Consider the following 57,671-nt stretch of genomic DNA (forward strand, 5'->3'; position numbering starts at 1 on the left):
GATCCACGACTAAGGGTCGCGGACCATAACAACCCCGATCCAGCCCCGCAATCCCGGGCCCAGATCAAGAACCCATCCACACCTTCTTGCCTATAAGCCGCTGCGTCAGTCGGCTGCGGCGACGCGCGGGATCTCGAGCCACAGGTCCACCCTGTCGCCCTCGTCCTCGTCGTCCTGCGCGTGGTTGCCGAGTGCGCTCGCGTGGCCCTCGTCGGGCGAGCTCAGTCCGACGACCGTCACCGCGGTGTCCGAACCCTCCGGTACGGTGCGTGCGATGAGTCGGCCCGTATCCGTGTCGCGGATGGCTGCGGCCAGGCGGTTGTGCACCCGCTCGAGTTCGTCATCCGGCAGGTCGTCGATACCGCCCTCGTCGAGCAGCATGACGACCGTGCCCTTGCGTCTGGCGATCATGATCTGTTCGCGCACGCGGTCATTGAGCAGCTTGCGGCCGCGAATCTCGTCCCGGATAGCACCCTCGAGATAGATGCACTCCCTGCGCTGGCCCTCGGTGAGCTCTCCCCCGCTCGCCACGATCTGTCGGAGCATCGGCAGGGCCATCCTGCTCGTCTGGCCGAGCCTGAACTGGCGCTCCGAGACGTGCGCCTCCTGCGCTGCCCTCCACTCGACCGCCTCACGCTCGGCGAGCGCGTACTGGCGAGCGTCGCGTCCCGCCTTGGCAAGCGAACGCGACAGCACGTGCGAAATGGCCACCCACACGACGCTCCCGATGATGCCCAGCCCCGCGAGAGCACCGAAGCCCGCCCAGGCCACGGTCTGCACGCTGAGTGCGGCAACACCCAGCCAGGCGAAGACGTGCCGACGCCTGGTCGAGGTGATGACCATGAGGGTGCCGATCGCGGCGACGTACCACGCCGCGTAGTTGAGCCGGGTCGGGTCGGGCAGCTGGCTCGAGACCACGAGCGGCACGGACACCGCGACCGCGAGATTGAACGACGCGAGCCAGCTGGGCATCCGCTGCCGCTTAGACGGCCACAGGCTCAGCGTCGTGGCGACGGCGTAGAGCACCATCGCCGCGACATACGGCACGGGGTTCCTCGGAACGCCGATCGACACCGTGGCGAGCACGAGGTGGTACGCGGAGAACACCGCCGCGAGGCCGACGATGAGGTAGCGCGGTATCGAGATGATCACGGCTGCACCTCCTCGGTTCCGACTGCGGTATCCCGCGCAGGGGTGGTGCTGACGGGGTCCGGCCAGTGGATGCTGATCACGGTGCCGCGCCCCTCCGCAGAGTCGATGTCGACGACACCGCCGGCGTTCGCGACGCGCTCGAGGATGGAGACTCTGAGCCCCAGCCGTTCCGTCGGCACGGTCGCGGTATCGAATCCCGCGCCGGTGTCGCCGATATCCACCTGGATGCCACCGTGCGGCTTTCCTCTGATGCTGAGCCAGCGCGAGACCTTAGGCCCATCGCCTGCGTGCTGCAGGCTGTTCACCATCGCCTGCACGGAGGCGGAATAGAGCGCCTCTGCGACGTGCACGGGGATGGTCCCGCTGCCGATCTCGTTCGTGCGAAGCTCGAACGGGGCGGACAGCGTTGCCGTCGCGCCCATGATCCTGTGGGCGAGCTGGCTGTTTGAGACTGTTGCGTCGTCATCCGGGCTGGCCGCCGCGGCAGCCTTCAGGTGTCCCATGGCGTTTCGCGCCATTGTCGTGGCCAGTTCCTTGGCCTCCGGGGTATCGGCAGACGCCGCGGAGAGCAGCGTGGTGAGCACGCTGTCATGCACGATCGAGTCGACCTGCACGCGCTCCACCTCGGTCGCGTGCTGGCGCACCGCGTGGGCGTACCGGTCGAGCGCTGTCGCCTGGGCGGCATCCACGGATGCGGCGGCCTGGCGAAGCAGGGTGAGAATGATCAGGATGGCGCCGCCGAGAATGATCGCGTAGATCGTGTCGAGTGCCGCGGGCCCCCAGCCTCGCGCCCCGACGCCCTCCGTGGTCCTCGTCAGCCCGTAGGCGACCGGCGCCGCGATGAGATACACGGTCGCAGGCAACGGCTTGAACGACAGCGCGGCCGCACCGGTTGCGACGGTACACAGGTACCACAGCCATGGGCGATCGGCGGAGGTGACCATGTCGGGAGAGACCGTGAGCGGCCAGGTGGCCATCGCCACAAGCCAGGACAAGCTGATGAATGCCCCGGCCAGGCGCACGAAGCGCTTCGTGAACGCGGCGACGAGCATGAGAAGGATGCTGCCGTAGATCGCCACGGTGATGACGAGGCCCCAGCCGGGCCGTTCGCCCGCGTACTGGTCGAGGGTGATCGGAAATGTCTGCGCCCCGAACACGAGGCTGAAGATCGCGACGGATCTGGCGGCGACGGTCTCGATCTGCCGCCGACTGATCGGGCTGCGAGGCTGCTTCGTCGCAGACGCGACGATCGCCGGGCCCCTAGCGGGCATCTCCACCGTCCGGATCGAGACCCGGAAGAATTCCGTCCTCCACCGCGCGACGCAGCAGGTCGACCTTGGTCGGTGCGGGGCGCCCCACCTCGACATACTTCACCCGGATGCGATCCAGGTACTCGCGCGCCGTCGAGTACCCGATGCCGAGCTGCTCTGCCGCGAGTTTGAGTGGAAGGCCGGAGGCATAGAGGTGCAGGATCTCTCGCTCGCGCCGCCCCAGCTGCGCCTTGGAGAAGTCGCGGTCGGCATCGATCGCCGTGGCCCACTCGAGGTTGTTCAGCACGTCACCCCTGGCGACGGTCGCAACGGCCGCCATCACGGTCTTCGTCGCGGACGCCTTGGGGATGACCCCCGCTGCCCCCGCGGCGAGCGCCTCGCGCACGGAGGCCACACGATCGGCGATGCTGTGGATGAGCACGGCAGAGCCAGCCGCCTGCACGCGCTTGACGTTCTCCGTGACGGTGGAGCCGTCGCCGAGGGAGAGGTCGAGAACGACCACATCACACTCCCGGCCCGCAAGTCCCTCGATGAGTTCGGTGACGGATGCCGCGGCGAGTACGAAGTTGAATCCCGCCTCGACACAGGCGGCCTTCAATCCCAGTCGAACGGACTCATGGTCATCGACAACCGCCACGCGCACGGCGGCCGCAGCGGCGACCCCATCTCCTGAAGCGTTGCTCTCGACCATGGACGTTCCTGTCTCCCCCTGTACGCGCGGCTGGTGGCCACGGCACCCATCGTATCGGCGGTGACGCCCGTAGCCGATATGGTCTTGAGATGAATTCCCGATTCGTCGTGGCCATCGGTGCCGTTGCAGGGTTACTCATGCTCCTCAGCGGATGCGCCTCCAACCCCACCTCCGGCCAGGAACAGACCACATGCTGGTGACCACGAACCGGTAGCTGGACGGCACTAACGGCGCAGCGTCGCCACGGCCTCGACGTGGTGCGTGTTCGGGAACAGGTCGAAGGCCCGCAGTCTCACGAGCTCGTAGCCGCGCGCCGCGAACAGCGCGACATCCCGGGCGAGCGCGATCGGATCGCACGCCACGTACACGAGCTGCGCCGGGGCGAGCTCGACGAGCTCGTCGACGACCGCCTTGCCCGCGCCGGAGCGCGGTGGATCGAGCACGACGGTCGCCTGCCGAAGTCGAGCTCGCTCGGCCGCGCCCGCGGATGACCGCAGCTGCGTGAGGAAGCGATCGACGCGCGCCGTCACAGACACGGCCCCCACCCACTCGACGAGGTTCTCCGCGGCGTGATCGGTCGCCCGAGAGTCGCTTTCGACCGTCGTGACCTTGAGCGTGCTCCCAAAACGGTCACCGAGCGCCGCCGCGAGCAGGCCGACGCCGCCGTACAGGTCGAGGTTTGCGGCGCGCGGGTCGACGAGCGACTCGTCCACGGCCTCCTGCACGGCCCTGGTGAGCGTCTCGGCCGCCGAGCGGTGCACCTGCCAGAAGCCGCGGACATCCAGCTGGAACTCGCGATCGCCCACCCGCTCCATGATCGTCTGGGGCTTCGGCGGCTTCGGCCTCCTGGCCTTTCCGCCCGTCTTCGCCGCGGGCCTCACACCCGCCTCCGTCAGCACCCAGGGGTTTCCGGCCGACGGGGCGACCAGGTCGACGATGCTCTCGCCGGGAAAGCTCTCCGCCAGCGGTGCGATGGCCGAGACCTCCGGTGTCGCGAGCGGCAGGTCCTGCACCGGGATGACGCGGTGCGACCGCGCGGAATACGGGCCGATCGTTCCGTCGTCTGCCACGTGCAGGCGAACCCGGGTGCGCCATCCGGTGCCGTCCTCTGCGCCGGGAATCGCCTCGACCGCGACCCCTGTCTCGATCCCGGCCATCCGCTGTAACGCCTCGCAGAGCACCTGCCGTTTGAGCTCGCGCTGGTGAGCTGGCGCTATGTGCCCGAACTCTGCGCCGCCCGCGCGATCCTCCGGAGCGCGGTCCACGGATGCCGCGGCCCAGATATGAGGCCGGCGGAACTCAGACGCGCGCAGCACAGACACCGTGTCGGCGCGCCAGAACGACGGCTTGGAGTCGTCGCTGATCCGCGCGAGCACCGTCTCGCCGGGGATCGCGTCGCTCACGAAGACCACCCGGCCGTCGTAGCGCGCTACCGAGATGCCACCGTGGGCTACCTTGGTAACCTCCAGCTCGACCTCTCTGCCATGATTTTCACCCATCCCCCAAGACTCCCACAGGAGCAGACTCGGAACAGGAGCGACGGTGCGACTGTATCTCGCCTCCACATCACCCGCCCGGCTCGCGACACTGCGCGCGGCAGGCATCGAACCGACCGTGATTCCCTCAGAGGTCGACGAGGATGCCGCAGTCGCGGCCGCCGGGCCGCTGACGGTCGCCGAGACCGTGCAGCTTCTCGCCCGTCTCAAGTCCGAGGCTGTTGCGGGCAGCCGGCGGGGCGCGCAGCCGCTCGACGGCTTCGTTCTCGGCGCGGATTCCATGTTCGAACTCGACGACGTCGCCTATGGCAAACCACACACGCCGGAGGTGGCGCGGGAGCGCTGGCTGCTGCAGCGTGGACACACCGGCCTGCTGCACAGCGGTCACTGGCTCATCGACTATCGTGGCGGCGTTCTCGGCGGGGCCGCTGGCGCGGTATCGACCACGGCGGTCACCTTCGCGGGCAATATCTCCGATGCGGAGATCGACGCCTACGTCGCCACAGGCGAGCCGCTCACGGTGGCCGGTGCCTTTACCATCGACAGTCTCGGCGCCCCATTCATCTCCTCGATCGACGGTGACGCGCACGCCGTGGTCGGGCTGTCTCTCGCGGTGCTGCGGCAGCTGCTGGTCGGCTTCGACGTGAGCTGGCCGACCCTGTGGAATCGCGAGCGCTTGTAGAGGCTGTCAGAGACGCATCCATCTTTTTTGGAGGTCTATGCCAAAGAACGCGGCCGTCGGGCCAATAAGCTAAAGAACTATGCCCCGCATCACGAAGGTCCTTGTAGCCAACCGCGGCGAAATCGCCGTACGCGTCATCCGGGCGGCGAAGGACAGCGGGCTGGCCTCGGTCGCGATCTACGCGGACCAGGACCGGGATGCCCGACACGTCAAGCTCGCCGATGAGGCCTACGCGCTCGAGGGAACCACGAGCGCTGAGACCTATCTCGTGATCGACAAGATCCTCTCGATCGCGAAGCGCTCCGGCGCAGACGCGATCCACCCGGGCTACGGCTTTCTCGCCGAGAACGCGGAGTTCGCCCGCGCTGTGATCGATGCCGGCATCATCTGGATCGGCCCGTCGCCCGAGGCGATCGAGCAGCTCGGTGACAAGGTGTCCGCACGCCACATCGCCGAGAAGGTCGGGGCCCCGCTGGCGCCGGGGACGCTGAATCCGGTGGAGGGGGCATCCGAGGTTCTCGACTTCGTCGATGTCTACGGTCTCCCGGTCGCGATCAAGGCTGCGTTCGGCGGCGGCGGACGCGGACTCAAGGTCGCGAGGACCCGCGAGGAGATCCCCGAACTGTTCGACTCGGCGACGCGCGAGGCGATCGCTGCGTTCGGCCGAGGAGAGTGCTTCGTCGAGAAATACCTCGACAAGCCACGCCACGTCGAGACGCAGTGCCTCGCGGATGCCCACGGCAACGTCGTCGTGATCTCCACCCGCGACTGCTCGTTGCAGCGTCGCCACCAGAAACTTGTCGAGGAGGCGCCGGCGCCATTCCTCACGGAGGAGCAGACCGAGGCGCTCTACACCTCGTCGAAGGCGATCCTGCGCGAGGTCGGCTACGTCGGCGCGGGCACCTGCGAGTTCCTCGTCGCGAGCGATGGCACCGTCTCGTTCCTCGAGGTGAACACGCGACTGCAGGTGGAACATCCGGTGTCCGAAGAGGTCACCGGCATCGACCTCGTGCGCGAGCAGTTCCGCATCGCCGAGGGCGGGGTGCTCGACTACGGCGACCCCGTTCCGACCGGACACTCCTTCGAGTTCCGCATCAACGGCGAGGACCCCGGGCGGGGCTTCCTCCCCTCTCCCGGCCCCGTGCACGTGCTGCGCATGCCGGGCGGACCCGGCGTGCGCGTCGACAGCGGCGTGACCACGGGAGACGTCATCAGCGGTGCCTTCGACTCGCTTCTCGCCAAGCTCGTCGTCACGGGCTCATCGCGCGAGGACGCGCTCGAGCGCGCGCGTCGTGCCCTCGACGAGTTCGAGGTCGCCGGGCTCCCCACCGTGCTCCCCTTCCACCGCAAGATCGTGCGCGACCCGGCATTCACGAGCTCACCGTTCAGCACCTACACGAGGTGGATCGAGACGGAATTCGTCAACGACATCGAGCCGTGGAGCGGATCGCTCGAGGCGCAGGCTCCCGCTGCGGCTCGTCACAGCGTCGTCGTCGAGGTCGGAGGCAAGCGTATCGAGGTCTCGCTGCCCGCACGGCTCTCGGCCGGCGGAGGCGCGACTGCCACGGTCGCACCGCCGAAGCGCCGCGAGGGCGGCAGCGCGGCAAGCGCGGCAACGGGCGACTCCGTGAAGGCCCCCATGCAGGCGACCGTCGTGAAGCTTGCGGTCGCCGAGGGTGACACAGTGGTGAAGGGTGACCTGGTCCTGGTGCTCGAGGCCATGAAGATGGAACAGCCGATCACGGCACACAAGGACGGCACGATCGCGAACGTGAATGCTGCGGTCGGGGCGACCGTGTCATCCGGTCACCTTCTGCTCAATATCGTCTAGCCGGGCCGCACGCCCTGCCTCTCGACGATGCGCAAATGTGTCATCGATGCAGCTGCTATAGCGACCGCATCGATAACGACATCCAGCACCGTCCGGCGACAGGTGGTCACCTCACGCCCGCGATGGCAAGGTGTGCCGCCAATCTACGGGGAGAAACCGCCACTGCCCACGGCCACCTGCTCACGCCGTGACCCGCAGCTCGGAGATCATCCTCACGAAGCTTCTCGTCATAGACCGCCTGCTCAGGAGTCCTCCCACGAAGGAACTCCGGTAGCCGGTATTTATCGTGACCGTCAAACTCTCCGATCACGTTGAATGTGGGCCACCAGAAGTCGACGAAGTACTGTCTGCCGCTCGCTCCGCGCAGTGGAGCCTGTAGCAACGGCATCGTTATTCCGGCCCGCAACATGCTGACGCGACTGAGAGACTCGCCCGGGCGATCGGCTGTCCCATCCGCGAACTCGATGATCTCGCGAATTTTCGCCGTGCCCTGACGAATGGGAACACCAGCTAACTCGCCGTAGAGGTCCGCCCTGTCGAGCGATGTGCCGGGTATACCACCGATGGGATGTGCGCTCCGATGCAAAGCGGCATCCGCGAACACCACCGCCTGGCCGAAGGAAGCCGCCCTGGCCAGATCTACCACCGTTCTTCCGAGCGAGGTCACAGTCAGCCCATCGATGCTCGTGAGGTCGTCAGGAACGCCCACCGTGTGGCGGAAGACCACACCGCTGGATCTCCCGCCATCGGCCGTAGGCACGGTGACGTGCACACGCCGTTGCCACGCTCCCACCATCGGCAGGCGCCAGAGAGCTGCGGCCGAATAGTGCGAGAACACCGGTTTGCCCGGGAGGAGTTCCGCCGCGGCCAGGACGATCGTGCGATACTGCTCGTCTCCGCCCATCGCCGCCCACGCCTCAGCCGCCATATAGGCACCACGCAACACGGCAACGAACTCGCCCCTTCGAACGCTCGCGAAGAACGCGGCACGAGCCCCGGGTGTGCTGAACTCGCGAGTGAGGACGAAGCGATCCTGCCATTCCCGCGTTACCTGTGTCGACATCCGCCCAGCTTGCGACTGGGGAGCACTCCAGGACGCGCTACTCCATCATTTGTGGAGAAGTTCCACCTGTGGAGGAGGTGTTGTCCCTCGTGGTGCCGAGAAGGATGCTGCAACTTGTCATCGATGCGGCCGTTATAACACGCGCATCGTTGACACAGTGGCGCATCGTCACCCGGCGCCAGCGGCGGTGGCTAGTGCACTATGTGCAGGGCGCGGGCGGCGTCCGTGATGCTGTCTGACAGCGACGGGTAGACCGTGAATGCGCGAGCCACCTGGTCGACCGTGAGGCGGTGCTCCACCGCGATCGCGATCGGCAGGATGAGCTCGGATGCCCGGGGCGCCACGATCACGCCGCCGATGACGGTGCCGGAGCCGGTGCGGGCGAACAGCTTCACGAAGCCGTCCTTGATGCCCATCATCTTCGCGCGCGGATTGGATGCCAGCGGCAGCTTGTAGATCTCGCCCTGGGCGATGCCGTCTTCGATCTGCTTCTGCGACCAGCCGACCGTGGCGATTTCGGGCTGGGTGAAGATGTTCGAGGTGACGTTGCGCAGCTCCGTGGGATTGACCGCATCCCCCATCGCGTGGAACACGGCCGTGCGTCCCTGCATCGACGCGACGGATGCCAGCGGCAGGAAGTCGGAGCAGTCGCCCGCCGCGTAGATCATCGGCATCGAGGTGCGCGCCACCCGGTTCACCCGGATGTGCCCTGATTCCGTCAGCTGCACGCCTGCCTCTTCGAGACCGATCCCCGCCGTGTTGGGAATCGAACCGACGGCCATGAGGCAGTGGCTACCCTCGACCGTGCGTCCGTCGGAGAGGGTGGCGACCACGCCGTCGTCTGTGCGCGTCACGGACTCGGCCCGCGACTTGGAGAGCACGGTCATGCCGTTGCGACGGAACACGTCCTCGATCACGCGTGCGGCATCCGCGTCTTCACCGGGCAGAACCTGGTCGCGGCTCGAGATGAGCGTGACCTTTGCGCCGAGCGCCGTGTACGCCGAGGCGAACTCGGCACCGGTGACACCGGATCCCACGACGATGAGGTGCTCGGGAATCGTCTCGAGCGCGTAGAGCTGGGTCCAGGTGAGGATGCGTTCGCCGTCTGGCTTGGCCGAGCTCAGGATGCGCGGGCTCGCTCCGACCGAGATAACGATGGTGTCGGCGTCGATCTCGTCGAAATCCGTCGCGCTCTTGCCCGTGCCCGTCGACACGATGACCCTCGTCGGACCGTCGAGCCTGCCCGTACCCTGCACGACCTTCACGCCCGACTTGATGAGCTGCGACTTCATGTCTTCTGACTGCTGGCGCGCGAGTCTGAGCAGTCGCTGGTTGACCGCGGCGAGGTTGACCGTGACCTCCGGCCGCACCGGCCTGCCGTTGTCTCCTCGAGTGAAGAACTGCACTCCGAGGTCGGTGGCCTCACCGATCGCGTTGGCCGCCTCCGCGGTCGCGATGAGCGTCTTCGACGGCACGACATCCGTGAGCACGGCCGAACCGCCCACACCGACGCGCTCGACGAGCGTCACCTCCGCCCCGAGTTGGGCACCCGCGAGCGCCGCCTCGTAACCCCCTGGGCCGCCGCCGAGAACGGTGATGCGCTGTTTTCGCTCGAACTCATAAGCCATGCGTATATTCTCGCAGCCCGCGGCCGCATCCACCGACCCGCGCCGCCCGTGCGTCCACTCCCCGCGGCCGCGGACCGACAACGCAGGAGATCTGCACGGTCGGCGCGTTTTCACACCAGAAGGGCGCGACTGCGCAAGAATCTCCTGCGTTTTCGGAAGCGCGAGGGGGACGGGTTGTCGACGAATAGAGTGGTCTGATGTCCACGATTAACACTGCATCGCCGCAGCCGAATCCACTCGATGACCCCGCGGCCGATCCCTTCGCCGTCGCAGCAGAAGCCGCGGCCCAGATCGCTGAGAAGACCGGGGTTCCCCGGCACGACATCGCCCTCACCCTGGGCAGCGGATGGGCGAAAGCTGCCGACCTGATCGGCGAGACGACGGCGACTGTCCCGGCAACCGAGATCACCGGATTCAGCAAGCCGGCGCTCGCCGGCCACGTCGGCTCAATCCGCTCGATCCTGCTGCCGAGCGGTAAACGGGCGCTCGTCATCGGAGCGCGCACGCATTACTACGAGAACCACGGGGTGCGACGGGTCGTCCACTCCGTGCGCACGGCGGCCGCCACGGGCGCAGCGACCATGATCCTCACGAACGGGGCCGGGGGCATCCGCGAGAGCTGGAAGCCCGGAACACCCGTTCTCATCAGCGACCACATCAACCTCACCGGCGATTCGCCGCTCGAGGGCGCAACCTTCGTCGACCTCACCGACCTCTACAGCGCGCGGCTGCGGGCGATCGCCAAGCGAATCGACCCGAACCTCGACGAGGGCGTGTACGTGCAGAACCGCGGCCCGCACTACGAGACCCCAGCCGAGGTGCAGATGGCGAAGGCCGTCGGCGGCCACATCGTCGGGATGTCCACCGCGCTCGAGGCGATCGCCGCGCGACAGGCGGGCATGGAGATCCTGGGGCTCTCACTCATCACGAACCTGGCCGCAGGAATCCAGAAGACGCCGCTCAGCCACGCCGAGGTCATCGACGCGGGCAAGGCGGCGGAGCCCGTGATCAGCGCACTGCTCGCGCGGATCGTGGGCGAGCTGTGAGCGGCGGAGGTCTCGATACGGGTGCTGAGCGCCCTGCTCGACCAACGGTGATCGAGCAGGCGGAGGCCTGGCGCGCGCAGGACCCGGATGCCGAGACCCGCGCAGAACTGGACGCCCTGATCGAAGACGCGCGGGCCGGTGACGCCGCTGCGGTCGCTGAGCTGCACGCGCGCTTCGACCACAGGCTGGAGTTCGGCACGGCGGGACTTCGCGGTCGCATCGAGGCGGGACCGGGGCGCATGAACCGGGTGCTCGTCTCGCAGGCAGCAGTCGGGCTCGCCGCCTACCTGCTCGCGAAGGCCGGCGACGCGCAGCCGTCGGTCGTGATCGGGTACGACGGGCGCAAGAACTCGCGCGTATTCGCCGAAGACACCGCGGAGCTCATGGCCGGAGCTGGCGTGCGGGCGATCCTGCTGCCGCGGCTACTTCCGACCCCTGTGCTCGCCTTCGCCGTGCGCCACCTCGACACGAGCGCGGGCGTGATGGTCACCGCGAGCCACAATCCGCCGCAGGACAACGGCTACAAGGTGTACCTCGGCGACGAGGACGACGGCTCGCAGATCGTGCCGCCGGCCGACGCCGAGATCGCCGCGCACATCCTGCGGGTCGCCTCGGGGCAGGGCGTGCTGGAGCTTCACCGAGGAGCGTACGAGATCGCGGATGAGGAGGTCGTCGACGAGTACGTGCGCCTGACCGCAGAAATCGCCACCTCCGCATCCGCCAAGCTGCGCTTCGTCTACACGGCCATGCACGGGGTGGGCTGGGAGACGGCGCAGCGCGTCTTCGCTGCGGCCGGTTTCGGCGAGCCGATCGTGGTGACCGAGCAGATCGAGCCGGATGCCGCCTTCCCCACCGTCGCTTTCCCCAACCCGGAGGAGCCTGGCGCGATGGATCTCGCCTTCGAGACCGCCGCAGCGCACGGGGCGGACTTCGTCATCGCCAACGACCCGGATGCCGACCGGCTCGCCGTCGCCGTGCCAGATGGGCCCGCGGATGTCGCGGCCAACTGGCGACGTCTCAGCGGCAACGAGGTGGGCTACCTGCTCGGCTGGCGCGCCGCATCCCGGCTCGCGCGACTCGGGCGGGACGGCACCCTCGCCGCGTCCATCGTGAGCTCGCCCGCGCTTCGTCAGATCGCGGAGCACTACCGGCTGGACTACGTCGACACCCTCACCGGATTCAAGTGGGTCTCGCGCGCTCCGGGGCTCGCGTTCGGGTTCGAGGAGGCGCTCGGCTACCTCGTCGACCCGGAGAAGATCCGCGACAAGGACGGCATCTCGGCCGCGGTCGAGTTCCTCAGTCTGATGACCGAGCTCAAGGCGGAGGGCAGGACCCTGGCCGACCACGAGAACGAGTTCGCCGAGAAGTTCGGGGCGTACGCCTCGTCACAGATCTCGATCCGGGTCGGTGAGCTGAACGAGATCTCGGCCAGGATGAACGGCCTGCGGCAGAACCTGCCCCCGTCGATCGGCGCAGTGCGGGTCGACCACATCGACGACTTCGCGGACGGCTTCGAGCAGTTCCCGCCCGGCGACATCCTGCGCATCTGGCTCGTGGACGGATCGCGGGTGATCCTGCGGCCGAGCGGCACGGAACCGAAGCTCAAGATCTACATCGACGCCTTGAGCGCGACCGGTACCGCTCAGGAGCGTCGCGCGGCGGCCGACCAGACCGTTGCCGCTCTCGATGCGGCGATGCGCCAGTTGTTGGCCTGAGTTTCCGACGGAGCTGGGCCCACACCGCCGGTTCCGACCGATGCGCCAGCATCGGGCGGCCGTGCCGGTGGGAGCGACGGCGGTTCAGCCTTCGGCTCGGTTACCGACGGCCCACGCGATCAGCCCAGCGCGACCTCGAGCTTGCGCGTGAGTTCCGCGGTGTCGAAGAGGTTCTCGATCACGATGACGTCGGCGTAGGTCTTGCCGATCGCCTCGACGAACTCGGCCGAGGTGAGGATGACCTGAGCGTCCTCCGCGACCGCCGTCACCGTGCGAAGGTCGGCGGCCGTGACCTCCGCGTCGATCCCGAGGTGCCCGAGCACACGCTCCGTATTGACCTTGAGGATGCCCGAGCTGCCGATCCCTGCACCGCAGATGGTGACGATCTTCACTCGCGCCTTCCCATGATCCGCTGCACCTCTGCAGCCGTGGTTGCCTGCTCGAGCGCCACGATGGCCCCGGAGTCGTTGAAGATGTTCGCGAGCTCCGCGACCGACGCGAGGTGCGCATCCGGTCGGCTGACGGCGAGGCCCAGCACCACGCTCACCGGGTCGTTGTGCGGATGGCCGAACGCCACGGGTGTGGCCAGCGTCACGACCGCGAGTCCGTCCCCCAGCACCTCGGGGCCCGGACGCGCGTGCGCGAGGGCCAGCCCGGGCGCGATGACGACGTACGGACCGTGCTCCTCGATCATGCGGATCATCTCGTCGGCGTATCCGGGCGTCGCCGCACCAGACTCCGCGAGCGCAGCACCCGTCAGGCGCACCGCTGCACGCCAATCGGCGGCCTCTGCGCCGAGGATGATGGCGGACTCCGGAAGCTGCGGAAGCGGCATCCTCAGGCCCGCTCGAAGCCGGCGCTGATCTGGTCCGCGAGGTCTTCGCGTTCCTCCAGTGGCAGGAAGCTCGCGCTCGCGGCGTTGAGCTGGAACACCTCGAGGTCGCCCAGGTCATACCCGAAGGTCTCGCTCAGCAGGGAGAGCTCCTTGCTCAGCGAGGTGTTGCTCATGAGCCGGTTGTCGGTGTTGACCGTGACGCGGAAGCCGAGTTGGTACAGCAGGTCGAAGGGGTGGTCGATGAGGTTCTCGCCCCACTGCTCGATCGCACCGGTCTGCAGGTTCGACTGCGGCGACAGCTCGAGGGCGATCTCGCGATCCTTCACCCACTGGGCGACCGGCCCGAGGGTGACGTAGCTGTTCTCCGCATCCTCTCGCTCGACGGTGATGCCCTCCGCGATGCGCACGCCGTGACCGAGGCGCAGGGCACGGCCATCGAACAGGGCGCCGCGGATGCTGTCCAGCCCGTCTGCCTCGCCCGCGTGCACGGTTGCGGGCAGGAAGTGCTGTGCGAGGTAGTCGAAGGCATCGCGCAGGTTGCTCGGCGGGAACCCGGCCTCGGCTCCGGCGATGTCGAAGCCGACGACGCCGTGGTTTCTGTGGCGCACGGCGAGTTCCGCGATCTCGAGACCGCGGGTGTTGTGACGCATGGCGCTGACGAGCTGGCCGACCCGGATGCGGCGCCCGCTGATGCGCACGTCCTCGACCCCGGCATCCAGTCCCTCCTGCACCGCCTCCACCGTCTCGTCGAGGGTGAGCCCGCGCGCGAGGTGCTGCTCGGGCGCCCAGCGGATCTCACCGTAGATCACGCCGTCGTCGGCCAGATCCTGCACGAACTCGCGGGCGACTCTCGCCAGGCCCTCCTGGGTCTGCATGACGCCGGTGGTGATGTCGAAAGTCTTGAGGTACTCCACGAGCGAGCCGGAGTCGCTCTTCTCGGCGAACCACTCGCCGAGCGCTGCGGCATCCGTCTCGGGCAGTTCGAGGTCGTGGCTCTCGGCCAGGTCGATGATCGTCTGGGGCCGCAGACCACCGTCGAGGTGGTCGTGGAGCGACACCTTCGGCAGCGCGGTGATGCTCGCGCCGCCTCCGGGCAGCAGGTAGTCCGTCGGCACAGTGTTCATGGCTCAAATCTACCGGGTGGCGACCTCGACTAACCTTGGGATTCAGCAATCTGGAGGGTGTAGAGCGGATGTCGTCAAAGATAATTCTGGACTGCGATCCGGGCCACGATGACGCGATCGCCCTGCTGCTCGCGCACGGCAACCCCGAGATCGAACTCGTTGCCGTCACGACGGTGCACGGCAACCAGACGATCGAGAAGGTCACGAGGAACGCGCTGGCCGTCGCGCGCATCGCGGGCATCACGGGCGTGCCGTTCGCCGCGGGCGCGCACAGGCCGCTCGTGCGCGAGCCCGAGGTGGCCGAATCCATCCACGGTGACTCCGGAATGGACGGCCCCGTGTTGCCCGAGCCGACCACCGCGCTCGATGGGCGTCACGCCGTCGACCTCATCATCGACACGATCATGGCCTCGGAGCCCGGATCCATCACCCTCGTGCCGACCGGGGCCCTCACGAACATCGCGCTGGCCGTGCGCAAGGAGCCGCGCATCGCATCCCGGGTCAAGGAGGTCGTGCTCATGGGCGGCGGCTACCACCAGGGCAACTGGAGTGCCGCGGCCGAATTCAACATCGTGATCGACCCCGAGGCGGCGCACATCGTCTTCAACGAGCCGTGGAAGCTCACCATGGTCGGCCTCGACCTCACCCACCAGGCGCTCGCGACCCCGGATGTCGTGGCCGCGATCGCCGCCGTCGGCACCGGCCCGGCGCGCTTCGTGGTCGAGCTGCTCGAGTTCTTCGGCACCACATACAAGGAGTCGCAGGGCTTCGAGCACCCGCCGGTGCACGACCCCTGCGCCGTCGCGCTCGTGATCGACCCGCGCGTGATGGATGTGGTGCGCGTGCCATTGGACGTCGAACTCACCGGCACCCTCACCCTCGGCATGACGGTGGCGGATTTCCGCAGCCCCGCACCGCCCGGGTGCACCACCTACGCCGCAACGAACCTCGACCACGCCAAGTTCTGGTCGCTCATCGTCGACGCCCTGCAGCGCATCGGCGACCCGCCTCTGTAACCCCCTGCCCGCTTCCCGTGAGAGGGGTCAGCCTATGATGCGGGCGGAGATCAGGGGGGCGCGCTCTGGCGCGGTGTCAGCAATGGACCACGCGCCCTCGAGCGCCTCGAGCGCACGCTCGAAGCGGGCCGGCTCATCCGTGTGCAGGGTGAACAGGGGTTGACCCCTGGTGACCCGATCACCGGGCTTGGCGTAGAGCTCCACGCCCGCGGCGAACTGCACCGGGTCCTGCTTGCGGGCGCGTCCGGCACCGAGGCGCCAGGCCGCGATACCGAAGGGGAGGGCGTCCTGGGTGGCGAGCACGCCATCCCGGTCGGCCTTGACCACGTGAGTCTCGCGAGCCACGGGAAGCGCCGCAGACGGGTCGCCGCCCTGGGCCGAAATCATCCTGCGCCACACGTCCATGGCGCTGCCGTCAGCGAGAGCGGATGCCACGTCCACGTCTGGCTTGCCGGCCAGCGCGAGCATTTCCCGGGCCAGTTCCACCGTCAGCTCCACGACGTCTGCCGGCCCGCCACCGGCGAGCACCTCCACCGATTCGCGCACCTCGAGGGCGTTTCCGATGGTGAGTCCGAGCGGCACGTTCATGTCGGTGAGCAGTGCGCGGGTGGCGACGCCCGCATCCGTGCCGAGCGCGACCATGGTCTCCGCGAGCTTGCGGGACTGCTCGATGTCTTTGAGGAAGGCCCCCGAGCCGAACTTCACGTCGAGCACGAGAGCGGATGTGCCTTCCGCGATCTTCTTGCTCATGATCGAGGAGGCGATGAGCGGGATCGACTCCACCGTGCCGGTGATGTCTCGCAGCGCATACAGCTTGCCGTCGGCAGGCGCGAGGCCGGAGCCCGCGGCACAGATGACCGCGCCCACGTCCTCGAGCTGGGCCAGGAACTCCTCGTTGCTGATCGCCGCGCGCCAGCCCGGGATGCTCTCCAGCTTGTCGAGCGTGCCGCCGGTGTGGCCGAGACCACGGCCCGACAACTGTGGAACGGCGACGCCGAAAGAGGCGACGAGCGGCGCGAGCGGCAGCGTGATCTTGTCACCGACGCCGCCGGTCGAGTGCTTGTCGGTCGTCTTCTTCGAGAGCGAGCCGAAGTTCATGGTCTCGCCGCTCGCGATCATGGCGAGAGTGAGGTCGCGGATCTCCTCGCGCTCCATTCCGTTGAGATAGATCGCCATGGCCATGGCCGCCATCTGCTCGTCGGAGACATAGCCGCGCGTGTAGGCGTCGACGAGCCAGTTGATCTGGCCTGTCGACAGCGCTCCGTGGTCGCGCTTGGTGTGGATCAGGTCGACGACGTCGAACGCTTCAATGGCCATGGTGGTGCTCCTTGCGAGTGGTTCGGGACGACGGTTTCGATACGGCCGCGGGCGGCCTACTCAACCCGCAGATGCGGCGTAGTCTTCGAGCTGCCGCGGCCCGAACGCATCCGGGATCACCTCGTCGATGGTCTTGATCCCCGACACGGTCTGCAGCAGCATCCCCGGTGCGGAGTGTTCGTACAGCAGCTGGCGGCACCGACCGCAGGGCATCAGGATGTTGCCGTGCCCGTCGACGCAGCTGAAGGCCACGAGACGCCCGCCTCCGCTCGCGTGCAGCGTGGACACGAGGCCGCACTCCGCACACAGTGTGAGCCCGTACGACGCGTTCTCGACGTTGCAGCCCGAGATCACCCGCCCGTCATCGACGAGCGCCGCGGCCCCCACGGGGAACTTGGAATACGGAACGTAGGCGTGGCTCGTGGCGTCGTTCGCGACGGCGTGGAGCAGATCCCAATCGATATCTGTCATGACTTGATATACGGCTTTCCCTCCGCTGCGGGCGGCTTGACCGTTCCGACCAGGCCCGCGACCGCGAAGATCGTGACGACGTAGGGCAGCATGAGCATGAACTCGCTCGGCACAGGAGAACCGATCACACCGAGCACGTTCTGCAGGTTGGTGGCGAAACCGAACAGCAGGGCGGCAAGCGTTGCCCGGATGGGATCCCAGCGCCCGAAGATCACGGCGGCGAGCGCGATGAATCCGGCGCCGTTCGTCATCTCCTTGTTGAACGCTCCGACCACGACGAGCGTGTAGTACGCACCACCCATTCCGGCGATGGCACCGGCGAGCGACACGTTCCAGAACCGCGTGCGGTTGACGTTGATGCCCACGGTGTCCGCGGCCTGCGGGTGCTCGCCGGAGGAGCGCAGTCGCAGACCCCACTTGGTGTGGAACAAGCCCCAGTACACGAGCGCGACCGTGATGTACATGATGTAGCTGATGATGGTCTGCTGGAACAGCACCGGCCCGATGATCGGGATCTGGCTGAGCACCGGGATGTCGATCTTGTGGAACTGCGGCGGGTTGTTCAGGGCAGCAGCGTTCGGACTCAGCAGCGTCGAGTAGAGGAAGCTGGTCAGCCCGGCCACGAGCACGTTGAGCACGACACCGACAATGATCTGATCGACGAAGTACTGGATCGAGAACGCCGCGAGCACGAACGACACGAGCACACCGGCGATCATCGCCGCCACCAGGCCGACGAACGGCTGGTTGGTGATGGATGCCACGATCGCGGCCACGAAGGCGCCCGCCAGCAGCTGACCCTCGATCGCGATGTTGACGACGCCGACGTGCTCGGAGATCACGCCACTGAGCGCACCGAAGATGAGGGGAGTCGCGAGCCCCACCGTGCCGATGAGGAGGCCGGGCAGCGGAATGGTTCCGTTGGCCGCGGCCCAGGCGAGGAAGCCGACCATGAACACCAGTGCGTAGACGCTGATGATCCAGATGGACACCTTGCGCTGCTGCTGGACGAGATACACCGACAGCAGCGCGATCAGCACGAGCACGATCGACACGACGATGCCCGTCGCCCGCGTGGGCAGGTGCAGGCTCGGCAACTGGATGAAGTCCGCCGAGGTGGAGAGGCGGAATGTGCTCACCGAGGATGCCGAGCGCCCGACCACCGCGAACAGCACGACGGCGATGATCGCGAAGACTGCGAGCGCGATCGGCGTCTTCCAGCTCTTGACCACCGCCGTCGCGAGGACGACGGTCGTCGCGGCCTTGTTCTGCGAATCCTGCGTCACCGCGCTCACTTGGTCACCACCGTCTTCTTGGCCGCCGCGTTCGACGGTTTTCTCAGCCTGGGCGTCTCACTCGGAGTGGGCAAACGGAACACCGCCCGCACGAGCGGCGGCGCCGCGATGAACAGCACGATGAGGGATTGCAACACAAGCACGATGTCGATGGGGATGCCCTCGACGGCCTGCATAGTGAAACCACCCGCCTTGAACGCCCCGAACAGGATCGCGGCCCAGAAGGTACCCCAGGCGCGGGATCGTCCGAGCAGCGCGACCGTGATGGCGTCGAATCCGATGCCGGCGTCGATGCCAGAGGTGAAGCCCGTGGTGATGACGCCCTGCACCTGGTTGGCCCCGGCCATCCCGATCAGTGCGCCAGAGATGAACAGCGCGATGACGTAGACGTTCTTCACGTTGATGCCGGCAACACGCGCAGCCTTGGGGTTCTCGCCCACCGCGCGGAACCGGAAGCCGAGGCTCGAGCGGTTGAGAATCCACCAGACCAGCACGGTGACGGCGATCGCCAGCAGGAAGCCGATGGTTAGGTTGTACTGCGGCCCGAACAGCTTCGGAAACACCGCGTTCTGGGCCAGCGGCGGCGACTTCGGGTTGTTCGACCCAGGAGCCTGCAGGAGCCCCGGGGTGCGCAGCAGGTAGCTGAGGAAGTAGAACGCGACGTAGTTGAGCATGATCGTCACGATCACCTCGTGCGCGCCGGTTCTCGCTTTCAGGAAGCCGGCCAAGCCACCCCAGATCGCACCGGCGAGGATGCCCGCGGCGAGAGCGACGATGAGGTGGACGACCGGGGGCAGGTCGATGGAGAATCCCACCCAGCCCGCGGCGGCAGCTCCGAACAGCATCTGGCCTCGGCCACCGATGTTGAACATTCCGGCACGGAAGCCGAGCGCAACGCCGAGGCCGGCCATCGCGAGCGGCGTCGCGAAGCTCAGCGTCTCGGTGAGCGGCCGGATGCCGTCGACGAAGTCCGGTCGGTTGAAGTTGTAGATCGAGCCCTGGAAGAGCGAGATGTATGCACCGGAGACGGCGGTCCAGATCGCCTCGATCGTGTCCATCGGGCGGGCGAAGAAGTAGCCGGATGCCGCGTGCACGTTCTCGTCCGTGAGGGCGATCAGCACGGCGCCGACCACCATCGCGAGTACGACGGCCAGCACGGACATGAGCGCACTGCCGGAGGCGATCTCTCGAAGCGCGGCGGTCCAGCGCGAGCCGGACTCGTCATCCTGTTTCATCTGGGGGGTCTGTCCGGGTTCAAGAGTCTCGGTCTGCGCCTCGACCTGCCCGCGGGGCGGGAGCTGCTGCGCTGTGATGTCGTCGGTGTTCTCGTCGCTCACGCCGCGACTCCCTTCGGTGCGGTTCCATCCGGCCCTGGCATTCCCGCCGGCACCTCGCCCGCCATCATGAGGCCGAGCACGTCTCTCGGGGTGTCGCCGGGCACGATGCCGACGATGCCGCCGCGGTACATCACGGCGATCCGGTCGGCGAGCGCGACGACCTCGTCGAGCTCGGTGGAGACGACGATCACCGGAACCCCGGAGTCCCGGGTGGCGATGATGCGTTTGTGCACGAACTCGATGGATCCGACGTCGAGACCACGGGTCGGCTGCGCCGCCATGAACAGCCGGAGCTCACGGCTGAGCTCCCTCGCCAGCACGACCTTCTGCTGGTTGCCTCCGGACAGCCTGCCCGCGCGAGTGCCGATGCCCTGGGTGCGGATGTCGAACTCCTCGACCTTGCTCTCCGCGAAGCTCGACAGATAGTTCAGTTGCAGGCCGCCCCCGCGCACGAACGGTGCGCCGACGGAGCGGTCGAGCATGAGGTTCTCCGCGACGGTGAACTCACCGACGAGGCCGTCTTCCTGGCGGTCCTCCGGCACGAAGCCGACGCCCGCCTCGAGCACCCTGCGAACGCTGAGGCCGAGCAGCGGCTTGCCGTCGAGTTCGATCTCGCCCCGCACTCTCTCCTGCAGGCCCATGATGGCCTCGGTGAGTTCGGTCTGGCCATTGCCCTGCACGCCCGCGATGGCGAGCACCTCTCCGGAGCGCACCTCGAAGCTGACGTCGTTGACCACGAGTTGGGAGTGCTGGTCGATCACCGAGAGGTTACGCACGACGAGCGCGGGCTCGCCCGCCTTCTCCGGCCCCTTCTCCAGGGTGAGGTCGATGGGGCGGCCCACCATGAGGGAGGCGAGTTCCGCATTGGTCGCGGTGGGCGATGCCTCACCGACGACCTTGCCGAGCCGGATGACCGTGATGCGGTCCGCGACCTCTCGCACCTCGCGCAGCTTGTGGGTGATGAAGACGATGGAGGTACCGGATTCCTTGAGCTGCTTCATGATCGCCATGAGCTCGTCGGTCTCCTGCGGCGTGAGCACGGCGGTCGGCTCATCGAACACGAGCACCTTGGCATCGCGCGAGAGTGCCTTGATGATCTCGACCCGCTGCTGCACGCCGACGGGCAGATCCTCGACCAGGGCATCCGGGTCGACCTGGAAGCCGAACCTGGAGGAGATCTCCCTGACCTGCTCACGCGCCGCCTTCAAGTTGAGGTGACCGGCGAAGCCGGTCTTCTCGTGCCCGAGCATCACGTTCTCCGCCACGGTGAAGACGGGAATGAGCATGAAGTGCTGATGCACCATGCCGATACCGGCGGCCATCGCGTCGCCCGGTCCCTCGAAATTCTGCACGACATCGTCAAGCAGGATCTCGCCCTCTTCGGCCTGGTACAGGCCGTAGAGCACGTTCATGAGGGTGGACTTGCCCGCGCCGTTCTCACCGAGAAGGCAATGGATCTCGCCGGGTTCGACCGTGAGGTCGATGTGGTCGTTGGCGACCAGAGCGCCAAACCTTTTGGTTATTCCACGAAGTTCGAGCTTCATGATTCACAATCTATCCGCACGTCATTGAACGGATGGGTGGGGCTTACATAAGACATGAGTCGGGGAGGCCAGCGTCGCTGGTCTCCCCGACCGTGATCGAACGTTACTTACTTCGGGCTGGACGGCGACTCGACCTTGATCTTGCCGCTGATGATGTCAGCCTTGATGGAGTCCAGTTCCTTCTGCAGGCCCGGGTCCACCTTCGACTCGAAGTTGTGGAACGGAGCCATGCCCACGCCGCCGTTCTCGAGCGTTCCGATGTACGGGGTGTTGTCGAACTTTCCGTCCTTCGCCGCCGTCACAACGCTCTCGACGTCACCGGACATGTTCTTCATGATCGATGAGAAGTAGATGTCGTCGTACTTGGGGAACGTCTTGAACACGTCGGCGTCACAGCCGATGAGGGCCAGATCCTTACCAGAGCTGACGATCGCTGCGCCCGCGCTCTGGAAGATCGGTCCGCCGACGGGAAGGATGACATCCGCGTTCTGGTCGATCAGCGTCTGGGCCGCGTTCTGGGCATCGGTGCCGGCGTCGAAGCCACCGGTGAACGATCCGTTCTGCGCCTTGACATCCCAGCCGAGGACCTTGACGTCCTTGCCCTTCTGGGTGTTGTAGTACGCGGCGCCGTCTGCGTAACCGTCCATGAAGATGGTCACGGGCGGAATCTGCATGCCACCGAAGGTGCCGATGATACCGGTCTTGCTGTAGCTGGCTGCCGCGTAGCCGACCAGGAAGGCGGCCTGTGCGGTGTCGGAGAGGATCGGCTTGACGTTCGGAAGCGTCAGCGGCGAGCCGTCGGCGTTGGACACACCGGAGTCGATGAGTGCGAAGTCGACCTTCGGGTTCGCCTTGGCAGCGTCGCGCGTGGCGTTCGCCAGGTTGAAGCCGACGGTGACGATCAGGTTGCAGCCCTGGTCGATCATCTGGGTGATGTTCGGTGCGTAGTCGCTGTCACCGGTGGACTGGACGTGCACCTCCTTGATGTTGAGCTTCTTGGCTGCGCTCTGCAGGCCTTCGAGGCCGAGCTGGTTGAACGACTTGTCGTCGAATCCACCGGCGTCCGAGACCATACAGGCCTTGAAGTTCGATGCTTTTGCGCCGTTGTCGGCGGGGGCCTTCGGTGCTGACGCGCATCCGGCAAGCATCGTTGCTATGCCGACGATGGCAAGGCCGCCCATGATGCGGCCGCGAGAAGTGATTCTCAAGGTGTCCTCCAAGGTGCTGCCCAGCGGAAAACGCTGGGGCTTAGTTCCGTACACGTTACCCAATGTTACGAGTGCTGAACGACTCGAATTTCGGGCAGCACCCCAAGCGTTACACAGCCGGGACTACAGCGAAATGTTCAGGAAATGTGCTTCTACTTCGGCGTGCTCGGTGAGGTCACCACGATTGCCCCGGAGATGATGTCGGCCTTGAGGTTCTTGACTTCCGTGGCCAGCTGTGGGCTGACCTGCGAGGACATGTCGTGAAAGCCCGCGATGCCCACTCCCCCGTTCTTCAGGGTGCCGACGTACGGGGTGTTGGTGAAGGTCTTGTCCTTGCTAGATTTGGCGATCGACGCCACCGCATCCTGGGTGTTCTTGAGCACGGAGGTGAGCAGGATGCCGCGGTATTTCTCGGGGAGCGTGTTGTAGCCGTCGTTGTCGACCCAGATCAGCGACCCGTGGCCCGCGTCGAGAATCGCGGACGCCGCGCCCTCGCCCACCTGGCCCGCGACGGGGAGGATGACATCCGCTCCCTGGTCGAGGAGGCTCTTGGCCAGGTTGTAACCCTTTGTCGTGTCCTCGAAGTCACCGGTGAACGACCCGTCCTGTTCGGCCTTGTTCCAGCCGAGCACCTCGACGCTCGCGTGGTGCACCTCGTTGTACTTCGCGACGCCGTCGGCGAAGCCGTCCATGAACAGGGTCACCGGCGGCTGGTTGCCACCGCCGAAGGTTCCGACCTTGTGCGTCGTGCTCACCCCGGCCGCGAGGTACCCGGCCAGGTAGGCCGCCTGCGCCGTGTCGAACACGATCGGTTTCACGTTCGGCGCGTCGACGGTCTCGTCGACGAGGGCGAAATCAATCGTCGGGTTGGCCTTCGCGGCCTTCTCGGTGGCGGGGGCCAGCTCGTAGCCCACGGTCAGCACGAAGCCGCACCCGCTCGCGACGGCCTGATCCACGTTGGGCGCGAGGTCGGTCTCGCCGGTGGAGACAAGCACCCTCGCGGAGATCGAGTACTTCTTCTCGGCGTCCTGCAGCCCGGCCCAGCTCGATTCGTTGAACGAACGATCGTGGAGTCCGCCGGAGTTCGTCACCATGCGCGCGCAGAACGCGGATGCGTCGGGTTTCGCTGCCTGCTCAGGGGCGGCCGAGCAGCCGGAGAGAACGAGCAATGCGGCACCGATGAGTACCGCGGGACGGAGGACTGAAAACTTTGCCATGCTTCGGACGTTAGCGAGACGTGGGCGCCCCCATCCGCCCGAGACCCCCGCTGGAGACGCGCTCGACCGATTCGTTATTGCTTCGTTACGTCAGTGGCGCGAACGGAGCAGGTCACAGGATGTCGCTGCGCCCCGAGAGCTTGAGCGCGTCGACAACCGACTTCACCCGCTGCGCGTTCGCGGTGGTGGTCACCAGCAGCGCATCCGGGGTGTCCACGACGACGATGCCCTCGACTCCGATGAGGGAGATCATGCGACCGCTCTGGCTGATCACGACGCCGCTCGACGCATCCGCGAGCACCCGGGCATTCTCCCCGAGGATCGCCAGGTCGGATGGCCTGCCGTGCGAGTGCAGCTTGGCGATCGACGCGAAGTCGCCCACGTCATCCCAGTCGAAGTCGCCCGGAATAACCGCGAGTCGCCCCGCAGCCGCAGCGGGTTCCGCGACGGTGTAGTCGATCGCGATCTTCTTGAGACCGGGCCAGACCTTGTCGACGACGGCTCCGCGCGCAGGGGTGTCCCACGCCTCAGCGAGCTCTGTGAGACCGGCGAGCAGTTCGGGCTCCGACTCGCCCAGCTGCGCCAGCAGGACATCCGCGCGCGTAATGAACATGCTCGCGTTCCAGAGATAACCTCCGTCGGCCAGATACGACTGAGCTGTGGCCAGATCCGGCTTCTCCACGAAACTGTCGGCGAGAACGGCACCCGGAGCGCCAGGGATAGCCAGCTGTCCGTCACAGTGGATATAGCCGAACCCGATCGCGGGCTCCGTCGGTGTGATGCCGATCGTCGTGATGTACCCGGCGTCCGCCGCCGCGACGGCCTGCGTCACTGCGCGCTTGAAACCGCGAGTGTCTGCAATGACATGGTCCGCGGCGAACGATCCGATGATCACGTCGGGTTCGCGGTGCCTGAGGATGGCCGCGGCGAGTCCGATCGCGGCGGACGAGTCCTTGGGTTCGCTCTCGAGCACGACGTTGAGATCTGCGAGATCCGGGATCTGCTCCTCGACGGCCGCCCGATGCGCGCGCCCGGTGACCACCATGATCCGATCTGGGCCGGACAGCGGGACGAGCCTGTCCCAGGTGCCCCGAAGCAGGGTTGTGCCGGAGCCGGTGAGGTCGTGCAGGAACTTCGGCGCATCCGCCCTCGACAGCGGCCACAGACGCGACCCGATGCCACCCGCGGGAATGATGCTGTAGAAGCGTGAGAGCGAGTCCGCGGGTACTGTCTCGTCGTCATGAGCTGGCATGCGACCACTGTAATGGGCAGAGCTGAACCGGAGTAAAAGTGGCGGAAGTTATGAAAAGTATCTTGATGTCGAGCTATTTCGGCCCGCCGTTGCGACCGAGGGGTGCGCGCACGGAATAGACTGGGCCAAGTTCGTACAGAACTACCACATGCCCCACTGCCGGGGCTGAACCACCGCAAGGAGGGTTGCTCGTGCCAGACGTATCGGCGGGGGCCCTGGTGTCTCCACCAGAACCAAAGAAATACCCACTTCCCAAGATCCGTCCTCCACGACCGCTCCGCGGAACCCTGTACCGGGGTCGCGAGAGCATGTGGTCGTGGGTGCTGCATCGCATCACCGGCGTCGGCATCTTCTTCTTCCTCCTGGTGCACATCCTCGACACCTCGCTCATCCGGGTGAGTCCTGGCGCGTACAACGCCGTGATCGGCACATACAAAACTGTGATCATGGGTCTCGGCGAGACGGCGTTGGTCGCCGCCATCGGGTTCCACGCGCTCAACGGCCTTCGCATCATCCTCATCGACTTCTGGAGCGTCGGCACTAGGCACCAGCGGCTGATGTTCTGGATCGTGATCGTGCTCTGGGTCATCCTCCTGGTCGGCTTCGTTCCGCGCCAGATGATCAATATCTTTAGCGAGTAGGCCATGTCCGTCACCATCGAAACTCCCCGCTCACCGCGCCCTGTGCGCACGAGCAGTCGCTTCAACGTGGAGAAGTGGGGCTGGGTCTACATGCGCGCGAGCGGTGTCGTCCTGGTCGTGCTCATCTTCGGCCACCTCTTCGTGAACCTCTTCATGGGCACCGGCGTCAAGGCAATCGACTTCGCCTTCGTCGGCGGAAAGCTCTCCCAGCCGTTCTGGCAGATCTGGGACACGCTGCTGCTCTGGCTCGCCCTCATCCACGGCGCCAACGGAATGCGCACCATCGTCAACGACTACGCACACAACCGCCTGCTCGGCGTCATCTTCAAGGGGGCGCTCATCGCGTCCACCGTCGTACTACTCATCCTGGGAACCCTCGTGATCTTTACTTTTGACCCCTGCCCCGCAGGCGCCGCTCTCGCGGACCTCCCGAGCTTCTGCCCGGCACCGTAATGGCCAAGGAAAGCGCAGACACAGTGGAATTCGAAGACGGCGACATCATCGATGGTGTTCACTATCACCGTCACGACATCGTGATCGTCGGAGCCGGCGGCGCAGGGATGCGCGCGGCGATCGAGGCGGGACCGAACGCCAACACGGCGGTCATCTCCAAGCTCTACCCGACTCGCTCCCACACGGGAGCCGCACAGGGCGGCATGGCCGCCGCCCTCGGCAACGTCGAGGAGGACAACTGGGAGTGGCACACCTACGACACCGTCAAGGGCGGCGACTTCCTGGTCGACCAGGATGCCGCGGAGATCCTCGCGAAGGAGGCCATCGACGCGGTCGTCGACCTCGAGAACATGGGACTGCCGTTCAACCGCACCCCCGAGGGCCGCATCGACCAGCGTCGCTTCGGCGGCCACACCCGTGACCACGGCAAGAGCGCGGTGCGCCGGGCCTGCTACGCGGCAGACCGCACCGGCCACATGATCCTGCAGACCCTGTACCAGAACTGCGTCAAGTTCGGCATCAACTTCTTCAACGAGTTCTACGTGCTCGACCTGCTCATGACCGAGGTCGACGGGGTGTCTCGCCCGGCCGGCGTCGTGGCCTACGAGCTGGCGACCGGCGAGCTGCACGTCTTCCAGGGGAAGGCCGTGATCTTCGCCACCGGCGGATTCGGCAAGATCTTCAAGACCACATCCAACGCGCACACCCTCACCGGGGACGGCGTCGGCATCATCTGGCGCAAGGGCCTTCCGCTCGAGGACATGGAGTTCTTCCAGTTCCACCCGACCGGACTCGCCGGACTCGGCATCCTGCTCTCGGAGGCCGCCCGCGGCGAGGGAGCGATCCTGCGCAACAGCGAGGGCGAGCGCTTCATGGAGCGCTACGCGCCGACCATCAAGGACCTCGCGCCGCGCGACATAGTCGCTCGCTCGATGGCGACCGAGATTCGCGAGGGACGAGGCGCCGGCCCGTACAAGGACTACGTCTACCTCGACATCACGCACCTCGAGCCCGCCGTGATCGACGCGAAGCTTCCGGACATCACGGAGTTCGCGCGCACCTACCTTGGCGTCGAGCCGTACACCGAGCCCGTTCCGGTGCTGCCGACCGCGCACTATGCGATGGGCGGCATCCCGACCACGAACGACGCGATGGTGCTGCGCAACAACACCGAGACAGTCCCCGGCCTGTACGCCGCGGGCGAGTGCGCGTGCGTGAGCGTGCACGGCTCCAACCGGCTCGGCACCAACTCGCTGCTCGACATCAACGTGTTCGGCAAGCGCGCGGGCAAGAATGCGGTGGAGTACGTGAAGACCGCTGACTGGGTGCCGCTGCCCGCCGACCCGGCCTCGGGCATCCGCTCGCTTCTCGACAACGTTCGCGCGGGAGACGGCACGGAACGCATCGCCGCGATCCGCAAGGAACTGCAGGAGGCAATGGACCGCAAGGCTCAGGTGTTCCGCACGGAGGAGAGCCTCACCGAGGTCGGCCAGCTCATCGAGAAGCTGCGCGCCCGGTACAAGAACATCCAGGTGCAGGACAAGGGCAAGCGGTTCAACACCGACCTGCTCGAGGCGGTCGAGCTCGGCTTCCTGCTCGATCTCGCGGAGGTGCTCGTCTACTCCGCCCGCAACCGCAAGGAGAGTCGCGGAGCGCACATGCGCGAGGACTACCCGAAGCGAGACGACGAAAACCTGATGGTCCACACCATGGCGTATCTCACCGGGGACCCGACGTCTGGTGCCGGAGATCACATCACGCTTGGCTGGAAACCGGTGGTGGTCACCAACTACCCGCCAACAGAAAGAAAGTACTGATGAGTAACGCTGTCCTCGATAAGAAGGGTCCGCAGGAGCACGCCGTCGTACCGACGTTCACCGCAACCCTGATCATCCGCCGCTTCGACCCAGACGTCGACGAAGAACCCCATTGGCAGGACTTCGACGTCGAACTCCACGCAACGGATCGCGTGCTCGACGCCCTGCACAAGATCAAATGGGAGATGGACGGCTCGCTGTCGTTCCGCCGCTCCTGCGCCCACGGCGTGTGCGGTTCGGATGCCATGCGCATCAACGGTCGCAACCGCCTGGCCTGCAAGACGCTCATCAAGGACCTCGACGTGTCGAAGCCGATCTACATCGAGGCACTCAAGGGCCTGCCGCTCGAGAAGGACCTCATCGTCGACATGGAGCCGTTCTTCGACAGCTTCCGTGCCATCCAGCCGTTCCTGCAGAACTCGACTAAGCCGAAGGACGGCAAGGAGCGCCTGCAGTCCCCCGCCGAGCGCGCGCGCTACGACGACACCACCAAGTGCATCCTGTGCGCGGCGTGCACCTCGAGCTGCCCGGTGTTCTGGACGGATGGCCAGTACTTCGGTCCGGCCGCGATCGTGAACGCGCACCGCTTCATCTTCGATTCCCGTGACGAGGCCGCGCAGGTGCGCCTCGACATCCTCAACGACACCGAGGGCGTGTGGCGCTGCCGCACGACCTTCAACTGCACGGATGCCTGCCCTCGCGGCATCCAGGTCACCCAGGCCATCGCAGAGGTCAAGCAGGCCATCCTGCGCGGAGGCGCCTGAGTCCCATCCACCAGAAACTGTCGCGCAGTCACCTCTCGGTGACGGTGCGGCAGTTTTGTGTGTGTGACCGGGCTCCCACACGCCCTGGCTATGCTGGAAAAATGGCGAGTTCCTCCGCACGGCCTGGCCTGATCGCACGCATGCGCGCCACGATCGGCTCGGCCGTGGCGAGACTCAAGCACCTCAAGCCGGTGCGGGTCATCGTGCTCTTCAGTGAAAAACGCGGGGCGCTTCTGGCCGGAGGGCTCTCGTACCAGTCGATCTTCGCGGTCTTCGCTGCGCTGTGGGTCGGCTTCTCGATCGCAGGTCTGTTCCTGCAGGCACAGCCCGCGCTTCGAGACGCCTTCTTCGGGCTGATCGGCCAGGCCGTCCCCGGTCTCATCGACACCGGCCAGGGCGGGGCGATCAATCCCCGCACGCTGCTTCGAACCGACACGCTCAGCTGGACGGGTGCGATCGCTCTCGCCGGTCTGCTCTTCACAGCGCTCGGCTGGCTGTCGTCGTGCCGCGACGCCGTGAGAGCGATCTTCGACCTGCCAGGTGAGGGCAGGAATTTCTTCGTCCTCAAGCTCAAGGATCTCGGCCTGGCCATCGCGTTCGGTGCCGCGCTCATCGTGTCGGCCCTGCTCTCGGTGGTCAGCACCCAGGCCCTGGGGGCCGCGTTCGACCTTGCGGGCGTCAGCGAGCATTCCGCCTTCGCCGCACTCGCGATCAGGGTGAGCGGACTCGTCCTGATGCTGGTGCTCGACACGGCAGTTCTCGCGGCGCTGTTCCGCCTGCTTTCCGGCCTCGCCATCCCGATCAGGCAGCTCATCGTCGGCTCGCTGCTCGGTGCGATCTTCCTCGGCGTGCTGAAGGTGCTCGGGACCTCCCTGCTGGGCGGCGCGAGCAGGAACCCGCTGCTCGCATCCTTCGCCGTGATCATCGGACTGCTCATCTGGTTCAACCTGGTCTGTCAGGTGATCCTGCTCTCCGGCGCCTGGATCGCCGTGAGCGTCTCCGACAAAGGCATCGAACTCGACCCGCGGATCACGGCGGCTCGACTCGAGCAGGAGAGGGCGGATGCCGCTGCCGCGGCCGCCGCGGCAGCCCTCGCCGAGCAGGAACGGCCGTGGGTCAAGCGCGCCTTCGGGCGATTATTCGAGAGGCGGAACTCCCGCGGTGGCGGTGGTCGATCGTAGGATTGCGGCATGCCAACACCGCTCAGAATCGCCTCGGTCAACACGAATGGCGTGCGCGCCGCCTACCGGAAGGGAATGGGCGACTGGCTCGATGCGCGCGGCGTCGACATTCTTGCCATCCAGGAGGTGCGGGCATCCACCGAAGATCTTGAGGGGCTGCTCGGGTCGGAGTGGAACATCCTGCACGATGCGGCGACCGCCAAGGGGCGCGCCGGGGTCGCCCTCGCGAGCCGGAACAAGGCATCCATCCACAGGGTCACTCTCGGTCCAGATGATTTCGACAGCGCCGGGCGCTGGCTCGAAGCCGACTACGACGTGGGCGGCACGCTCGTCACCGTCGTCAGCACCTACGTGAACTCCGGCGAAGCAGACACCCCCAAACAGATCGAGAAGTACAAGTTCCTCGACGCGATGGTCGAGCGACTTCCCGAGCTCAAGGCACACAATGAGCTCTCCCTCATCGTCGGCGACCTCAACGTCGGACACCGCACCCTCGACATCAAGAACTGGCGCGGCAACGTCAAGCGCGCGGGCTTCATGCCGCAGGAACGCGCATACTTCGACCGCTTCTTCGGCAAGGAAGACGACCCGCACTACAACGACGGAGCAGACCTCGGCTGGATCGACGTCGGCCGCAAGTGGGCGGGCGAGGTCGACGGCCCGTACACCTGGTGGAGCCAGCGCGGGCAGGCCTTCGACAACGACACCGGATGGCGCATCGACTACCACATGGCCACGCCGGCCCTCGCCGCGACCGTGCAGAACTACACGATCGACCGGGCCGCGTCGTACGACGCCCGGTGGTCGGATCACGCGCCGGTCGTCGTCGACTACCTCGTGTAGTTCCGTGGGGCCGTGGCTGTTGGGCGAGCCAGCGCCGCCCATAGAGGCCCACCACGCCCCCGCCGCCACGCTCATTCGCCACGGCCTGGTGTTGCAGGTCAGAACAGAGGTCGTGATGTCCGAGCGAGGCAGTGCGGGTGTGGTGGGCCTCTATGGGCGGCACTGGCTCGCTCGGACATCACGACCGACAGCCACCCGGAATACTGAAAGAATTGGGGCATGAGTAGTAAACCGCGCCTGTTCTCCGGCATGCAGCCCTCCGCCAACTCGCTCCACGTGGGCAACTACATCGGCGCACTCATGCAGTGGAAGGAGTTGCAGTCCACCCACGACGCGATCTTCTGCATCGTCGACCTGCACGCCATCACCGTGCCGCAGGACCCAGAGCTGCTGCGCAAGAACACGAGGCGCACCGCCGCGCAGTACATCGCCGCGGGAATCGACCCCGCCGCGTCGACCCTGTTCGTGCAGTCGCATGTGGCCGCACATCCGGAACTCGCCTGGGTGCTCAACACCATCACCGGGTTCGGCGAGGCCAGCAGGATGACCCAGTTCAAAGACAAGTCACAGAAGCAGGGGTCTGACTCCGCCTCTGTCGGGCTGTTCGCATACCCCGTGCTCATGGCCGCCGACATCCTGCTCTACGACGCCCTGGTGGTGCCCGTCGGTGACGACCAGCGCCAGCACGTCGAACTCACGCGCGACCTCGCGAACCGATTCAACTCGCGCTTCGGCGAGACCTTCGTGATCCCCGAGGCAATGATCCTCAAGGAGACCGCGCGCATCTACGACCTGCAGGAGCCGACCAACAAGATGAGCAAGTCGGCGGCCACGGAGTCCGGCATCATCTGGTTGCTGGACGACCCCAAAGTCACGGCGAAGAAGATCAAGTCCGCTGTAACGGATGACGACCGCGAGGTGCGCTTCGACCGCCAGGACAAGCCGGGTGTCTCGAACCTCCTCACCATCTACTCCGTGCTCTCCGGCAAGACCATCGAGGCGCTCGAGCAGGAGTACGCGGGCCACGGCTATGGGGACCTCAAGAAGGACCTCGCGGAGATCGCCGTGGAGACCTTCGCGCCGGTTCGCGCCCGCACCCTCGAGCTGCTCGACGACCCCGCAGAGCTCGACCGGGTGCTGGCAGGAAACGCCGACCGGGCCGCGGAGATCGCCGATGCGACGCTCGCCAAGGTCTACGACCGCATCGGGCTCCTGCCGCACGCACGCTGACACACGACCACGGCTGGCTGTACCGACCGCGCCGCGTCAATCACGACTATCAGCGGGGCTGCGGCATACGATCGGTAGGGAATCACCTCGCGGGCATGATCGCCCGACTGGTGAAGCCACTGCAGCACCAGCGTTACCCGAAAACGCAGGAGAATTCCCACCATGACGTCCGCGATCGACAGCACGACCTCGTTCGCGCGCGCACGGCCGGCATTCTCGGCCATCATGTTCGACATCGACGACACGCTCTTCGCGCACCACAGTTCCGTGCTGGCGGGGCTCACCAGTTTTCGGGCCCGGCTCGGCCCACCCTTCGACGAGGGGGACGACCGCGCGACCGCCGAACTCTGGGAGCGGCTCGCAGACAAGCACTACCGCCGATACCTCAGCGGGGAGCTGACGCACATCGAGCAGCGACGAGCACGCGCCAGAGACTTCGTTGCACAGTTCGGCCAGCACCTCGACGACGCGGCAGCGGACGCCTGGTACGACGTCTACCTCGCGGAGTACACGAAGGCGTGGATGCTGCACGGCGACACGCTCGCGTGCCTCAACGCGCTCGCATCCACCGGCATCCGTCTCGGCATCATCGCCAACGGCGACCTCGCGTTCCAGAACGACAAGCTCGCCCGGCTCGGACTCGACCCGTTGTTCGAGCACGTGGTCACCTCGGGCGAACTCGGCTACGCCAAGCCGGATGCCCGCATCTTCGAGCACGCCTGCCAACAGTTCGGAGTGGAGCCGGTCCAGGCCGCCTACGTCGGCCACCGCCTGCGCACCGACGCGATCGGCGCGTCCGGGGCCGGTCTCACCGGCGTGTGGCTGGATCGCGCGGGCGTAGCCACAGTGACGGACATCATGGCGGCGCGCGCGACCGGCGTGCCGATCATCCGCACCCTCTCCGAACTGCCGGAGGCTCTCGGCGTGCGCGTGTGACGTGGGAGCCCGGCGGCGAACGGAGCCGCTCGTGGTTGCGCCGCTTCCGCAGCTTTCGCTACGCGTCTCATAACTCCGGCGATCCGACGTCGTGGCCCCGCCGGGCCCGCCCGACCGCGGGAGGTTTTCACTCATCCACGCATGCTGCCGGAGTTATGACGTGACGCCGAGGAGCCTGCGGTTAGCGCGAGCGCGCGTGAGAGCGCAGCGCGCCGCGGATGGCGGCCATGACACGCTCGGGGTGAAACATCACCTGTCGATAGTTGAAGCGCAGAACGATGTATCCGCGGGCGGCGAGAGCGATGTCGCGATCGTAATCACGCTTCTGGTCGATGTCGGAGGTGTGACCTTTGTGCCCATCCGTCTCGACCACCACGCATCCTTCGAGCACGAAGTCCACTGTGCCGATTCCCGGGAAATGCACCTGCGGCACGCATCGCACGCCGGCATCGAAGCAGAGGAGCCGCAGGATCGTCTCGATCCCAGACATGCACCGGGAATCGATCTCATCGCGCAGCGCCGCGAACCTCGAGGGAACCGCGGCGAAGATGCGATCAAGATCGGCGGCCGAGATCTTGTCCTGGTAAAGCGCGCTGTCGAGTGCTGCGACGGCAACCATCCGCGGCTGACACCGGATGATGTGTGCCAACGAATCGACGACGCCAACGCTGTGAAGGCGAGCAGCGCCGACGTCGATCAGCGGCCACCAATGAAGCTCGCAGCCGTCGCGATTGTCTGAGGTGAGCGGCACGAAACGGTCACGAGGGCTACGCAGCCTTGAGGCTTCCCGAGACATCGCGACGTGAGTGAACGGCTGGTCGGGTATCCAGATGCCGTGAAGATCTGCGGCGGATACGCATCCGACCAAGCCACCGATTCGCACGGCTTCCAGAATCGTGCGCTCGGTGCCCGGGAGGGCATAGTGATCGCGCCTCACACGCAGAAGCTGGCCAGAGCGAACAGCGGTGGTGAGCTCCATCGGCGTCATGCCACGGCGCAGGAGCTGCCGCCGGGTTGCGATGCGCGCAGCCGATGGAAATCTGTCAATCACGTCCATGGGACGAGTGTGGAGACCGGAACCCACCCCTCGGAGCCGTGTTGCCCGATCTGTGCAGAGATCCTCGTGGCCGCCTCTTGTGCATAACTCCTGCAATGGCATCGAAACGTCGCTCAGCACGCTCCTCGACGCCTCGATCGCCCGCGCTGAGATTCATCCATAACTCCGGCAGTTCGCGCGGCGCCGACGGCGGATGCGCGTGGCCGTGGGGTTGGCGCGGCAATTCGCGGCGTTCTGCAGGAGTTACGAAAGGGGTGCGAGGAGGAGTTCGTGACGTGGGGCGCGGGAACGGATTCGCCCGCGGCGTTCTGCAGGAGTTACGAAAGGGGGCGGGGTGTCGGAGCGCGGCGGGGAATACTGGCGGGTGCCCGGCGTTGGTACACTCGTAACGCAAGTACGTGCTCCGGGGTCGGTGAAAATCCGAACCGGCGGTTATAGTCCGCGACCTGCGACATCCGTAAAAAGGTGTTGCGGCTGAGCCGGTGAAATTCCGGCACCGACGGTTATGAGATCGCAAGGTCTCTCAGTCCGGATGGAAGGAAGCACGCGCGATGGCACCGTCAATTGACGGCGGTATCGCGGGTTTGCGGATGCCGGTTGTGGTGTTCCGCAGGCTCCCCGGAGCTCGTCTCGACCAGAGACGGAGTAGCCGGATGACCAGTGCAGACAGCAGTGCGCTCACGCCTTCCGGCACGGCAGACGAGGCGTCGTCGGCATCAGCCGCAGCACCTTTCGAGTCCGCGATGCGTCACGCCCTCGACCTCGCTGCTCGCGGCCCCGCATACGGGGTCAACCCGCAGGTCGGCTGTGTGATCCTCTCCCCTGCCCGCGACATCATCGCCGAGGGCTGGCACAGGGGCGCCGGCACGGCTCACGCCGAAGTCGACGCGCTCTCGAAGCTCTCGCCCGGCGAGGCACACGGCGCGACCGCCGTCGTCACCCTCGAACCCTGCAACCACACTGGCCGCACCGGACCGTGCAGCGAAGCCTTGATAGCCGCGGGGATCGCCACCGTGGCCTACGGCGTGAGCGATCCCAACGCGCGCGCCCACGGCGGCGCAGAGCGTCTTCGTGAGGCGGGCGTCGCCGTGATCGGAGGCGTGCTCGTCGATGAGGTTTCAGAAGCGATGCACTCGTGGCTCACCGCCACCAGACTCGGCCGCCCCTTCGTGACGCTCAAGTGGGCATCGAGCCTGGATGGACGTGCCAGCGCAGTGGATGGCACCAGCCAGTGGATCACCGGCACCGCGTCGCGGCAGCACGTGCACGAACAGCGAGCGAGAGCCGATGCGATCGTCGTCGGAACGGGAACCGTGCTCAGCGATGACCCGACACTGACCGCGCGAGGCGAGTCCGGCGAACTACTGCCGCACCAACCCATTCCCGTCGTGGTCGGCGAGCGGGCGATACCGGCGGACGCGAAACTGCTCAGCCACCCGATGCTGGCGGTCGTGACCGGAAGCCGGGATCTGCGCGCCATTCTGGACAGGATGTTCGCCCGCGACATCCGCCATGTGCTCATCGAGGGTGGACCTACGCTCGCGACTGCCTTCGTCGCCGAGGGACTCGTTGACGAGTACCTGATCTACCAGGCGCCGCTCCTGATCGGCGGCGGAGGTGTCGCTCTCAGCGATATCGGAGTCGGCACCCTTGCCGACGCGCGACGGCTTGAAATCACATCGGTGGAGCGACTCGGGGACGACCTGCTGGTCACCGCCAGGCCCGCACACGAGCTGAACAACCCGGAAGAGGGAAAGTAACCATGTTCACCGGAATCATCGAAGAACTCGGCGAGGTGGTCGAATGGCGGCCCTCGGGTGACGCCGCGCGCCTCACCGTACGAGCGCCCCTCGCCGTATCCGACGCCAGCCACGGCGACTCGATCTCGGTCAGCGGCGTGTGCCTCACCGTCGTCGACCAGGGCGCGGACTGGTTCACCGCGGATGTCATGGGCGAGACGATCGCCATGAGCACCCTCAAGAACCCCGCGACCGGCGATCGCGTCAACCTGGAACGCGCGGCGGCACTCGGTGATCGCCTCGGCGGTCACATCGTGCAGGGTCACATCGACGGCACCAGCACGGTGCTCTCCGTCACCGAGGGCAGCGCGTGGCGGATCCTGCGCTTCAGTCTCGACAAGGCGCTGGCCGGGCTCGTGGCACGCAAGGGGTCGATCGCGGTGGACGGTGTCTCGCTCACGGTGAGCGCCGTCAGCGAGCCGGATGCGGCATCCGCCTGGTTCGAGGTGTCGCTGATCCCCGAGACCCTCAGCGCGACAACGCTGGGCGCGAAGGTCGTGGGCGACGCCGTGAACATCGAGACGGACATCCTGGCCAGGCAGGTCGAACGGATGATCGAGGTCGAGCGAGCGTGCGGCATCAACGAAGGGAACGGCAAATGAGTCTCGCCAGCATTCCGGAGGCACTCGAGGAACTGCGCCTGGGTAGACCGGTGATCGTGGTCGACAACGAATCCCGCGAGAACGAGGGCGATGTCATCATCTCCGCTCAGCTCGCCAGCCAGGAGTGGATCGCCTGGATGGTGCGCTACACCTCCGGCTACATCTGCGCCCCCATGCCGAACTGGCTCGCCGACCGGCTCGAGCTTCCCGTGATGGTCGTCGGCAACGAAGACCCGCGCGGCACGAACTACACGATCTCCGTGGATGCCTCCGACCGGCTCAGCACCGGAATCAGCGCCGCGGACCGGTCCCACACCCTGCGCGTGCTGGCCGACCCGGAGTCGACGCCGGCGAGCCTGCACCGCCCCGGCCACATCCTTCCGCTGCGGGCAATGGATGGCGGCGTGCGCGAGCGCGACGGCCACACCGAGGCCGCGGTCGACCTGATGAAGCTCGCGGGCCTCGCCCCCGTGGGCGCGATCTCGGAGATCGTGGAGGACGACGGCGAGATGATGCGCCTGCCCGCGCTGATCGAGTTCGGCGCGAAGGAAGGCGTGCTCGTCATCACGATCGAGTCGCTCATCCAGTTCCTGAACGACCACCACGGCACCGCAGAGGCCGCCGTCACCGGGGCGACGAGCGAGTCGCGGGTGATCTTCGAGGTGGAGACCACGGTGCCGACGGTGCACGGTGAGTTCCGCATCCGCGCCTACCGCGACAAGATGACGGGTGCCGACCATCTCGCGATCATCTCGGGCGAACCCGCCAACGGCGGGCTCCTCCGGGTGCACTCGGAGTGCCTCACGGGCGAGGTGTTCGGCTCTCTCAAGTGCGAGTGCGGCCCGCAGCTGCACGCCGCGCTCGACCTGATCCACAATGACGGCGGCATCGTCATCTACATGCGAGGCCACGAGGGCCGGGGCATCGGCCTCATCAACAAGCTCAGGGCGTATGCCCTGCAGGAGCGCGGCCTCGACACGATCGACGCGAACACCGCACTGGGCTTCCCTGTGGACGGACGCGACTACGGCGCGGCCGTGTCGATTCTCGAGGACCTCGGGATCTCCGAGGCCCGGGTCATCACCAACAACCCCGAGAAGCTGCGCCAGCTGCGCGAGCGCGGCATCACGGTCACCGAGCAGGTGCCGCTCGTGGTGGGTGTCGGCAGTTTCAACGAGGGCTACCTCGAAGCGAAGCGGGATCGGATGGGGCACCTTCTGCCCGACGACGGAACGCTCGATGAGGCGGTCGTCGCCAGCCAGGCCGTGCTGAGCGCGGCAGCAGACATTTTTGAACAGACCAAGAGAGAGCAGGAACTGTGAGCGGCGAAGGCGCACCGAAGACAACCACCACCACGGATGGCACGGGCCTCAAGGTCACCATCGTGGCCGGCACCTGGCACGAGCGGATCGGCGACGGCCTGCTGGCCGGGGCGAAGCGCGTGCTGGATGCCTCGGGCGCCGAGGTGACCGTGCTGCGCGTACCTGGGAGCTTCGAGCTGCCGGTTGTGAGCAAGGCCGCGCTGGAGAACGGTGCGGATGCCGTGGTCGCCCTGGGCGTCATCATCCGGGGCGGTACTCCCCACTTCGACTTCGTCTCCAACGCCGCGACGGACGGACTGGTGCGCGTCGCACTGGACACCGGCAAACCCGTGGGCTTCGGCGTGCTCACCCTCGACGACGAGCAGCAGGGACTGGACCGTGCCGGCCTGCCCGGCTCGAAGGAAGACAAGGGCGCGGAGGCCGCCGAGGCCGCACTCGCGACGGCGCGCATCCTGCAGGGCCTGTCGAACTGACCTCCTGTCCGTAGCGTCGCGGCGGGAGAAATTGTCTCGCGGCAGGAATCGTAACTCCCGCCACGAGACAGTTTCTCCCGCCACAGGGGTCAGCGCGCTAGTCGACGAAGCGGTAGTACTCGATACCGAGGTCCTGGAACTCCGGGGCGTTCTCATGGCCGACGTGGTCCACCACGAACTCTCCGCGCACCGGTATGGCCTCGACCTCCGAGGTGCGACCCTCGTGCAGCGCGAGGTACTGCGCCTGCGTGAGGTCTGTGGGGTTCTCCAGGGCGGCCGCGAAGTTGATGCGCGACGCGGCATCCTTCCAGTTCTGCCCGACCCGCATGGGCAGGGCCTCGGCCGCGTCACCGCTGCCGTAGCCGAGTGCGAGCCATTCCTGGCCCGCGATGTCGAGCCCGTCATCCGCTGCCTGGCGCAGCCCGGAGGCGATCCAGGCCGGCAGTGCGGCCGTGTAGAGGTTGCCGAGGTCACGCATGGCGTCGGAGCCGAGTCCGAGCTTGCCGTCGATGAGGTTCGTCCACACCGGGCTCTTGCGCAGGTACTGGCGCAGTGATTTCGACAGCGGGAAGACATCCTCGGTGTCCTCGCCGACGGTGACGCCATGGCCGCGGAACGGCGACGGTGCGAGAAGTTCGGCGAGCAGGGCATCCGCGTCGATCCCCGCTGCTGCGCAGTATTCGCGCAGCTGGTCGCGGCCGACCTCGTCCGTGGCGAGCGCGAACAGGTAGGACATGAGCCACCCGGTCGCGGGCATCGCCTGGTATGGACGGTGCAGGAAGGCGGCGTCGACCTCGTCGAAGTAGGTGGAGTGACGATAGTCGTCGCCGCGGCGCGCTGCACGCTTGGAGAGCATCGCGGACATCGCGTGGTGGGTCGCATCGATGTAGCAGCTCGTGGAGTATCGGCCGTTGAACACGGGGAGATCCTGCATCTGGCCGTCGTCGCGCGGGGGCTGGCGGAATCGTGCGAAGGGCTTGCGGAAGTCCACGGTGCGATATTCGGAGTCGCTGCCGGATGCCGCCAGGTCGATCTCGAGGAGCGTCGCGTCGCCATCCACCAACATTGCCACCGCGCCGGCGCCCTGCGTCGGCTCACCGCTCGACCCGATCGCGTACTCGGCGATGTCGGCGCAGACCACGATCGCGAGGCGACCGGCGCCGTCTGCGGACAGGTAGCGCAGCGCCGCCTTGAGTCCGTAGACGCCACCGAGACAGGCGTGCTTGAACTCGGGCACTTCGCAGTCCCTGGCGAGCTCAGGACGCCCATGGGCGACGAGCGCGTCGTTGATCATGCCCTTGACGATCACCGCTCCGGCAGAGTTGTCACTGCTGGATTCGGTGCCGAGCGCGAGCATGCCGACGCGCGAAGGGTCGATGTCGTAGTCGTGCAGCAGGCGCCACACGGCGTTCGCGGCGAGGGTGTAGACGCTCTGGCCGGGGCCCCGCATGCGGAAGGAGCGACCGACGACGCCCTGCACCCGGCCCCAGGGTTCACCGTTCCATTCGGACCAGTCTTCGAGACGCACTCGATAGTGGGGAAGATACAAGGACAGGCCACTTATTCCAGGCACCAGAAGTTACCGTTCGCGCTCTCGTTCGTTTTTCGGCCGCAACTGGTTCCCAGTGCACTGTCGATTTTAGCAATGTCGGCGCGGGGTGCGCGCACAGCGAGCTCCCAGCCGCACGGCCCCCGCCTTGTTCACGACTAAAATATTGGAGACGCGATCGGAGCACCAGTGCACAACACCCTCCCCGCTCGCCGCACCGCCGCGGCCCGCGCGCACAGCAATATCGCGCTCATCAAGTACTGGGGCAAGCGGGATACCGCACTCAACCTCCCCGCCGTCGGCTCGATCTCCGTCACCCTCGACGCGCTTCTCACCCAGACCACGGTCAGCTTTCGTGACGACCTCCGGCGGGACGAACTGTTGCTCTCGGGCGAAGCGGCGGACGCGACGAGGGTCGGTGCGTTTCTCGACATCGTGCGCGAGCGCGCGGGCATCGGGGCGCACGCGCTGGTGGAGTCCAGCAATGACTTTCCGACCGCGGCGGGACTCGCGTCCTCTGCGTCCGGGTTCGCCGCACTCGCGGTCGCGGCGAGCGCCGCGGCAGGGCTCGAGCTCGACGAGCGTGAGCTGTCGGTCCTCGCCAGACGGGGCTCGGGGTCGGCCGCCCGCTCGATCTTCGGCGGCGTCGTCGAGCTGCACACGGGCATCCGCGACGATGGAGCCGACTCCTTCGCCGAACCCGTGCTCTCCCCAGACGACTGGCCGCTGAGCATCGTCGTGGCCATCACCGAGCTCGGCGAGAAGAATGTGAACTCCACCGCGGGAATGGGCGAGAGTTCCCTGACCTCACCGTTCTACCCGGCCTGGGTCGAGACGGCGGAGACGGATCTCGCGGCCATGCGCAGCGCCATCGCCGCCCGCGACTTCGACAGGGTCGGAGAGCTCGCGGAGTACAGCTGCCTCAAACTGCACGCGCTCATGCTGTCCACGCGGCCGGCACTGCTGTACTGGAACGCCGCGACCGTTGCCGCGATCCACACCGTGCGCGAGCTGCGCGACGGCGGCATCCCGGTCTACTTCACGATCGACGCAGGCCCGCAGCTCAAGGCGCTGTGCCTGCCAGAGAACGCGGCCCAGGTGGCGGATGCCCTCGGCCGGGTTCCCGGAGTGCGGCAGACGAGAACGAGCGCCCTCGGCCCCGGCGCGCAGCTGCTCTCATGACGGTTGTGCACGCCTCCGCGCCAGGCAAGCTCTTCCTGCTCGGAGAGTACGCCGTGCTGCACGGCGCCCCTGCACTCCTGACCGCGGTCGATCGCCGCGTCTCCGTAAGTATCACGGACTCGGATGACGCCCGCTGGCACCTGCGCACGCCCGGGCTGGCTGACGCGACGGGCTCGATCGTTCTCGGCGCACACGGAGTGATTCCGGGCGACGCCGACGCGGGCACTCGCGAACGGCTGCGCGTGTTCGACGCGGTGCGCGAGACCGTGGCGGGCGCGGTCCCCGGCCTCGGCGATCGCGCCCTCTCCATCGACATCGACAGCACGGCGTTCTTCGCACAGGCGGGCACGGCCGGAGAGGCGCACAAGCTGGGGCTCGGTTCGAGCGCGGCGGTTGCCACGGCACTCACGGCCGCGCTCTCTACTGCCGCCGGGGTCTCGCTGGGTCCGGAGGACATCCGCACTCTCGCGACGACGGCCCACAGGGCCGCACAGCACGGCACGGGCAGCGGCGGAGACGTCGCCACGAGCAGCTATGGCGGCCTGGTCTCGTACGTCCGCGACACCCCTCCGACCCCGCTCACCTGGCCGGAGGAGCTCTCCCTGCTCGTCGTCTCCACCGGCACGGGGAGCAGTACGACCGAACTGGTGGGCCGCGTGAAGGACTACGCGCGCACCGACGCCGACGGGCACCGCGACGACATCGACCGGTTGGCCACGCTCGCTGCCCATGCCGAGGATGCGCTGCGAGCACCGCAGGAATTCCTGCGCCTGGCAGAGGCCTACTTTGAGGCGCTTCTCACGCTGGACGAGCACTGCGCGGCGGGGATCGTGAGCGAGCACCACCGGGCGCTGCACGCGCTCGCGGCACAGTACGGCGGCGCGTTCAAGACCTCGGGAGCGGGCGGCGGCGATGTCGGTCTGGTGTTCGCCCCAGCGGGCGCGGCGATCGAGGAACTGCGCACCGCTTTTGCCCAAGCGGGCGCACAAGCCGTACCGTTGGGATTTGGTGCGAACGGCGTCGAGACGACCGCGGAGCCCACTGAACAGGGGAACACAGGGAACAGGAGCGTGACGACGTCATGAATTCCTCCCGCATCCCCCGCTTCTACCAGTTCGGCGTCGAAGAGCGCCTGCGCGTGCTCTACGAACGCGGCGTGCTCAGCGACACCGACTATCGCGCGCTCGCGACGGGAACGTACATCCTCGACCCGAGCACGGCAGACCGGCTCACCGAAAACGTCATCGGCGTGTTCTCGATGCCGCTCGGGCTCGGGCTGAACTTCCAGATCAACGGCAAGGACTACCTCGTGCCGATGGTCGTCGAGGAGCCGTCGATCATTGCCGCGGTGAGCTCTGCGGCGCGGCTCGTGCGGCGCTCCGGCGGCTTCGAGAGCACGGCGGACGAACCGATGCTCATCGGCCAGGTGCAGGTGCTGGACGTGCCGAATGCCGAGGCCGCGCGGCAGGCCATCCTCGATCGCAAACAGGAGATCCTCGATCTCGCGGACGCGCAGCATCCGAACATGGTCGTGCGCGGCGGCGGCGCGAAAGACCTCGAGGTGTTCCTGCGCGGGCAGACCGCGGGCAATGGCGAGCTGCTCGTGCTGCACCTCCTGGTCGACAGCCGCGATGCGATGGGCGCCAACCTCGTCAACACGATGTGCGAGGCGATCGCGCCCCTCGTGGAGGAGATCACGGGCGGGCGGGTCTTCCTGCGCATCCTCTCCAACCTCACAGACCGCGCGATGGTGCGCTCGCGCTGCGTGATCCCGGTCGACCGGCTCGGCGCCGGTGAGTTCTCGGGCGAGCAGGTGCGCGACGGCATCGTGCTCGCGGCGGAGTTCGCGGAGATGGACCCATACCGCGCGACGACGCACAACAAGGGCATCATGAACGGCATCGATGCCGTGGCCATTGCGACGGGCAACGACTGGCGGGCGATCGAGGCCGCCGCCCACGCCTTCGCCGCCCACTCAGGCACCTATTCCCCCCTCACCCGCTGGTTCACGGATGCCGACGGCAACCTGGTCGGGGAGATCGAGCTTCCCCTGAAGGTCGGCATCGTCGGCGGCCAGGTGGAATCGAACCCGGCCGTGCACATCAGCTACTCGATCCTGGGCGTCGACACGGCCGCCGAGCTCGCCACCGTCATGGCCGCGGTGGGGCTCGCGCAGAACTTCGGGGCGCTCAAGGCGCTCTCCACCGAGGGAATCCAACCCGGCCACATGCGTCTGCACGCGCGCAGCGTCGCGGTCGCGGCCGGGGCATCCGGGGTGCACTTCGATGAGGTCGTGAACCGGCTGGTTGCGAGCGGCGAGGTGAAGGTCTGGAAGGCGCGGCACATCCTCGACGTGCTCGAGGGCCGCATCGCCGACACCGGATCGATCCGCGCGATCCGCACCGCGGCCATCCCCGTGCAGCCCGCCGCCGCGATTCCGGAGCCCGAACGCGCGCAGCAGGGAGCGAGCGTCGGCTTCGGCAAGATCATCCTGCTCGGGGAGCACTCCGTCGTCTACGGTCGCCACGCGATTGCCGCCCCGATCGGGCTCACTATCCAGGCCGAGGTCTCGCGGCGCGAGGCCGGCCTCGAACTCGTGATCGCCCGCTGGGACACGGATGCCGCCTACGACCCGATCGGCGCGGAACTGGCCCTGCAGGTGGCGACCCTGATCGTCGAGAAACTCGGTCTCTCCGGCGTCGGCATGCGCGTGGACGTGTTCCCGCACCTGCCCCGTGCCAGCGGACTGGGTGCCTCAGCGGCCCTCGCCGTCGCGATCATCCGCGCCGTCGCGGATCGCTTCGAGGTCGAGCTGACCGAGGAGCAGATCTCGAACCTCGCCTTCGAGTGCGAGCAGATCGTGCACGGCACCCCGTCGGGGATCGACAACACCGTCGCCACCTTCGGGCGGCCGATCCTCTATCGCCGGGCCGGCGAAGGCGCCGCGGCGTCGGAGATCCGGGATGTCGTCTCGCCGCGGCCGATCCCCGTCGTCATCGGCCTCACCGGGGTGCGCTCGCTCACCTCGCACACCGTCGGTCTCGTGCGGGCGGCGCGGGAGAGGCATCCGGCCAGGTACGAGGCGATCTTCTCCCAGATCGACGAGCTCGTGCTGGCCGGCGCGGACGCGCTTCGCCGCGGTGATGCCGCAGAGCTCGGCGAGCTCATGAACATGAACCACGGGCTGCTCGGTGCCCTGCAGGTGTCGAGCCCGGAGCTCGAGGCTCTCGTCGGGGTCGCGCGGCGCGCGGGCGCCCTCGGAGCCAAGCTCACCGGCGGGGGAGGCGGCGGCGCGATGATCGCGGTCGCAGGACCCGGTGCGGCCGAATCGGTCGGTTCTGCCATGCGCCAGGCCGGTTTCGTGACCTATCTCACCGAGATCCGCTGAGCCTCACGCGACGCACGCGATAGAGTCGGAGCATGGTCATCAACAGCAGCAGGATTCTGCTCGTCATCTGCGCACTGGGTGCGATTGCTCTCGCCGTGCTGTTCGTTCTCAAAGTCGTCTACAACGCGTTCTGACTCCATGCGGCGTCGCCGTGTGACGCCAGCGCCCCTCACGGTCGGAAACGCCCAGCGAGCGGACTGAGAATAGAGGGATGAGCTCCACCACGCGATCGTCTCGCCCTGCGTCTTCCGTTCCCGCTTCCGCCCTGCCATCCTCTGCTCGCGCATCATCTGCCCGGCCCGCCCGCGGCCGCGGCTTCGGGCGTGCCAAGGACGACGGCCCTCGCGCCACCTTCGGTCAGCTGCTGCCATACATCCTGGAGCACAAGAAGGTGCTCTCGCTCGTCGTGATCCTCAGCATCCTCGGCGCGGCCGCGTCGCTCGCCCAGCCACTGCTGGTCAGCCAGGTTATCGCGCTGGTGCAGAAGGGCGAGTCGCTGAGCCTGCTGGTCTGGCTGCTCGTGGGGCTCGTGGTGGCGGCCGGACTCATCAGCGGCTACCAGCACTACCTGCTGCAGCGCACGGGTGAGGGAGTCGTGCTCTCCAGCCGCCGACGCCTGGTCTCCCGGATGCTGAACCTGCCGATCAGCGAATTCGACCTCAGGCGCACGGGCGACCTGGTGTCCCGCGTCGGCTCGGACACCACGCTCCTGCGCGCGGTGCTCACCCAGGGGCTCGTGGACGCGATCGGCGGCTCGCTCACCTTCATCGGTGCCCTCGTCGCGATGGCCATCATCGACCCCGTGCTGCTTCTGCTCACCGTGCTCGTGGTGGCGGCATCCGTCGTCACGGTCGTGACGCTGAGCGGGCGCATCCGGGTGGTGAGTCGCAAGGCGCAGGAGCGCGTCGGCGACCTCGCGGCATCCGTCGAACGCGCGGTCAGCGCCGTGCGCACGGTTCGGGCCGCCGGGGCGACCGAGCGGGAGATCGAGTCCGTGCAGCAGGATGCCGTCGAGGCCTGGAAGATGGGTATCAGCGTCGCGAAGATCTCTGCCCTCGTCGTGCCGATCGCGGGCATCGCGCTGCAGGTGTCGTTCCTCGTCGTGCTCGGGGTCGGCGGATTCCGCGTGGCGAGCGGCGCGATCAGCGTCGCGAACCTCGTCGCGTTCATCCTGTTCCTGTTCCTCATGATCATGCCGCTCGGCACGGCCTTCGGCGCGATCACCTCGGTCAACGCCGCGCTCGGTGCGCTCGGGCGAATCCAGGAGATCATCGAACTGCCGAGCGAGGCAGACGGGGATGCCGAGGGCGCCGCACGCGCGCTGCCGCCGGTGGCCTCCGACGACGCGATCAGCTTCGACGAGGTGCACTTCCGTTACCCGGACGGCGCGATCCCGCCCGCCGAGCGGGCTCCGCAGGTCGAGCCCGTTTCGCAGGCCTCGCCCACCTCTCTGGCCTCCCCCGCCTCTCTGGCCTCCCCCACCTCACAGGCCGAGCTCATCGAGACCTCGCCCACGAGCAACCCCGTCCCCGACGACCGCACCGTCCTCCACGGCGTGAGTTTCAGCGCCCGGCGCGGCGAGCGTACCGCTCTCGTCGGCCCATCCGGTGCGGGCAAGAGCACGATCCTCGCGCTGATCGAGCGCTTCTATGACCCGACCGCCGGGGCTGTGCGCATGGGCGGCGTCGACATCCGCTCGCTCGATCGCGGGGAGCTGCGCGCGCAGATAGGCTACGTCGAACAGGACGCGCCGGTGCTGGCCGGCACGATCCGCCAGAACCTGCTGCTCGGCTCGCCCGACGCGAGCGACGAGGACTGCATCCGCGTGCTGCACGACGTGAACCTCACCGAGGTGCTCGAGCGCGGCGAGAAGGGGTTGGACGCGGCGGTCGGCGAAGACGGCGTCATGCTGTCTGGTGGCGAACGCCAGCGTCTCGCGATCGCGCGCACGCTGCTCGCGGCCCCGCCCATCCTGCTGCTCGACGAGTCGACCTCATCGCTCGACGGCCTCAACGAGCAGCTGTTGCGCGAGGCCATCGATGCGGTGGCCGAGAACCGCACACTCATCGTGATCGCGCACCGGCTCTCCACGGTGGTCGATTCCGACCAGATCGTCGTGCTCGACCACGGCCGCGTCGTCGGCACAGGCACCCATTCGGAGCTGGTGAAGTCCACGCCGCTCTACAAGGAGCTCGCGAAGCACCAATTGCTGGTGTGACATGACACGACAGCCACCGCTGCCAGACTGACCGCCGAAGGCATCCCGTCTGGCGGGAGAAACTGTCTCGCGGCGGGAGAAACCGCTGCCGAACACTCGCTGTGGCGGGAGAAACCGTCTGGTGGAGGGGGTTATAACTCCCGCCACCACACGGTTTCTCCCGCCGCGAGGCACGAACGGGTAGGGGCAGCAGAAGAGTAGAGTTGCGCCCGGCCAGCATCGGTGTCAGGCGAGGGCCCACATCGCTACCGCGGCCGTCGCGGCGACGTTGAGCGAGTCGATGCCGTGCGCCATGGGGATGCGCACGACGGTGTCTGCCGCGGCGAGGGCCTCCGGGGTGAGTCCCTCCCCCTCCGCACCGAGCACGAGGGCGACTCTGGGCGGCGCGGATGCGGCGAACTCGCGCAGGCCGACCGCGTCATCCGTCAATGCGAGCGCAGCGATATGGAACCCGGATGCCGCCAGCAGTTCGCGCGCAGACGGCCAGTCCCCCACGCGCGTCCACGGCACCTGCAGCACCGTGCCCATGCTGACGCGGATCGCGCGGCGGTAGAACGGGTCTGAGCATCTCGGCGTGACGAGCACGGCATCCGCCCCGATCGCGGCGACCGAGCGGAAGATCGCGCCGACGTTCGTGGGGTCTGCGACGTTTTCGAGGATCACGACGCGCCTGGCCGACACCAGCAGTGACTCTGGCGGCGGGAGCGGCGGGCGATCCATCGATGCGATGAGGCCGCGGTGCAGGATGTATCCGGTCAACTCCGCGAGCAGCTCGCCGGGCCCGGAGAATACGGGCACGTCCGGACCGACGAGGGCAACGGTCTCGTCGACGGTGCCGCCCAGTGCAAGCACGGAGCGCACGGAGTGACCCGCCCGCAGCGCCCGCTCCAGCACGAGCGCGGACTCGGCGATGTAGATGCCGCCACCGGTCTTCTTGAGCGCGACGTCGGTGCGGTGTGCGAAGTCGGCCAGTCTCGGATCGTCCAGCGTGGTGATCTCGATGACGGGCATCCGGCACCCCTCTCGTGTTCGCAACTCCGGCAGATCCCCACGGTACCCGAGCTCCGACCGTGCGTAACTCAGGCAGAACAGTCGCGCGACGTGATCACGTGCCCGCAAACTCTGGAGGATGGCGCGGATGGCGAGCAATCTGCCTGAGTTACGAAGGGGGACGCGAGGTCGTGACGGGCAATCTGCCTGAGTTACGAAAGGGACAGGACCCTCAACGACCGCGGCGAATCGAGTACCGCCGGTTCTCGAGTGCGGGGTCTCGGTCACGCGCGGCACGCACCTCGGCCGGATCGAGGTCGAAGGTGGCCGCGGCAGCTTCGAGGCCCAGCTCGCCGATGATGCCGCCGGAGGGTGCGACGAGGATGCTGCGGCCGATCGACACCGGCGGCAGCTGGCAGACCCCCGCAAGGTAGTACGCGTTCTCGATCGACCGCGCCTGCGCGAGCACCCTCCAGTGCTCCGCCTTGCCCTCGCCGGGCACCCAGGACGAGCAGGCGAGCACGAGCTCGGCGCCGGCATCCGCCAGCTCGCGACCGAGCTCGGGGAAGCGCAGGTCGTAGCAGGTCATGAGTCCCACAGTCATCCCGCCGAGCGAGAACACCACGGGCTGCACGGAGGGTGAAGGGGTGATCGATGCAGACTCGCAGAAACCATACGAGTCGAACAGGTGGATCTTGCGATAGCGAGCGAGCAGCGACCCCGAGGAGGAGAGGGCCACGAGGGTATTGAACGGCCGTGTACCGTCGTCGTTGGTCTCCACCACCCCGGCCACGATTGCGATGCCGAGCGATGAGGCGAGCGCGGCGAGCGCGCTAACGAATCGACCGTCCAGAGGCTCCGCCGCGGGCCCGAAGGTAGCGTCGACGACCTTCTTCTCGTACATCGAATACTCGGGAAACGCCACGAGATCCGCGCCGTCGTCAGCGGCACGCTGGGCAAGGCGTTCGATGGCAGCGAGGTTCTGGGCCTTGTCCGTGCCGGAGTCGATCTGCGCGAGGCTCAGTCTCATCCCACTCCTAACCGACGAAAACGACAAAAGCGCCGATGGCCACGGATGTCGTCATCCGTGGCCATCCTAGGCGCGCCTTAGTGAACGAGCGACTTCTTCATTTCGTCGTCAGCAGCCTCGACGTACTCGATCTCGGGTGGCTGACGACGGAATCCGCGAGTCACGACGGCGAGAACGATGACACCGACCCCCAGCCAGATGAGGCCCAGCGTGAGCGCGTGCACGTCGAGCTGGGTCATCAGGTACAGGGTGACGATACCGCCGATGATCGGCATCACGAGGTACAGGATGACGTTCAACCTGCGGCCCTCCCGGCGCTGCCGGAAGTAGTAGAAGATCACCGAGACGTTCACCATCGTGAACGCCACGAAGGCCCCGAAGTTGATGAACGACGTCGACGTCGCCACGTCGAGGAACATCGCGATCAGCCCGACGGCACCGATGATCACGATGCTGAACACGGGAGAGCGGAACCGCTTGCTGATCTCGCCGAACACCCTGCGCGGCAGCACGCCGTCACGGCCCATCGCGAACAGCAGTCGAGATGCGGATGCCTGCGCCGCGAGCCCGGAGGAGAACTGCGCGATCACGAGGCCGGCGAGGAAGATCGCCCCGAACAGGTTTCCACCGATGTGCAGCGCGATGTCGAGCGCGGCCGAGTTCACGTCCTTGAACGCACCGCCGGGGTGCACGAGCTGGGTCGTGTACGAGACGAGGATGAAGATCGCCCCACCGATGACGGCGATCAGGAGGATGGCCCGCGGCATCGTCTTGCGCGGGTTGACGGTCTCCTCTGTGAACGTGGTCACCGCGTCGAAGCCGAGGAACGAGTACGCCGCGATGGCGGCACCGGCCGAGATTCCGGAGAAGGTCGCTCCGGAGTTCGCGAACGGCGAGGCGTTGAGCAGACCGCCTGCGCCCTGGCTCGAGACGACCGATCCGATCGACAGTGCGACGAACAGCGCGATCACGAGCACCTGGAACGCCATGAGCGCATAGTTGGCGCGGTCGGCGACCTTGATCCCCAGGATGTTGAGCACCGTCGTGATGGCGATGAAGCCGACGATCCACAGCCAGTTCGGCACCGCCGGGAACTGCGCATTGAGGTACGCCGCGCCGATCAGCCAGATCACCATCGGGAGGAACAGGTAGTCGAGCAGCACCGCCCAGCCGACCAGGAATCCGATCCTGGAGTCGACGGTGCGCCGCACGTAGCTGTAGGCGGAGCCGGCTACCGGATACGCCGAGGCCATCCGTCCATAACTCGATGCGGTGAAGATCATCGCGACGAGCGCGATCAGGTAGGCGGATGCGCTCGCGCCGCCGGTCGCTTCGGCAACGACGCCGAAGATGCCGAGCACGATGAGCGGTGTGAGGTATGCGAGCCCGAAGAGCACGAGCGACCGAAGGCCGAGCGTGCGCACGAGGGTGGGGGAATCGGTCATTTCGAGGTGTCCTGTCGAGAGGTGGAGCTGGGATGGGGTGCTGTGGTGGGATTCCAGCGCGTCGGTTCGATTCGTCCGCCGTACAGCGGAAGTTCGAGCGCTGGGTCTGTGGGGAGGAACTGGTCCCACATCCGGTTGAACCCGGCTGTGCCTTCCTCGTGGACGCGACTGACCGCATCCAGATCGATCGTCTGGACGATGGTGCACGGAAGTTCGTCGCCGGACTCGTGCAGCACGGCCCCTTCCGGGTCAACGAGGATGCTGCGGCCCCTTCCGATGGGGCCCGCGCAGTTCACGCTGATGGTGAACGTCTGGTTCACGATCGAGTTTGCTCGTGTGAGAACGAGCTCCTGCGCGCGATCCGGTGTCGTGGTCTTGACGATGTTGAGCACGGCCTCCGCGCCCATCCAGCCGAGATGGCGAGTGACCTCCGGGAACCAGGCGTCGTAGCAGATCGAGAGGCCGAAGCGACCGACACCGTCGATGTCGAACACGACGAATCGATCGCCGGGATCGTATGGTTCGTACGGTCGCCAGGGGAAGATCTTGCGGTAATGCGTGACCAGGTCACCCTGGGGCGAGAAGACGAGTGCGGTGTTGAACAGTTCGCCGCCGGGTCCGCGCTCGCACACGCTGCCCGGCACGAGCCAGACCCCTGCATCCCTGGCGAGCGCGCCAAGACCGGCGACGAGCGACCCGTCGAGCGGAACTGCGGACTCACGCAGGAGAGCGTTGCGCCGCTCCGGCGCCTCTTCTTCCGAGCCGAAGAGATGAAGCTCCGGGTAGAGAACGAGCTCGACGCCTTCGGTGCCGTCCACTACCCGATGAAGATCGGCAGCGAAGACGTCGAGCGGAGCCCCGATCGGCAGCGGCTCTGCCTGCACTGCGGCCAGACGAATGTTCCGCGGCATTTTCGCTCCTTCTCGGGACCCCTGTGTCCACGCACAACAAAATAGATCATATTGATCGCATTTGTCTAGAGTAGAAAGCATAGTCTTGTGTCCATGAGCCAGACTCCGGACGCAGCGCCACCCCCCGCGGGCATTCCGGCGCTCGTGGATCCGGCCGTCGCGGGCATCACGCGCCTGAGTGCAGTGGACACCGTGCGCGCCCGTATCGCCCTCGCCATCCAGCTGGGACTGCTCACCCCGGGCGAGCAACTGCCCCTGGACACGGACATCGCAGATGCGCTCGGCGTGAGCGAGATCACCGCACGACGCGCCCTCAAGAGCCTCGCCGACGACGGTGTCGTCGTGCGTCGCCGCGGCCGCAATGGCGGCACCTTCGTATCGGAGCACAGCGCGCCTGAGCGGGTGGATGCGGTCACGGTCTACCGCGCGGATGCACAGACCGTGCACGGCCTCATCGACCACCGCGTGCTGCTCGAATGCGCGCTCACGCACCACGCGGCACTCGACGCGAGTGAGGATCAACTCACGGAACTCGACGAATACGTCGAGCAGGCCGCCCGAGCCCAGAGCTGGACCGAGTACCACGCGGCCGACGAGAAACTGCACCTCGCCGTCGCGCGCGCGAGCGGACTGGACTGGGCGCTACCTCGCTACACCGAGGTGCTCTACGAGCTCTATCGTTACTTCCTGCCGTATCCCGTCGACTACCTGCACGACGTGAACCGGGAGCACGCCGAACTCGTTGCAGCACTGCGCAGGCGCGATCCGGTGGGCGCCGTCGCGATCATCGAGAAGCACGTCTCGACCCTGCACCACAGCATGTTCGTCGGGCTCGAGGTGCGCACGGCCGACGGCGCCGACTGATCGTCGGCTGCTTCGAACTACTCGCCCGCGAGCGATGCCGTCGAGACGACCTCCGCGCCCGCGGCCTCCAGCTCACGCAGGGCGGCCTCGCTCGACTCCGGCGCGACACCGGCGACCAGGTCGCTCAGCACCCGAACCCGCCTGCCCGCGGCCAGGGCATCCCGAGCAGAGGCGAGCACGCAGTAGTCCGTCGCAATGCCCACGACATCGATATCGGTCACGCCCAACTCGTCGAGCTCGTGCGGCACGCTGTGACCGTTCTGCGTGATGCCCTCGAAGATCGAGTATGCGGGCTTCCCCTGGCCTTTCTGCACGTGTACGTCCACTTCGGACACGTCCAGCGCGGGGTGGTACTCCGCCCCGATCGTGCCCGCGACGCAGTGCACCGGCCAGGTCGTCACGAAGTCCGGGGCGGCATCCGTTGCGAAATGGCCGCCATTGTCGCTGTCCGCCTCGTGCCAGTCGCGAGACGCAAAGATGTGCTCATAGCGCTCTGGATGCTGCACCAGCAGGGTCGTGACGCCCGCGGCCACCGCAGACCCGCCCTCGACGCCGAGAGCACCTCCCTCGGTGAAATCGTTCTGCACGTCGATGATGAATAATGCCCGGCTCATGCGCTCTCCGCTCATGGTTGATGGTTCGGGTCAATCAGTTGTTCGACAGGTTGTCGCCGCACGTGAACACTCCGGTGGTGACAGTGTCCAGGGCCGCCCTCGCGGTGCCTCCCACTTTATTGCCCAGGGCGTAGAAGGCGAACGCCAGGGGCGTTCCGTCCGCCGCGTGCACGATTCCGCCGAGCGTGTAGACGTGGAGGATGCTGCCCGTCTTCGCGTTCACCGCACCCCGCGCGATCGCGTTAGGGCCCGTGAACCGTCCCGCGAGCGTGCCGGTCCTGCCCGACACCGGAAGCGACTTGTAGATCACGTCGAGACTGTCTGCTCCGGCGAGAACCTTGGACATGAGTTGGGCCACCACGAGGGGTGGCACGCCGTCGTTGTTGCTCTCGCCCGAACCATCCTTGATCGCAAGGCCGGTGGGGGTGATGCCGTAACTCGTGAGCGCCTTCGAGACGACCGCGGTGAGAGATGCCGCGGAGCCGTCGCTCCCGCTGACCTTGGACGAGACCCGAGCGAGCATCTCCGCGAGCGTGTTGTCCGATACCGGAAGCATCTCGCCGATGAGCGTATTCACCGGCTGGGATTTGACCTCACCGAGCAGCGGGTTCGACGTGATCGCCGATCCCCTGGAGAACGTGGCGTTGCCGCCCAGGCCCAGGGCAGCGCTGAAGGCGTCGCCCGCGGCAGCGACCGGGTCCGTACTCCTGGGGCTGTCCTGCCTGGCCGGATTCGCGCGGTCACCATCGACCATGAGCGGCACGATCATCGGCTGGTAGCCCTGGGTGCGCTCGGTGACGGGCCAGCTCGGATCCCAGGCGTCAGCGTTGTTCCACATCGTGGAGTCGAGGATGATGCTCGTGATCGGGTCGGTCAGTCCCTCCTTCTCGCGGGCCGTCTCGACCTGCTTGGCCAGGTCGCTCAGCTGGGGCGGGTTCGCGTAGACGCTCCCGTGGCCCGCGCTCAGCGTCGGGTCTCCCCCGCCGACGAGGACGATCGATCCGGGCTGACTGCCCGCATACACCTTGGTCGAGAGCCGGTAGTCGGGGCCGAGGACCTTCAGCGCCGTGGCCGCGATGAGCGTTTTCATCACGCTCGCGGTAGGGGCCGGGGTCGATGCGGAACGATCGAACAGCACCTCACCGGTCTTGGCGTTCAGCACGCTGCCCTCGAAGGTACCGAGACGCGGATCCGCAGCGAGGCTGGCGATGGAGCATGTGCGCAACCGTGTCGCGGCCGCGGGAGTCGCCGGCACCGGCCGGGGCGTCGGAGACATCGTGGGCGACGGAGAAGGAGCGACTGCCGCGATGGGCTCCGGGGCGAAGGAGGAGCCTGCGAAGACCGCACCGGTCCCAAGCAGGACGAAGACGACGCCGAGCGCGGAGAACAGCCAGGCATTCGGATGCTTCGCGATCAGCCCCGAGATTCCACCGCCCCGTGCCCCAGCGGACTTCACTGCCGACGCGGCCGCGACACCCGTGGCCTGCGCTCCGGCGCCGGTTCCCGCCAACTCGTCGAGCCCCATCGCCACGGTCGGCGCGGGTTCCGCGGCCACCCCAGTGGCCTGGGCGGCGTCGTTCGCCCGCGCTGCCTCGCGTGCCTCGCGGCGAGTCATCGGCACGGTCGGTGCATCTGGAGACGGGTCTTCGGGAGACTGGGGCTCCTGTGGCTCACTCACCCCGACATGATACCGGGCGAGGTCGCGCACACTGCGGCCGGTGCATCCGGATCACTCGCCCGGATAGGTCACATCGATCTGCCTGCGCACCTCGTCGAGCACCTGCATGATCTGCACGGTCTCCGCCGTGGGAAGGATCTCGCCGCTCAGGCTGCCCTCCGCGACCAGTCGCTCGAGCTCCCACGCCTGGTACTGCATTCCACGGTGTGTCACCTCGGACTCGTAGCGCTCGAGAACCGTGTCGTCACTGTCGAAGACCGTGAACGCCGTCGGCGTGTACCAGACGGACTCGATCTCGATGCGACCCTCGGTGCCCACGATGGCCGCCCGATTGGGTCCGAGGGTGTCGAGCGCCGTGTGCAGCACGGCCTGCTGCCCGTCGGCGTAGCCGAGCACGATTGCGGTCTGCCTGTCGACTCCGGTCGTCGTCTTCGAGGCGTTCGCCTGGATCGACACGGGCGCACCGAACAGGTCATTCGCGAACGAGACGGGGTAGATGCCGAGGTCAAGCAGGGCGCCACCGCCGAGCGCGGGGTTGTTGATGCGGTGAAGCGGGTCCTTCGGGAGATTCTGGTCGTGGTCGGCCAGCAGAGTGCGCACCTCACCGATCGTTCCCGCCGCGATGATCTCGCGGATGCGCAGCATGTGCGGAAGGAACCTCGTCCACATGGCCTCGAGCGCCACGAGATTCTTCTCCGCGGCGAGCTCGATCACGGCCGTGGCCTGCGCGGCGGTGATGGTGAACGGCTTCTCCACGAGAACGTGCTTGCCCGCGTTCAGGGCGAGAATGGCGTTCTCGAAGTGCATCGGGTGCGGTGTCGAAACGTAGATCGCGTCGACCTCGGGGTCCGCCACGAGCGCCTCGTAGCTGTCGTGGGCGTTCTGGATGCCGAACTCCACAGCGAAGGCGTCCGCGGCCGCCCGCGTCCGCGACCCCACGGCAACCACACGGAAGCCGTTGCCGAGCAGGTCGGTCGTCTGCTGGTGGGCGATCCATCCGGTGCCCAGAATTCCCCAGCGAATCTGCTCTGCCACGATCTGCCTCCCGCCGCGGGACGACCGTCGTCCTCGCTAATGGTTCACAGCGAATCTAACAGTGAGCAGAGAGCACATTCGAATCGGCGCCAGCGAATCGACGCGGGTCAGCAGCCTCCCCAGCGGGCGGCGGCCCTGGCGAAGTCGCTCGGGTCACCATTGCCGCCGTGGGTCATGGCGAAGTAGATGCACACGCTGTTCGTGGTGCCCTCGAAGGACGGGCGGTACAGGGATGCGCGGTGCGGCAGTGAGTTCCACCACTTCTGGGCGACGGTCGCCCCGCTGTTGCCGGTTCCTCCTGCGAGGTTGCCGTCGCAGCCGACGCTCGGGTTGGTGTCCGAATAGTACTGCCCGGTGTTCGGGTCTGGGGCGAGGCTCCTGACGCCCATGTGGCCCCAGGTGTTTGCGGGGTTCACCGACGGGTCGTTGGCCATCCACTGCAGTCGCGTCTGCATGCAGCTGTCCCAGCGGAAGTGGCTCATCGGAACCGGCTGAAGGCAGTTGGCGACGCGGATCGCGTTGTAGGTCGCCGCGAAGCTCGCGAGATCCGCGTTGCCGTTCACGCCACCACCGACGTTGACGGGGCAGCTTCCTCCGGCGGCAGCAACTGCGGCCCTGCGCTGCGCCGTGGAGTGAGCGCCTCCGCTCGCGCTGGAGCCGCTGTGGGCCACCTCGACGGGCTTCGGCACCGGCTTCTGTGCCAGGTGTTCAGTGTCAGCGGTCGTGACAACCGGTGCCGAAGCCTCGGCCTTGATCGACGCAGCATTCCGGGCGATCGATGCCGGAGCATCGTTCGTGAACGCCGAAATATCGGAGGAGGCGACGGATGCCGTCGCCTGCTGCGCCGTGACGGGTGAGGCGAAAACGGGAGTGGTCGAGTCACCGGCGTACGCAGGTGAGCTGCTGCCAAGAAGCGCCGGACCGCTGCCGCCGACGAACGGAAGCACAAGCGTCAGCACTGCCGTAAATATCGTCGTCAGCAACGCAATGCGCTTCATAACAGTTCCCCCGAACCCCCCAAACCCCAGACCGTGTACCCCGAATTACCACGAATCTTGGAGCCTTGACTCGTGCAACGTTATGCGGCCGGGCGCCTCATCGCAAGCCGATGCCATGTATGAGCGTCAGAATATCCCTCGTTTTGGGGGTGTTTCACTCCCCCAGGATCAGCAGTTTGATCTGGAGATTCTGCGGATTGTCCCCCAAAGAGGCTTCGCAGCAGCGGGTGACGCCCGTTACAGCCGACCGTCTCCACCGGGATCAGTGGCAAGAAATCGTGAAGCCATCGCACGCGCCTCATCCATTGCCCTGGCTCGGATGCCCGGACTGAAGAGCGCGTGATCTCCAGTCGGATACTCGACGACGGTCAGGCGCCCCGGGAGCCGCCTCAGACGACGAACCGCCCTCTCTCCGCGGTGCGCCCGGAATATCTCGGTGTCTTCCGGACCCAGCAGAAGCGTGACATCGGTTCCCGCGGCAAGCGCGACTCGAAAACCGGGCTCCACGAACTGCACTATCCCCCTATTGGCGAGGGCAAGCATTGCCAGGTACGGCGCCCTCCGCTTGACGAAGGCAATCACCCGCTCTCGCAGGGCCAGGGCATTCGCGCCGACAACAGCCGGGGTGGTCGCCTGGTGAGGCACGGGATGAAGGTGATAGTCCCGCATGGAGAATGCCGTCACGAACCTCGCAGCGCCGGGAGCAGAAACCAGCGCTACCCACGATCCAACACACATCCCGACGATGCCAACCTTTTCGCGCGGCAGGGCGAGGTCGGCAATGACATCGGCACCGTCCTCGAGCCACTCCTTCGCGAAAAGCATCTTGGGTTCTCCCGGGTGCACCGGACCGCTCTCCCCGGTTCCCCTCCGGTCGACACGTACGGCTCGAACACCCTGGGCCGCCAATTGGCGCGCCAGCTCGACCTGGTGCCGCGTCGCCCCGGTACGGTGCTCGGCCGATCCATTGTGCAGGATGACGGCAGGCAGGTCATCGGCGCCACCCGCCGGGCGCGTCTCGATCGCGAAGAGGCCGTGGGGGCCGATGCGACGCAGACGCTCTTCGACAGCCGTGCCACCGAAGTCGAACCGAACACGGTCGACGACAGCGGGAGGTCGAGTCGTGATGAATGTGCCGCTCGTCGCAAGACGCGAGGCAAGCCACTCGGCGACGGCATCCACACTGTCCCCGGGAATGCTGGAGTCGACACTCGAACCGTCAAACGCCGCTTCGTGTCCGCTGATTTCAATGACATCCACGTCATCCTGAACCGCGCGCAGCGCCCGGGGGACGCGGCCGCCGGTTCCGACACGCACGGCCACAAGCGTGGGCACCGTCGACGCGACATCCGGATCGTAGTCCAGCCCGTCAACGTGCTCCGCGAACTCGCGAGGGATCTCGGCACCAGCGATCTCGACGAACCCCTCGGGTTCCTGCTCCGCGAGAGACCCGAGCGCGA

At 66.9% G+C, this 57,671-nt stretch carries 50 protein-coding genes and 1 riboswitch (1 of these 51 running past the window's edge); of the genes, 22 read left to right on the top strand and 28 right to left on the bottom strand.

Annotation, left to right across the window (positions count from 1 at the left end):
- Window positions 1-105: 105 nt before the first annotated feature.
- The 4 genes from ABUA28_RS06855 to ABUA28_RS06870 all read right to left on the bottom strand — a co-directional run bounded on the left by ABUA28_RS06855 (window position 106) and on the right by ABUA28_RS06870 (window position 4,613).
- Window positions 106-1,152 carry a hypothetical protein gene (locus tag ABUA28_RS06855; RefSeq protein WP_349903301.1) on the bottom strand — a complete coding sequence of 349 codons (1,047 nt, stop codon included), beginning with the start codon at window positions 1,150-1,152 and terminating at the stop codon, window positions 106-108.
- Window positions 1,149-2,423, bottom strand: a complete 1,275-nt coding sequence (locus ABUA28_RS06860; RefSeq protein WP_349903302.1) for a sensor histidine kinase — start codon at window positions 2,421-2,423, stop codon at window positions 1,149-1,151. The genes ABUA28_RS06855 and ABUA28_RS06860 overlap by 4 nt, the downstream gene beginning before the upstream one ends.
- Window positions 2,413-3,114: a response regulator transcription factor gene (locus ABUA28_RS06865; protein ID WP_349903303.1), complete on the bottom strand. Its 702-nt coding sequence runs from the start codon at window positions 3,112-3,114 to the stop codon at window positions 2,413-2,415. The genes ABUA28_RS06860 and ABUA28_RS06865 overlap by 11 nt, the downstream gene beginning before the upstream one ends.
- A gap of 224 nt (window positions 3,115-3,338) precedes the next feature.
- Window positions 3,339-4,613, bottom strand: a complete 1,275-nt coding sequence (locus ABUA28_RS06870; protein ID WP_349903304.1) for a class I SAM-dependent RNA methyltransferase — start codon at window positions 4,611-4,613, stop codon at window positions 3,339-3,341.
- Between the two features lie 43 nt (window positions 4,614-4,656).
- Between ABUA28_RS06870 and ABUA28_RS06875 the strand changes: the two genes are divergently transcribed.
- Window positions 4,657-5,292 carry a Maf family protein gene (locus ABUA28_RS06875; protein WP_349903305.1) on the top strand — a complete coding sequence of 212 codons (636 nt, stop codon included), beginning with the start codon at window positions 4,657-4,659 and terminating at the stop codon, window positions 5,290-5,292.
- Between the two features lie 79 nt (window positions 5,293-5,371).
- Window positions 5,372-7,123 carry an acetyl/propionyl/methylcrotonyl-CoA carboxylase subunit alpha gene (locus ABUA28_RS06880; RefSeq protein ID WP_349903306.1) on the top strand — a complete coding sequence of 584 codons (1,752 nt, stop codon included), beginning with the start codon at window positions 5,372-5,374 and terminating at the stop codon, window positions 7,121-7,123.
- A 106-nt stretch (window positions 7,124-7,229) separates the two neighbouring features.
- On the opposite strand, the gene ABUA28_RS06885 is transcribed toward ABUA28_RS06880, so the two are convergent.
- Both ABUA28_RS06885 and ABUA28_RS06890 read right to left on the bottom strand, forming a co-directional pair.
- Window positions 7,230-8,186 (bottom strand): hypothetical protein, encoded by a 957-nt coding sequence (locus ABUA28_RS06885; protein ID WP_349903307.1) that lies wholly within the window; start codon window positions 8,184-8,186, stop codon window positions 7,230-7,232.
- Between the two features lie 191 nt (window positions 8,187-8,377).
- Complete coding sequence (locus ABUA28_RS06890) at window positions 8,378-9,814, bottom strand: NAD(P)H-quinone dehydrogenase (protein WP_349903308.1); 1,437 nt, start codon at window positions 9,812-9,814, stop codon at window positions 8,378-8,380.
- A 197-nt stretch (window positions 9,815-10,011) separates the two neighbouring features.
- Here ABUA28_RS06890 and ABUA28_RS06895 point away from each other — a divergent pair, with 197 nt between their 5' ends.
- Complete coding sequence (locus tag ABUA28_RS06895) at window positions 10,012-10,860, top strand: purine-nucleoside phosphorylase (protein ID WP_349903309.1); 849 nt, start codon at window positions 10,012-10,014, stop codon at window positions 10,858-10,860.
- Window positions 10,857-12,575: a phospho-sugar mutase gene (locus ABUA28_RS06900; protein WP_349903310.1), complete on the top strand. Its 1,719-nt coding sequence runs from the start codon at window positions 10,857-10,859 to the stop codon at window positions 12,573-12,575. The genes ABUA28_RS06895 and ABUA28_RS06900 overlap by 4 nt, the downstream gene beginning before the upstream one ends.
- Window positions 12,576-12,694: 119 nt before the next feature.
- Here the strand turns inward: ABUA28_RS06900 and ABUA28_RS06905 are convergent, their stop codons facing one another.
- Genes ABUA28_RS06905 through ABUA28_RS06915 form a run of 3 tightly spaced genes read right to left on the bottom strand, consistent with a single transcriptional unit; the run spans window position 12,695 to window position 14,534 of the window.
- Entirely contained in the window at window positions 12,695-12,967 is a 273-nt protein-coding gene (locus ABUA28_RS06905; RefSeq protein WP_349903311.1) for a PTS sugar transporter subunit IIB, read from the bottom strand.
- Window positions 12,964-13,410, bottom strand: coding sequence for a PTS sugar transporter subunit IIA (locus tag ABUA28_RS06910; protein WP_349903312.1), 447 nt, complete (start codon window positions 13,408-13,410; stop codon window positions 12,964-12,966). The genes ABUA28_RS06905 and ABUA28_RS06910 overlap by 4 nt, the downstream gene beginning before the upstream one ends.
- A gap of 2 nt (window positions 13,411-13,412) precedes the next feature.
- Window positions 13,413-14,534, bottom strand: coding sequence for an adenosine deaminase (locus ABUA28_RS06915; RefSeq protein WP_349903313.1), 1,122 nt, complete (start codon window positions 14,532-14,534; stop codon window positions 13,413-13,415).
- 68 nt (window positions 14,535-14,602) lie between these two features.
- Here ABUA28_RS06915 and uriH point away from each other — a divergent pair, with 68 nt between their 5' ends.
- The gene (gene uriH / locus ABUA28_RS06920) at window positions 14,603-15,550 is read left to right on the top strand and encodes a uridine-preferring nucleoside hydrolase UriH (protein WP_349903314.1); all 948 of its coding nucleotides are present in this window, start codon (window positions 14,603-14,605) and stop codon (window positions 15,548-15,550) included.
- Window positions 15,551-15,577: 27 nt separating this feature from the next.
- On the opposite strand, the gene ABUA28_RS06925 is transcribed toward uriH, so the two are convergent.
- The 8 genes from ABUA28_RS06925 to ABUA28_RS06960 form a co-directional block, all read right to left on the bottom strand.
- Window positions 15,578-16,867 (bottom strand): thymidine phosphorylase, encoded by a 1,290-nt coding sequence (locus tag ABUA28_RS06925; protein WP_349903315.1) that lies wholly within the window; start codon window positions 16,865-16,867, stop codon window positions 15,578-15,580.
- A 60-nt stretch (window positions 16,868-16,927) separates the two neighbouring features.
- Window positions 16,928-17,338, bottom strand: a complete 411-nt coding sequence (locus ABUA28_RS06930) for a cytidine deaminase (protein ID WP_349903316.1) — start codon at window positions 17,336-17,338, stop codon at window positions 16,928-16,930.
- Window positions 17,335-18,624 (bottom strand): ABC transporter permease, encoded by a 1,290-nt coding sequence (locus ABUA28_RS06935; RefSeq protein ID WP_349903564.1) that lies wholly within the window; start codon window positions 18,622-18,624, stop codon window positions 17,335-17,337. Before ABUA28_RS06935 ends, ABUA28_RS06930 begins: the two co-directional genes overlap by 4 nt.
- Window positions 18,625-18,629: 5 nt before the next feature.
- Window positions 18,630-19,868, bottom strand: a complete 1,239-nt coding sequence (locus tag ABUA28_RS06940) for an ABC transporter permease (protein ID WP_349903565.1) — start codon at window positions 19,866-19,868, stop codon at window positions 18,630-18,632.
- 98 nt (window positions 19,869-19,966) lie between these two features.
- Complete coding sequence (locus ABUA28_RS06945) at window positions 19,967-21,514, bottom strand: ABC transporter ATP-binding protein (protein ID WP_349903317.1); 1,548 nt, start codon at window positions 21,512-21,514, stop codon at window positions 19,967-19,969.
- Window positions 21,515-21,621: 107 nt separating this feature from the next.
- Window positions 21,622-22,722: a BMP family lipoprotein gene (locus ABUA28_RS06950; RefSeq protein ID WP_349903318.1), complete on the bottom strand. Its 1,101-nt coding sequence runs from the start codon at window positions 22,720-22,722 to the stop codon at window positions 21,622-21,624.
- Between the two features lie 152 nt (window positions 22,723-22,874).
- Window positions 22,875-23,939, bottom strand: coding sequence for a BMP family lipoprotein (locus tag ABUA28_RS06955; protein ID WP_349903319.1), 1,065 nt, complete (start codon window positions 23,937-23,939; stop codon window positions 22,875-22,877).
- A gap of 112 nt (window positions 23,940-24,051) precedes the next feature.
- Window positions 24,052-25,191: a mannose-1-phosphate guanylyltransferase gene (locus ABUA28_RS06960; RefSeq protein ID WP_349903320.1), complete on the bottom strand. Its 1,140-nt coding sequence runs from the start codon at window positions 25,189-25,191 to the stop codon at window positions 24,052-24,054.
- 218 nt (window positions 25,192-25,409) lie between these two features.
- Between ABUA28_RS06960 and sdhC the strand changes: the two genes are divergently transcribed.
- The 8 genes from sdhC (at window position 25,410) to ABUA28_RS07000 (ending at window position 33,056) form a co-directional block, all read left to right on the top strand.
- Complete coding sequence (sdhC, locus tag ABUA28_RS06965; protein WP_407075430.1) at window positions 25,410-25,832, top strand: succinate dehydrogenase, cytochrome b556 subunit; 423 nt, start codon at window positions 25,410-25,412, stop codon at window positions 25,830-25,832.
- 3 nt (window positions 25,833-25,835) lie between these two features.
- Complete coding sequence (locus ABUA28_RS06970) at window positions 25,836-26,285, top strand: succinate dehydrogenase hydrophobic membrane anchor subunit (RefSeq protein ID WP_349903321.1); 450 nt, start codon at window positions 25,836-25,838, stop codon at window positions 26,283-26,285.
- Window positions 26,285-28,102, top strand: a complete 1,818-nt coding sequence (gene sdhA / locus ABUA28_RS06975) for a succinate dehydrogenase flavoprotein subunit (RefSeq protein WP_349903322.1) — start codon at window positions 26,285-26,287, stop codon at window positions 28,100-28,102. Before ABUA28_RS06970 ends, sdhA begins: the two co-directional genes overlap by 1 nt.
- Entirely contained in the window at window positions 28,102-28,866 is a 765-nt protein-coding gene (locus ABUA28_RS06980; RefSeq protein ID WP_349903323.1) for a succinate dehydrogenase iron-sulfur subunit, read from the top strand. The genes sdhA and ABUA28_RS06980 overlap by 1 nt, the downstream gene beginning before the upstream one ends.
- 101 nt (window positions 28,867-28,967) lie before the next feature.
- On the top strand, window positions 28,968-30,047 hold the full coding sequence (locus tag ABUA28_RS06985) for a YihY/virulence factor BrkB family protein (RefSeq protein WP_349903324.1): 1,080 nt from the start codon (window positions 28,968-28,970) through the stop codon (window positions 30,045-30,047).
- A gap of 9 nt (window positions 30,048-30,056) precedes the next feature.
- On the top strand, window positions 30,057-30,890 hold the full coding sequence (locus ABUA28_RS06990; protein ID WP_349903325.1) for an exodeoxyribonuclease III: 834 nt from the start codon (window positions 30,057-30,059) through the stop codon (window positions 30,888-30,890).
- A 219-nt stretch (window positions 30,891-31,109) separates the two neighbouring features.
- Window positions 31,110-32,120: a tryptophan--tRNA ligase gene (trpS, locus tag ABUA28_RS06995; RefSeq protein ID WP_349903326.1), complete on the top strand. Its 1,011-nt coding sequence runs from the start codon at window positions 31,110-31,112 to the stop codon at window positions 32,118-32,120.
- Between the two features lie 162 nt (window positions 32,121-32,282).
- A complete protein-coding gene (locus ABUA28_RS07000) occupies window positions 32,283-33,056 on the top strand; it encodes an HAD family hydrolase (protein WP_349903327.1) in 774 nt (257 codons plus the stop codon).
- Between the two features lie 181 nt (window positions 33,057-33,237).
- Here ABUA28_RS07000 and ABUA28_RS07005 read toward each other — a convergent pair whose 3' ends face one another.
- The gene (locus ABUA28_RS07005) at window positions 33,238-34,113 is read right to left on the bottom strand and encodes a type IV toxin-antitoxin system AbiEi family antitoxin domain-containing protein (RefSeq protein WP_349903328.1); all 876 of its coding nucleotides are present in this window, start codon (window positions 34,111-34,113) and stop codon (window positions 33,238-33,240) included.
- A 395-nt stretch (window positions 34,114-34,508) separates the two neighbouring features.
- Window positions 34,509-34,662: riboswitch (FMN riboswitch) on the top strand.
- Between the two features lie 194 nt (window positions 34,663-34,856).
- On the opposite strand from ABUA28_RS07005, the gene ribD reads away from it, so the two are divergent.
- The 4 genes from ribD to ribH are packed head-to-tail and all read left to right on the top strand — an operon-like array spanning window position 34,857 to window position 38,309.
- Window positions 34,857-35,873 carry a bifunctional diaminohydroxyphosphoribosylaminopyrimidine deaminase/5-amino-6-(5-phosphoribosylamino)uracil reductase RibD gene (ribD, locus tag ABUA28_RS07010; protein WP_349903567.1) on the top strand — a complete coding sequence of 339 codons (1,017 nt, stop codon included), beginning with the start codon at window positions 34,857-34,859 and terminating at the stop codon, window positions 35,871-35,873.
- Between the two features lie 2 nt (window positions 35,874-35,875).
- Complete coding sequence (locus tag ABUA28_RS07015) at window positions 35,876-36,514, top strand: riboflavin synthase (RefSeq protein WP_349903329.1); 639 nt, start codon at window positions 35,876-35,878, stop codon at window positions 36,512-36,514.
- Entirely contained in the window at window positions 36,511-37,836 is a 1,326-nt protein-coding gene (gene ribA / locus ABUA28_RS07020; protein WP_349903330.1) for a GTP cyclohydrolase II, read from the top strand. The genes ABUA28_RS07015 and ribA overlap by 4 nt, the downstream gene beginning before the upstream one ends.
- Complete coding sequence (ribH, locus tag ABUA28_RS07025) at window positions 37,833-38,309, top strand: 6,7-dimethyl-8-ribityllumazine synthase (RefSeq protein WP_349903331.1); 477 nt, start codon at window positions 37,833-37,835, stop codon at window positions 38,307-38,309. Before ribA ends, ribH begins: the two co-directional genes overlap by 4 nt.
- A 97-nt stretch (window positions 38,310-38,406) precedes the next feature.
- Here the strand turns inward: ribH and ABUA28_RS07030 are convergent, their stop codons facing one another.
- The gene (locus tag ABUA28_RS07030; protein ID WP_349903332.1) at window positions 38,407-39,882 is read right to left on the bottom strand and encodes a hydroxymethylglutaryl-CoA synthase; all 1,476 of its coding nucleotides are present in this window, start codon (window positions 39,880-39,882) and stop codon (window positions 38,407-38,409) included.
- Window positions 39,883-40,047: 165 nt separating this feature from the next.
- Between ABUA28_RS07030 and mvaD the strand changes: the two genes are divergently transcribed.
- The 4 genes from mvaD to ABUA28_RS07050 all read left to right on the top strand — a co-directional run bounded on the left by mvaD (window position 40,048) and on the right by ABUA28_RS07050 (window position 46,646).
- The gene (mvaD, locus tag ABUA28_RS07035) at window positions 40,048-41,040 is read left to right on the top strand and encodes a diphosphomevalonate decarboxylase (RefSeq protein WP_349903333.1); all 993 of its coding nucleotides are present in this window, start codon (window positions 40,048-40,050) and stop codon (window positions 41,038-41,040) included.
- Complete coding sequence (locus ABUA28_RS07040) at window positions 41,037-42,125, top strand: mevalonate kinase family protein (RefSeq protein ID WP_349903334.1); 1,089 nt, start codon at window positions 41,037-41,039, stop codon at window positions 42,123-42,125. Before mvaD ends, ABUA28_RS07040 begins: the two co-directional genes overlap by 4 nt.
- Window positions 42,122-44,428, top strand: coding sequence for a hydroxymethylglutaryl-CoA reductase, degradative (locus tag ABUA28_RS07045; RefSeq protein WP_349903335.1), 2,307 nt, complete (start codon window positions 42,122-42,124; stop codon window positions 44,426-44,428). The genes ABUA28_RS07040 and ABUA28_RS07045 overlap by 4 nt, the downstream gene beginning before the upstream one ends.
- Window positions 44,429-44,639: 211 nt before the next feature.
- Window positions 44,640-46,646 (top strand): ABC transporter ATP-binding protein, encoded by a 2,007-nt coding sequence (locus tag ABUA28_RS07050; protein ID WP_349903336.1) that lies wholly within the window; start codon window positions 44,640-44,642, stop codon window positions 46,644-46,646.
- Window positions 46,647-46,871: 225 nt separating this feature from the next.
- On the opposite strand, the gene ABUA28_RS07055 is transcribed toward ABUA28_RS07050, so the two are convergent.
- The 4 genes from ABUA28_RS07055 to ABUA28_RS07070 all read right to left on the bottom strand — a co-directional run bounded on the left by ABUA28_RS07055 (window position 46,872) and on the right by ABUA28_RS07070 (window position 51,022).
- Window positions 46,872-47,657: a TrmH family RNA methyltransferase gene (locus ABUA28_RS07055; RefSeq protein WP_349903337.1), complete on the bottom strand. Its 786-nt coding sequence runs from the start codon at window positions 47,655-47,657 to the stop codon at window positions 46,872-46,874.
- A 211-nt stretch (window positions 47,658-47,868) separates the two neighbouring features.
- The gene (locus ABUA28_RS07060; protein ID WP_349903338.1) at window positions 47,869-48,666 is read right to left on the bottom strand and encodes a carbon-nitrogen hydrolase family protein; all 798 of its coding nucleotides are present in this window, start codon (window positions 48,664-48,666) and stop codon (window positions 47,869-47,871) included.
- A gap of 77 nt (window positions 48,667-48,743) precedes the next feature.
- Complete coding sequence (locus tag ABUA28_RS07065) at window positions 48,744-50,111, bottom strand: APC family permease (RefSeq protein ID WP_349903339.1); 1,368 nt, start codon at window positions 50,109-50,111, stop codon at window positions 48,744-48,746.
- Complete coding sequence (locus ABUA28_RS07070) at window positions 50,108-51,022, bottom strand: carbon-nitrogen hydrolase family protein (protein ID WP_349903340.1); 915 nt, start codon at window positions 51,020-51,022, stop codon at window positions 50,108-50,110. Before ABUA28_RS07070 ends, ABUA28_RS07065 begins: the two co-directional genes overlap by 4 nt.
- 93 nt (window positions 51,023-51,115) lie before the next feature.
- On the opposite strand from ABUA28_RS07070, the gene ABUA28_RS07075 reads away from it, so the two are divergent.
- Entirely contained in the window at window positions 51,116-51,886 is a 771-nt protein-coding gene (locus ABUA28_RS07075) for a FadR/GntR family transcriptional regulator (RefSeq protein WP_349903341.1), read from the top strand.
- 17 nt (window positions 51,887-51,903) lie between these two features.
- On the opposite strand, the gene ABUA28_RS07080 is transcribed toward ABUA28_RS07075, so the two are convergent.
- The 5 genes from ABUA28_RS07080 to ABUA28_RS07100 all read right to left on the bottom strand — a co-directional run.
- Window positions 51,904-52,500 carry an isochorismatase family protein gene (locus tag ABUA28_RS07080; RefSeq protein ID WP_349903342.1) on the bottom strand — a complete coding sequence of 199 codons (597 nt, stop codon included), beginning with the start codon at window positions 52,498-52,500 and terminating at the stop codon, window positions 51,904-51,906.
- Between the two features lie 34 nt (window positions 52,501-52,534).
- Window positions 52,535-54,178: a D-alanyl-D-alanine carboxypeptidase/D-alanyl-D-alanine-endopeptidase gene (locus tag ABUA28_RS07085; RefSeq protein ID WP_349903343.1), complete on the bottom strand. Its 1,644-nt coding sequence runs from the start codon at window positions 54,176-54,178 to the stop codon at window positions 52,535-52,537.
- A 51-nt stretch (window positions 54,179-54,229) separates the two neighbouring features.
- Window positions 54,230-55,213 (bottom strand): Gfo/Idh/MocA family protein, encoded by a 984-nt coding sequence (locus ABUA28_RS07090; protein ID WP_349903344.1) that lies wholly within the window; start codon window positions 55,211-55,213, stop codon window positions 54,230-54,232.
- Window positions 55,214-55,320: 107 nt separating this feature from the next.
- The gene (locus ABUA28_RS07095; protein ID WP_349903345.1) at window positions 55,321-56,211 is read right to left on the bottom strand and encodes a hypothetical protein; all 891 of its coding nucleotides are present in this window, start codon (window positions 56,209-56,211) and stop codon (window positions 55,321-55,323) included.
- Window positions 56,212-56,448: 237 nt separating this feature from the next.
- Window positions 56,449-57,671, bottom strand: the 3' portion of a protein-coding gene (locus ABUA28_RS07100; protein WP_349903346.1) for a hypothetical protein. 433 nt of this gene lie beyond the right edge of the window; the window shows 1,223 of its 1,656 coding nt (coding positions 434-1,656); its start codon lies off the right edge, out of view; its stop codon occupies window positions 56,449-56,451.

The sequence above is a fragment of the Parafrigoribacterium humi genome (assembly GCF_040227205.1).
Classification (GTDB): domain Bacteria; phylum Actinomycetota; class Actinomycetes; order Actinomycetales; family Microbacteriaceae; genus Parafrigoribacterium_A; species Parafrigoribacterium_A humi.

Bases quoted from the DNA above. Each gene is read 5' to 3' on its own strand.
- ABUA28_RS06860 (WP_349903302.1), bottom strand. From the start codon at position 2,423: ATGCCCGCTAGGGGCCCGGCGATCGTCGCGTCTGCGACGAAGCAGCCT.
- ABUA28_RS06865 (WP_349903303.1), bottom strand. From the start codon at position 3,114: ATGGTCGAGAGCAACGCTTCAGGAGATGGGGTCGCCGCTGCGGCCGCC.
- ABUA28_RS06870 (WP_349903304.1), bottom strand. From the start codon at position 4,613: ATGGGTGAAAATCATGGCAGAGAGGTCGAGCTGGAGGTTACCAAGGTA.
- ABUA28_RS06880 (WP_349903306.1), top strand. From the start codon at position 5,372: ATGCCCCGCATCACGAAGGTCCTTGTAGCCAACCGCGGCGAAATCGCC.
- ABUA28_RS06885 (WP_349903307.1), bottom strand. From the start codon at position 8,186: ATGTCGACACAGGTAACGCGGGAATGGCAGGATCGCTTCGTCCTCACT.
- ABUA28_RS06890 (WP_349903308.1), bottom strand. From the start codon at position 9,814: ATGGCTTATGAGTTCGAGCGAAAACAGCGCATCACCGTTCTCGGCGGC.
- ABUA28_RS06895 (WP_349903309.1), top strand. From the start codon at position 10,012: ATGTCCACGATTAACACTGCATCGCCGCAGCCGAATCCACTCGATGAC.
- ABUA28_RS06910 (WP_349903312.1), bottom strand. From the start codon at position 13,410: ATGCCGCTTCCGCAGCTTCCGGAGTCCGCCATCATCCTCGGCGCAGAG.
- ABUA28_RS06915 (WP_349903313.1), bottom strand. From the start codon at position 14,534: ATGAACACTGTGCCGACGGACTACCTGCTGCCCGGAGGCGGCGCGAGC.
- uriH (WP_349903314.1), top strand. From the start codon at position 14,603: ATGTCGTCAAAGATAATTCTGGACTGCGATCCGGGCCACGATGACGCG.
- ABUA28_RS06925 (WP_349903315.1), bottom strand. From the start codon at position 16,867: ATGGCCATTGAAGCGTTCGACGTCGTCGACCTGATCCACACCAAGCGC.
- ABUA28_RS06930 (WP_349903316.1), bottom strand. From the start codon at position 17,338: ATGACAGATATCGATTGGGATCTGCTCCACGCCGTCGCGAACGACGCC.
- ABUA28_RS06940 (WP_349903565.1), bottom strand. From the start codon at position 19,868: ATGAAACAGGATGACGAGTCCGGCTCGCGCTGGACCGCCGCGCTTCGA.
- ABUA28_RS06945 (WP_349903317.1), bottom strand. From the start codon at position 21,514: ATGAAGCTCGAACTTCGTGGAATAACCAAAAGGTTTGGCGCTCTGGTC.
- ABUA28_RS06955 (WP_349903319.1), bottom strand. From the start codon at position 23,939: ATGGCAAAGTTTTCAGTCCTCCGTCCCGCGGTACTCATCGGTGCCGCA.
- ABUA28_RS06960 (WP_349903320.1), bottom strand. From the start codon at position 25,191: ATGCCAGCTCATGACGACGAGACAGTACCCGCGGACTCGCTCTCACGC.
- ABUA28_RS06970 (WP_349903321.1), top strand. From the start codon at position 25,836: ATGTCCGTCACCATCGAAACTCCCCGCTCACCGCGCCCTGTGCGCACG.
- sdhA (WP_349903322.1), top strand. From the start codon at position 26,285: ATGGCCAAGGAAAGCGCAGACACAGTGGAATTCGAAGACGGCGACATC.
- ABUA28_RS06980 (WP_349903323.1), top strand. From the start codon at position 28,102: ATGAGTAACGCTGTCCTCGATAAGAAGGGTCCGCAGGAGCACGCCGTC.
- ABUA28_RS06985 (WP_349903324.1), top strand. From the start codon at position 28,968: ATGGCGAGTTCCTCCGCACGGCCTGGCCTGATCGCACGCATGCGCGCC.
- ABUA28_RS06990 (WP_349903325.1), top strand. From the start codon at position 30,057: ATGCCAACACCGCTCAGAATCGCCTCGGTCAACACGAATGGCGTGCGC.
- trpS (WP_349903326.1), top strand. From the start codon at position 31,110: ATGAGTAGTAAACCGCGCCTGTTCTCCGGCATGCAGCCCTCCGCCAAC.
- ABUA28_RS07000 (WP_349903327.1), top strand. From the start codon at position 32,283: ATGACGTCCGCGATCGACAGCACGACCTCGTTCGCGCGCGCACGGCCG.
- ABUA28_RS07005 (WP_349903328.1), bottom strand. From the start codon at position 34,113: ATGGACGTGATTGACAGATTTCCATCGGCTGCGCGCATCGCAACCCGG.
- ribD (WP_349903567.1), top strand. From the start codon at position 34,857: ATGCGTCACGCCCTCGACCTCGCTGCTCGCGGCCCCGCATACGGGGTC.
- ABUA28_RS07015 (WP_349903329.1), top strand. From the start codon at position 35,876: ATGTTCACCGGAATCATCGAAGAACTCGGCGAGGTGGTCGAATGGCGG.
- ribA (WP_349903330.1), top strand. From the start codon at position 36,511: ATGAGTCTCGCCAGCATTCCGGAGGCACTCGAGGAACTGCGCCTGGGT.
- ABUA28_RS07040 (WP_349903334.1), top strand. From the start codon at position 41,037: ATGACGGTTGTGCACGCCTCCGCGCCAGGCAAGCTCTTCCTGCTCGGA.
- ABUA28_RS07045 (WP_349903335.1), top strand. From the start codon at position 42,122: ATGAATTCCTCCCGCATCCCCCGCTTCTACCAGTTCGGCGTCGAAGAG.
- ABUA28_RS07050 (WP_349903336.1), top strand. From the start codon at position 44,640: ATGAGCTCCACCACGCGATCGTCTCGCCCTGCGTCTTCCGTTCCCGCT.
- ABUA28_RS07055 (WP_349903337.1), bottom strand. From the start codon at position 47,657: ATGCCCGTCATCGAGATCACCACGCTGGACGATCCGAGACTGGCCGAC.
- ABUA28_RS07060 (WP_349903338.1), bottom strand. From the start codon at position 48,666: ATGAGACTGAGCCTCGCGCAGATCGACTCCGGCACGGACAAGGCCCAG.
- ABUA28_RS07065 (WP_349903339.1), bottom strand. From the start codon at position 50,111: ATGACCGATTCCCCCACCCTCGTGCGCACGCTCGGCCTTCGGTCGCTC.
- ABUA28_RS07070 (WP_349903340.1), bottom strand. From the start codon at position 51,022: ATGCCGCGGAACATTCGTCTGGCCGCAGTGCAGGCAGAGCCGCTGCCG.
- ABUA28_RS07075 (WP_349903341.1), top strand. From the start codon at position 51,116: ATGAGCCAGACTCCGGACGCAGCGCCACCCCCCGCGGGCATTCCGGCG.
- ABUA28_RS07080 (WP_349903342.1), bottom strand. From the start codon at position 52,500: ATGAGCCGGGCATTATTCATCATCGACGTGCAGAACGATTTCACCGAG.
- ABUA28_RS07095 (WP_349903345.1), bottom strand. From the start codon at position 56,211: ATGAAGCGCATTGCGTTGCTGACGACGATATTTACGGCAGTGCTGACG.